The sequence below is a fragment of the Ciceribacter azotifigens genome (genome assembly GCF_048159625.1).
In the GTDB taxonomy this organism is placed as follows: Bacteria; Pseudomonadota; Alphaproteobacteria; order Rhizobiales; family Rhizobiaceae; genus Allorhizobium; species Allorhizobium azotifigens.
Genome location: NZ_JBLQTA010000006.1, coordinates 1 through 57,347, shown reverse-complemented (window position 1 = coordinate 57,347; position 57,347 = coordinate 1). Strand labels below are relative to the sequence as shown.

Here is a 57,347-nt window from a genome sequence, read left to right as displayed (position 1 = left end):
CCACGCACTGAGAAATACCCCCTGGAACGCCGCTCATATAGCGCGGTCGCGCAGGCGGCAATATCGATCTTACGGTCCCGTCATTCCTGAGCGTGCACCGTCGGTCTGGATTTCAAGCGCCGCAAGGCCACCCGCGGGGTAGATGGCATGCACGGGTTCTCGGCCGGGTGTCAGTGTGAAAGATGCGATCCCGTCCAGCAATGCGTCGATCATTACCCGTAACTGCATTCTCGCCAGGGCAGCACCGGGGCACACGTGAATGCCGGCGCCATAGAGCAGGTTTGGCGCTTGATCGCGGTCAGGACGGTATTGATCAGCGTCCTCGAAAACGGCCGGATCGCGGTTCGCCGATGCCCAGATCACCGTCACCCTGTCGCCCGCCTCGATCTGGCGGTCGCCGATGACGACAGCTTTCGTGGCGATGCGCCGGTTGGATATCAGAGGACCATTGAGGCGGAGAATCTCGTCGATCGCGAGCGGAAGGCACGTGCGATCCTTGCGCAAGTGCGACTGGATCTCCTGATTCTGTGCGAGAAAATGCACGATGATCCCGACACAGGCGGCGATTGTCCCAAGCTCGCCGACGGTCCAATTGCGCAGGATGCTGACGATGTCAGCGTATTCAAGTTGCTCGCCGCCAATTGTCTGCCGCATAAGGTCGGTGGTGATATCTTCCGGTACCGCTCCACCCGCAAATTTGCGCGCATCGAGCTGTGCGCGGATGTAGCTGTCGAACTCGAGCGCGATCGACGCCATCGCCTCCGTGTCACGGGCAAGCGTCGCTTCGCGGTTCTTGCGCACCCATTGACGCAACGGGTCGTACAGCCCCTCGGGCCAACCGAGAAAACCGCACTGAACCCGAACGGCGTATGGCTCGGCAAGGCTCGACATCACTTCCCAGCCGGAGCTCGCCTTTAGCGAGCTTAGAAGTTCGCCGGCAATCCGGCGACATACCGGCTCGAAGGCGTCGACCCGTTGCTGCGTGAAATAGCGTTCGATCAATTGTCGGTAGCCGGTGTGTTCGGGAGGATCCATGCCGTTTGGCACGGACGGGTGCTGCGAAACAACATTGCTGAAACTGCGATGGTCCGCCACAACCTGCAGAACGTCCGCATGTCGAAAGAGGGACCAGCCGAGATAGTCGCTATGTGCAACCGGACAGCGCTCGCGCATAGCGTCGTAAGCGCTTATCTGATCTCTCTGCACTTCCCCGCTTCTGGGATCCCAGTCAGTTTCGTTGCCCTCTGGCGATTGAGCCGCACTGGGATTCGTTCTGCTATTCGATCTCATTCGCTCTTGATTCCGGTTCTCGGGCCAGCAGCCATTTGCGCAGGAGTTGCCGTTGCGTTCTTTGTCGTCCAGCAAACAGGCAGCCGGCTTTACCGGCGCGACGCAAGGCGCCGGCGTCTCAGCACGTCTCGCACGCCAATTAGGACGCCGTCGGTCGCCAATGCTGAGCGTGCTCACGCTTCCTCACAAGTTTGAGAGCCCTCGGGTTGGTTGCGCTTCCGCAAAGAGAACAAAGCCTGCGCACGGCTTACTCGTGACAGGTACATCTTAAGAGGACTCAACGATGTCGGGCTTCCGCAACGCTCTCTACGCCGCCGCAGCTTCGGCGCTCGCCCTCACATCAAGCCAGCCGTCGCTGGCGGCAGGCAATCACCAGCATCCGGCGGAAAACGGAACGGCAGACAAGCCACTCGACATCGTCCGGCAGTCGACCGAGCTCCCGCCGTCGCTTCAACGGAGGGGACCCGAAACCGTCACGGTGAACCTGGAGACGGTCGAAGTGACCGGAGCGATCGCTGACGGGACGACCTATCATTACTGGACCTTCAACAGAAAGGTGCCGGGGCCCTTCGTCCGCGTCCGCATCGGAGACACGGTGAATGTCGAACTGACGAATGCGGCCGACAGCAGCGAGCGCCACAGCGTCGACTTCCATGCCGTCACCGGACCCGGCGGCGGTGCAGTGGCCACGGATGCCGCGCCCGGAGAGACCAAAGGCTTCTCGTTCAAGGCCGTGAAGCCCGGCCTCTACGTCTATCACTGCGCAGTGCCGCTTGCGGCCCAGCACATCGCAAACGGGATGTACGGACTTATCCTCGTCGAACCGGCGGAAGGCCTGCCGCCGGTCGATCGTGAGTTCTACGTCATGCAGGGAGAGCTCTACACGGAAGAAACTTTCGGTACGAAAGGAAAGCTCACTGCGAGCACCGAAAAGCTGCTTGCCGAGCAGCCGGAATATTATGTGTTCAATGGCGCGGACAAGGCATTGACGAACGAGAAGGCATTGAGAGCGAGAACCGGCGAGACCGTCCGCATCTATTTCGGTGTCGGCGGACCGAACAAGACGTCGAGCTTCCACGTGATCGGCGAGATCTTCGACAAGGCATACGATCTCGCTTCGCTGACTTCCGGCCCCTTGACCGACGTGCAGACGATCACCGTACCGCCGGGCGGCGCCTCGGTGGTTGATCTCACCCTCGACGTTCCCGGGGAATACACGCTGGTCGACCACGCGCTCTCCAGGGCAGCACGCGGCCTCGTTGGAAAGCTGATCGTCGAGGGCGACGAACGGCCCGACATCTTCACCGCAGCAACGGCGGTTAGTGGGCACAGCGGCCACGATGCGCACATGTCCGATCACATGTCCGAGTGAGCTGGGATACAGCATTTCACTACCGAGGAAGGACCGACCTCAGCGACTACTGTGTCATCTGACCGAGCACATCCCGCGGCGGGCGAGCGTCAAACCACCCCGCCTCCTGATCTTGCGCCACGACGCCGGGGATTGCCTCAACTGTCACGCCCCTCTGCCGCAACCAGCCCGCCCGCGCGGCCTCACAAACCGGGTATTGACGATCAGAAGAGCAGAGCCGCACGACGCGCTTTCCGGCGAGTGCCAGAGCGAGAGCCTCATCGGCCAAGCCCGACTTGCCATCTACACCCATACCGAGGGGAACACGTTCCGCCTCGCGCCGCGCGAGCTCCAGCACGCCACTGGTAATGTCGTCGTCGAAGAAAATGACGTCGGCGGATTGCAGGGCGCGGACCGCCTTCAGGGTCAGAAGCTCGGGATCGGACGGATGCGCGCCGACAAAAACAAGATGACCACCGGATGGTCGTGCGGCGAGAATGTCCGCCTCGTTGAGAAGCGCAACCGCTGCACCCTCCTCCGGAGACTCGCCGCCGGCAAGGGCGCGCTCGACAAAGCTTTCCCAGAAGACCCGGCGCAGCGGGCCGGGTAAAAGGCGCTCATTAAGCCGCTCGCGGACCTTTTGCGCAATGTCGACCCACGCCCCGAGCGTGAAAGGTAGCAGCGTCTCGATGCGGCGGCGGATCGCCTGCGCGAGAATCGGAGCGGCGCCGTCCGTCGAAATGGAGACGATCACCGGCGACCGGTTGACGATCGAGCCGAAGCGAAACCGGCAGAAGGCTGGCCGATCGATGACATTTGCGGGAACGCCCATCGCGTCCGCGGCACGGCAGAAGGCTTCGGCTTCGGCCTCGTCTGCGCAGTCCGCGACCGCAAGCGCCATGCCGGCAAAGCTGTCCGGGAACCAGGTGCGAGGATGATAGACGAGCCGGGATGCCGTTCTATGCTCCGAAAATCCGGCCAACTCCCGCATCGGCTCGCTCATCTCCGCATCGGCGGCGAAGACGTGTACCTCCGCTCCGGCGGCAGCCAGAAGCTCGGCCTTCCACGCCGCGCTTGCGGAACCGCCGGCGACAATCACCCTCCTGCCCCGAAGCTCCCAGAACACCGGGAGCGCCGCGAGCGGCGCAATCCGCCCACGGCAACCTTCCTCACTCGGCTGCGAGTGTCTGCGTGCCATCGATGATCCTTCCGATTTCCGAGCGGCAGGAGCCGCAATTCGTCCCGGCTGAGAGTGCGGCGCCGATCGCCTCGACGCTGCGACAGCCCTTGCGGGCGGCGGCCGCGATCTGGTTCACACCGACCGCAAAGCAGGAGCAGACGATGGCGCCGATATCCGGACGGTCGGCACCGGGCCGGCCGGCGACGATCGCTTGGCGCCTCACGGCGTCGGCGTGTGCGCGGGAGAGCTGCGAGACCGCCCAGCTCCGCGACACGGCAACCGGCTCGGCGGAGACAAAGAGCGCGGCGAGAAGTCGCCCCTCGGCAAAGAAGGCGATCCGGTAGTCCGCGCCACTGAGGTCGACATAGCGCGCAATCTCGGCCCCGGCCGGTACGCCGAAGACCTGTCGCGCCCAGGCGCCCCAATCGTCAACGACTGCGTCGAAGCCGAGCTCCACCCGCCAGCCGCCGTCGGCGCGGGCCGATGCCCAATAGGCGGTGTCCAGCCCTTCCGGCCGACACGCACTGACCGCGAAACCGTAGGCTCGCGCCCCATAACGCCGCGCGGCGATAGCGACGTGTTTCGATGCCGGTTGCCCCGAAACCGGATCGGTGACCGGGGAGACCAGGGTACCGATACGGCCAAGGAATGCAGTCTCGTCTGTCCAGTGCATCGGCACGAAGACACAGCCGCGACTCTGGCGGTGTGAAAGCAGCGCCCGGACAACGACCCGCGCACCGTTCTCGGCATAAAGCTCGACGAGGTCCGCGTCGGAGATCCCGTACTCGACGGCATCCAGCGGATGCATCTCGGCGAACGGCTCGGCGGTATGGGCGGACAATCGTGCGCTCCTGCCGGTCCGTGTCATCGTGTGCCAGTGGTCACGGACACGTCCGGTATTAAGGACCAGAGGAAAGTCGGGGCTGACGCGCGACGGTGCAGTTGAGTGCACGGCGACGAAACGGGCGCGTGCATCAGGATGGAAATACCGACCGTCTGCGAAGAAGCGGCGCTCTGCGGCAGCTTCGCCGGAGCGCTGCGGCCACTGGAACGGCGCGAGGGCTTCGTAGGCCTCGGCCTCGCTTTCGGCATGGGCACCGATGTCGAACGCGCGGCCTCCCTCGTTCTCGAAGGCGGAGAGAGCGGCGTGCTCGGCGAAGATCTCGGCCGGGGAAGTCCAGGCGAAGGCCTCGGCAAACCCCATGCGCCGCCCGACTTCGGCAAGCTGCCACCAGTCTGGCCGCGCCTCGCCCGGCGCAGGACGGAACGGCCTCTGTCGGGAGATACGGCGCTCGGAATTTGTGACCGTGCCGGCCTTCTCGCTCCAGCCCGCCGCCGGCAAGAGGACATGCGCGAGGCGAGTGGTGTCGGTCCGCTTCTCGATGTCGGAAACGACGACGAACGGGCAGGCTTCGATCGCCGCGCGGACGCGATCGGCGTCCGGCATCGAGACGACCGGGTTGGTGGACATGATCCAGAGCGCCTTGATGCGTCCATCCGCAACAGCCTCGAACATGTCGACCGCCTTGAGGCCCGGCTTGTCGGCGATCACCGGAGAACCCCAGAAGCGCTGGACGCGCCTACGATCGGACGGGCTCTCGATCGCCATATGGGCCGCAAGCATGTTTGCAAGGCCTCCGACCTCGCGACCGCCCATGGCGTTCGGTTGACCGGTAAGCGAGAAGGGTCCCATGCCGGGCCGGCCGATCCGGCCCGTCGCGAGGTGGCAATTGATGATGGCGTTGACCTTGTCGGTCCCGATCGACGACTGGTTGACCCCCTGGCTGTAGCAGGTCACCACTCTCTCCGTTCTTTCGAATAGCGAGAAGAAGCGACGGATCGCGACGGTCGGGAGCCCTGTTTGCTGCCCCAGGTCCGCAATCGACAATCCGCTGACAGCGGCGCGAACCTCGGAGAAGCCGTTGGTGTGGGCCGCGATATAGGCGTAGTCGAGCGTGCCCGTCTCGGCGAGATGCGCGAGAAGGCCGTTGAAGAGCGCCACGTCGCCATCGGCCCGCACCGGCAGATGCAGGTCTGCGATCTCGGAGGTCGCGGTGCGGCGGGGATCGATCACGACGACCTTCATCCCGGGACGGGCAGCCTTGGCAACGGCCAGCCGTTGATAGAGCACCGGATGGCACCAGGCCGTGTTGGAGCCGACGAGCACGACAAGATCAGCGCATTCGAGGTCGGTGTAGCTGCAGGGCACGACGTCGGCGCCGAAGGCACGCCGGTGGCCGGCGACGGACGACGCCATGCACAGGCGCGAATTGGTGTCGATGTTCCCCGAGCCGATGAAGCCTTTCATCAGCTTGTTGGCGACGTAATAGTCCTCGGTCAGCAACTGCCCGGAAACATAGAAGGCGACGGAATCCGGGCCGTGCTCGGCGACAGTCCGGCGGAAGGTTTCAGCGACGAGATTAAGCGCACCGTCCCAACCGGTCCGTTCGCCACGGATTTCGGGGTAAAGAAGCCGCCCGTTCTCTCCGAGTGTCTCGGCAAGTGCCGAGCCTTTGGAGCAAAGCCGCCCGAAATTTGCCGGGTGATCGGGATCGCCCTTGATGTCGACACTGCCACTGTCGCTAACCGTCGCGATGACGCCGCAGCCGACGCCGCAATAGGGACAAGTGGTACGGGTTTCAGTGGACATTGCGACCTCTGCGTGCAGATAGTGCCTGTGGGACGACCTTCATCCGCGCAGCCCTTGTATGCACGACGATGAATGTGTATATAAATGCGCACTGGAGCCTTGATTGATTGAGCGCGACAGCCGAAAGATTATCCAACGCCTGAAAGAGGAAGGCTTCGAGCTGATATCGGTCAGGGGCTCACACCATAAGTTGCGGCGCGGTCGCCACACGGTAATTGTGCCACATCCAAAGAAAGACTTGCCCCTCGGAACCGCCCGCGCCATCGCAAGGCAGGCAGGTTGGACGGAACAGGACTGAGTGTCATGCGCCATTACATTGCCATTGTTCATAAGGAGCCGGAAAGCGCCTTCGGCATATCCTTTCCCGATCTGCCGAACGTTTATTCCGCAGCGGACGCAGAAGACGACTTGATCCATAACGCCGTCGAAGCCTTGCGTCTGTGGGCGGAAGACGAGGTACTCCCCAGCCCGACGCCGGTCGAACGTTTGATTTCCAGGGCCGATGTGCATGCGGCTCTGACCGCCGGTGCATTTCTGATCCGTGTCCCATTGATCGAGGATGACGCACGTGTTGTGCGTGCGAACGTAACGTTTGAGGCCGGCACGCTCCGCGCCATCGACGAGGCCGCGGCCAAACGAGGCCTGACGCGCTCCGCCTTTCTTGCGAGTTGCGCCCGCAGGGAAATCGAAGCCACCGGATAGGCGATGCTTCCCGCACATACCGCGCGGCCGCGTCACCATTTCGAGGGATCGCCCGTCGCGGCGACCCTTTGGGGAGACAAGTCGCATCGGTCTCACTCTGCCGCCGCGAGCATGCTCTCGAGGAAAATCGACAGCCGGCCGCCTTCATTGCGAAGCGGGATCGTACGCACGGCCCCCTCATCGGCGCCGAGGGCTTGCCCGCTCTCCAACGAGATCACCCAATTGTGCAGCGGGCAGGTCACCGCCTTGCCGTGGACAATGCCCTCCGAAAGCGGCCCGCCCTTGTGGGGGCACTGATCGTCGATGGCAAAAACCTCGTTTTCGGCGGTCCGGAACACGGCGATCTTACCCTCCGGTGTCTTCACGCAGCGTGCGCCGCGCACGGGAATGTCGTCGATATCGCCGATAGCAATCCAGGTCATGGTTTCTCTCCTTTTTTTGAAAGCCTTGCGGGATGGCTACCCTCCCCTCGAGGGGGAGGTGGTCACTCCGCCGCCTCGCTGAAACCGACGCTCGCCATCGGCCGGAATTCATGCTTGTCCTTGCCGGAGACGCGCTCGGACCACGGATCGACCTGCGCGAACTTCTGGCTGAAGACGAAGCGGTCGAAGTAGGCGCGGCGCCTCTCGACGTCGTCGAGAACCTGCCGACGCACCTCGTCGACACCGACGCGCTTTGCCCACTTGTAGATGCGTTCGAGATAACGGGCCTGCTCGCGATACATCTGCGTGAGCGCGGCGATCACCTCGAGCGCTTCATCCTCGGTCTTCACGAGGCCCAGTATCTCCGTACCCTTGATGTCGAGTCCGGCCGCACCGGCGAAATGGATTTCGAAGCCCGAGTCGACGCAGATCACGCCGACATCCTTGCAGGTCGCTTCCGCGCAGTTTCGCGGACAACCGGAGACCGCCATCTTCACCTTCGCGGGCGTCCAGGAACCCCACATGAATTTCTCGATGCGGATGCCGAGACCCGTCGAATCCTGGGTGCCGAACCGGCACCAGTCCGAACCGACGCAGGTCTTCACCGTGCGCAGTCCCTTGGCGTAAGCCTGGCCCGAGACGAAGCCCGCCTTGCCGAGTTCGGCCCATACGGCGGGAAGGTCCTCCTTCTTCACGCCCAACATGTCGATACGCTGACCGCCGGTCACCTTGACCATTGGAATCTCGAACCTGTCGACCACGTCGGCGATCGCCCGCAACTCACCGGATGACGTGACGCCACCCCACATGCGCGGGACGACCGAGTAAGTGCCGTCCTTCTGGATGTTGGCGTGCACGCGCTCGTTGACGAAGCGCGACTGATAGTCGTCGGCATATTCGTCCGGCCAGTCACAGACGAGATAGTAGTTGAGCGCCGGGCGGCACTTGGCGCAGCCGCACGAGGTCGTCCACTCGAGTTCCTGCATCACCGCCGGAATGGTCTTCAGCTTCTTCGCCTTGATTAGCCGGCGGACATCGTCATGCCCGAGATCCGTGCAGCCGCACATCGGCGTCACGGCGGCGGGGTTGTAGGCATCGCCCAGCGTCAGCGTCATGAGTTGCTCAACCAGGCCGGTGCAGTTGCCGCAGGAGGCCGAGGCCTTGGTGTGTGCGCGCACACCGTCAAGTGTGGTCAGGCCCTTGTCCGTGATCGTCGCGACGATCTTGCCCTTACAAACGCCGTTGCAGCCGCAGATCTCCGCATCATGCGGCAAGGCTGCAACGGCCGCCATAGGGTCCAGCGGGGCACCCCCCTGGTAGGCCTGGCCGAAAATCAGGGTCTCGCGCATCTCGGAAATGTCGGCGCCCTTCTTCTTGAGGTCGTTGAACCAGGGCCCGTCGCCAGTATCGCCGTAGAGAACCGTACCGATGATACGGTCGTCCTTGATGACCAGCCGCTTGTAGACGCCCGCCGAGGCGTCCCGTAGGACAATCTCTTCCCGGTCGTCGCCGTCGGCGAAGTCCCCGAGTGAATAAAGGTCGATGCCAGTCACCTTCAGTTTCGTCGGCGTGTCCGAATGGACGAAGGCGGGCGTGCTGTCGCCGGCAAGGTGGGCGGCCGCCACGCGCGCCATCTCGTAGAGTGGCGCCACCAGGCCGTAGACCATGCCGCCAACCTCGGCGCATTCGCCGAGCGCAAGGATGTTGCCATCCGAGGTCCTCATCCCGCCGTCGACGACGATGCCGCGGTTGATTGCAAGTCCGGCATCCTTGGCAAGCCCGACGCTCGGACGAATCCCGACCGCCATCACGACGAGGGTCGCGGGAATGATACGGCCGTCCTCGAGCTCGACGCCTTCCACGCGGCTTTCTCCCAAGATCGCCTTGGTGTTCGCCTTGCACATGACCTTGATGCCACGTTCTTCTACCGCCCTCTGCAGAAGATAGCCGGCCGCCGGGTCGAGCTGGCGCTCCATCAGCGTCGGCATGACGTGCAGCACGGTCACGTCCATGCCGCGCTCGGCAAGACCCGCGGCCGCCTCGAGACCGAGCAGGCCGCCGCCGATGACGATGGCCTTCTCCCGCGATTGTGCCGCCAGCAACATCGCGTTCACATCATCGAGATCACGATAGGTGAGGACACCCGGCAGATCCTTGCCCGGCAAGGGAAGGATGAAGGGGACCGAGCCGGTGGCGATCACCAGCTTGTCATAGCTCTCGGTCACGCTGTGGTCGGAGGTGACCGTCTTCGCCGCGCGGTCGATCGCGACGATCTTGTGGCCCTTGTAGAGCGTAATGCCGTGATCGATGTACCAGCCGTCGCCATGAATGACGATCTGCTCGTAGGTCTTCTCACCCGAAAGGACCGGAGAGAGCATGATGCGGTCATAATTGACGCGCGGCTCGGCGTTGAAGATCGTGACCTGGTACCGGCCCGGCGCCTGTTCGAACAGGTGCTCCAGCATGCGGCCCGGAGCCATACCGTTGCCGATGATGACGAGTTTTTCTGCCATGGTTCTTACTCCGCGGCTTCGACGAAGCGATGGCGCTCGTAGAGGAACTTGAGCACGGCTTCGCGGGATTTGAGATAGGTGCGGTCGGAGGCAAGCGCGATGCGGTCGCGCGGACGCGGGATCGGGACGTCCAGCACTTCGCCGATGCGGGCGGCCGGGCCGTTGGTCATCATGACGATCCGGTCGGAGAGCAGTACCGCCTCGTCGACATCATGGGTAATCATGATCATCGTGTTTGCGAGCCGGGCATGGATCGCCATCACGGCATCCTGCAGGTGAGCGCGGGTGAGCGCGTCGAGCGCCCCGAAGGGCTCGTCGAGCAGCAGGATCTTCGGTTCCATGGCGAGTGCCCGGGCGATGCCGACACGCTGCTTCATGCCGCCGGAGATTTCCGAGGGATGCTTGTCCATTGCATGCGCCATCTGGACGAGGTCGAGATTGCGCATGACCCAGTCGTGTTTCTCCGCCTTGGACTTCCTGCCGGCGAAGACCTTCGAGACGGCGAGATTGACGTTCTCGTAGACGGTCAGCCAGGGGAGCAGCGAGTGGTTCTGGAAGACCACTGCCCGTTCCGGGCCGGGCGCATTCACCTCCTGGTTCTCGAGAAGGATGGCACCGGCGGTGACCCGGGTCAGGCCGGCGAGAAGGTTGAGCAGGGTCGACTTTCCGCAGCCGGAATGGCCGATGATCGAGACGAACTCACCTTTTCCGATGGTGAGAGTGACGTCCTTCAACACTTCCGTGGTCGCACCGGCGCGCTGGAAGCTTTTGTCGACATGGTCGATCTTTAGATAGGGGTTCATTGATCAATCCTCCTCAGTTGGCCGCGGTGCCGCGGGTGACGACCTTGCCGAGGAGGGCGACGAGCTTGTCGAGGACAAAGCCCGTCACGCCGATATAGGCGAGCGCCACGATGATGTCGGAGAGGCGCGACGAGTTCCACGCGTCCCAGATGAAGAATCCGATGCCGACGCCGCCGGTGAGCATCTCTGCCGCAACGATGGCGAGCCACGAGAGACCGACGCCGATCCTCAAGCCGGTGAAGATGTAGGGGGCGGCGGCCGGCACCATGATACGGATGAAGAATTCCAGGGGGTTCAGGCGCAGCACGCGGGCGATGTTGCGGTAGTCGTCCGGGATGTTGCGCACGCCGACGGCGGTGTTGATGATCACGGGCCAGATCGAGGTGATGAAGATCACGAAGATCGCCGAGGGATTGGAATCCTGAAACGCGGCGAGCGACAGCGGCAACCAGGCGAGCGGTGGCACGGTCCGAAGGATCTGGAAGATCGGATCAAGGCCGCGCATTGCCCAGACCGACTGACCGACGAGAGCGCCGAGCATCACGCCGACGACAGCCGCGAGCCCGAAGCCGATCGCCACGCGCTCGAGCGAAACGAGGACGCGCCAGGCGAGCCCGATATCCTGCGAGCCATAGTCGAAGAAGGGATAGGCGATCAGGTCAAAGCTATCGACCCAGACCTGCGAGGGCGGAGGCAATGTCGCCCCCGGCTGGGAACAGGCGATCTGCCAGATCGCCAGCAGCACGGCCGCCATGACGATGGGCGGCAGGACATTGCGCAGCATCGGCGCGGCGAACCGACCGAGGTTCGCTCTGCGGGGCTGGCGTTTCGCCATGGTGACGACGATGCTGCTCTTCGTCACCGGGCCGGTGATCGGTGCCTCGGCCTTGCGGGCGGATGCAGTCATGGTGTGGTCCTCTTTCGAGTGCGTCGTTTCGTCAGTGTGCCCCTCAGCCGTGCTCCGAATGAGGGGCCGGCTTCCTCAGGCGCCCGCCTTGATTGCGAGACTTTCGAGGTAGGCCTTGGGGTTTTCCGGATCGAAGACCTTGCCGTCGAAGAAGGTCTCGGGGCCGCGCGAGGTGGACGCCGGGATGTCGGCGTCGGCGACGCCGAGGTCCTTCGCGGCAGCGCGCCAGATGTCCTCGCGATTGACCTTGTCGACCAGCGCCTTGACGTCGGTGTCGGGCGCGAACTTGCCCCAGCGGATGTTCTCGGTGAGGAACCAGGCGTCGTGGCTCTTGAAGGGATAGGACGCGTGATCCTTCCAGAACTTCATTTCGAGGCCGGAATTCTCCACCACACGGCCGTTGCCGTAGTTGACGTTACCCTTCAGGCGACCGGCGACATCCTTTGGCGGCACGTTGAACCATTGCCGCTTGCCGAGGATCGTCGCCATTTCCTCCTTGTTCTCCATGCTGTCGGCCCACTGCTGGGCTTCCATGACGGCCATCATCAGGGCCTTGGCGGCCTTCGGATTCGTGTCGATCCAGTCGGAACGCAGGCCAAGCGCCTTTTCCGGGTGCCCCTTCCACAGTTCGCCGGTCGTACAGGCTGTGAAACCGATCCCCTGGTTGACGAGCTGCTCGTTCCAAGGTTCGCCGACGCAGAAGGCGTCCATGTTGCCGACCTTCATGTTGGCGACCATCTGCGGCGGGGGAACCACGATCGTGGAAACGTCCTTGTCCGGATCGATACCGCCGGCGGCGAGCCAGTAGCGAAGCCAGAGATCGTGGGTACCGCCGGGGAAGGTCATGGCGACCTTGATCTCGCCGCCCGCCGCCTTCTTTGCAGCAAAGGCCTCCCTGAGCTTGGAAGCATCGAGACCAACGCCCGTCGACGCGTATTCCTTGGCAACCGAGATGCCCTGGCTGTCGAGATTGAGACGAGCGAGGATGGACATCGGCACGGGGACGTTGTTCTGCGTCACCTTGCCGGTCGAGATGAGATAGGGCATGGGCGTCAGGATATGGGCGCCGTCGATTCCGTTCGCCGCGCCGCCCAGCACGAGGTTGTCGCGGGTGGCGCCCCAGGATGCCTGCTTGAGGATTTCGACGTCCGGAAGACCACACTTCTCGAAGAATCCCTTTTCCTTCGCGATAATCAGAGGAGCCGCGTCGGTGAGCGCGATGAAGCCCAGCTTCACGCCGCTGACTTCCGGCCCGGCAGAGGCCGCAAATGCGCCCGACGGGAACGCGGAGCGGACCGCTCCGATCAGCGCGGTAGCGGCTGTTGTCTTCAGGAGGCTGCGGCGACTGAGGCCCTGTCCATCCGTCTTCGTCATCTGTTCTTCCCCTCTGTTCACGGAGATCCGGAAACTAAAAAACGCCGCAGGGGTCATGCGTCGGCGGACCTGGGAGGAGGCCCGGACAGCAATACCTTGCGACGTCGGTGTCTGATGTGGACGCGCCTTTGGCGCTCATCTGCTTTCCGGTCGCCGTTGACCGGTGCGATAAATGACACGCAAGCAGCGTGCCACACTCGCAAGAAAACCATTATGTCATTGATGTATTTGTGTAAAACAGACAGATTCTATTGCATGATTATCTTTTACGCACGCAACAGAATGCATATTTACAAGGCGATTGCCTGTCGGCGACATCTAGGAGAGCCGGACAATTGTGCAATGCGCTCGGCGCTACGCCTCGTCGTGCGAAGTCCCCGCCGCGCGTTCGCTCCGCACGGCGAAGCCCGCCACGTAGTCGGCGACACGGGCCGGATCAAAGACGTGACCATCCATGAAACGGTCAGCCGCGTCGGCGCCCTCCACGCGCAGATCCGCGTCCGCAGCCGGTGCGGCTTCCGCCCCGAGCGCAAGGCGATAGAGATCGGGACGAAAGGCCGAAGCCGCGACGGCCACGCCAGCCGGGGAGAACGTGACCTGCCCCCAGCGGATCATCTGGCTGTAGATCCAGAGCGCCTCGCCCGGTCGCGGATAATTGGCGAAGCCACCGTGAAACCGGAAATAGTCCTTGATGACGCGGCGATTACCCTTGGCGTCGAGACTGAATTCGCCTGCAAGCACATGGCGGATGATGTCGACCGGCGCGGCGATGAAACGGGGATCGGCGAGCAGCTCTGCGAGCGCATCATGGTTTTGCGGGTCGTCGCACCAGCGGGCGGCAGCATCGAGCGCCACGAGGAGGCGCGATACCGTCTCGGGATGGGCTTCCGCCCATTCCGGTCGCATGCCGAGCACCTTCTCGGGTGCCGACGGCCAGATGTCCTGTTTGGCCGCGACGATGCGACCGACGCCGCGCTCAGAGGCGACCATGTTCCACGGCGCGCCCACGCAGAAGCCGTCGATCGCTCCCGCTGCCAGCGCATCCGAGGTAAGCGGCGGCGGCACCACGACCAGCTTCACGTCGCGGTCGGGGTCGATGCCGCCGGCCGCAAGCCAATACCGGAACTCGTAATTGTGCGAGGAAAAGGGATAGGTCATGCCGAGCGTGGGCGGCTGCTCGCCCTTCTCGCGCATGTCGGCGAGCACGGTCGCCAGCGCACGCGCGTTCTCGAGCGCGGAAGCGCCATCGCCGAGCCCTGCCAGCGCCTGCATGCGCTCGAAGAGTCGCAGCGACAGAGTGATCGCATTGCCGCCACGACCGAGCGAAAACGGCGCGATCGTCGGCGAGGGATTGGAGCCCAGTCCCAGCATCGACGCGACCGGCATCGGCGACAGCATGTGGGCCACGTCGAACTGCCGGAAAGCGAGCCGGTCCCTGACATTGGCCCAGGAGACGTCGCGAACGAGATCGAGTCCGAGGCCTTCGCGCGCGGCAAACCCGCACTCCGAAGCGACAATCAGCACGGAAGCGTCCATCAGCGGAATAAAGCCGGCGCGCAAGACCTTCGGCTCCGGCCGCCGCCCGAGCGCCGGCGAGGCGTGCATTTCCATGCCTTTCGAACCTGCGTCTTTGCGGTCTGTCGTCATGTCATTCACTCCGGTTCCTCCGGACAGCGCCAACGATCACAGCAGGAGCCCCGCCGCGGTGACGACACTCTGGGCGATTTCGGCAAGCTTCTTCTTCTCGTTCATCGCGGTCTGGCGCATCAGCGCGAAAGCCTCCTCTTCGGAGAGCCCGCGCATCTCCATGAGAATGCCCTTCGCCCGCTCGATGACCTTGCGCTCCTCGAGCGCGCTGCGGGCGTCTGCGAGTTCGCGCTGCAGCCGGCTGAAGGCGTTGAAACGGCTCACCGCCATGTCGAGAATCGGCTTCACCCGCTCCTTTCTGAGCCCGTCGACGACATAGGCGGAGACGCCCGCATCGACCGCGGCCTCGATCGAGGCCGTGTCGGAGCGATCGACGAACATGGCGATCGGCCGACTGACGGTCCGCGTCAGTTGGAAAAGATGCTCCATCATGTCGCGGTTCGGGTTTTCGATATCGATGATGATGACGTCCGGCGCCAGTGTCTCGACCACCCGGGCGATGCCGTGCATCTCGTGCGCGACGGTAACCCGCGTGTGCCCAGCCTCGCGCAAACCTTCCTCGATGATCGCGCCGCGAACGGCGTTCTCGTCAATCACAAGAATGGTCAGGTCAGGATGTGACATCCCCTATTGATGGTGCATCGCAGCAATCCTGACAAGTGGGTTCTCGTAGCGGCACCGGAGACGCCGGCATCGCCCCACTATTCCGGAATATTGAAAGAGCGCCGGAAATAGGAACGCACCGCCTCCATCGCCGGCGTGAACTCGGCATTGCGACGCCAGGCGAGCCCGACATCCATCGAAGGGATCGGGTCCTTGAGCGCGATCGTCTCGATACGACGCCCCTCGAGCGACCACGGGCGGTGAACCATATCCGAGAGGATCGCGACGCCCTGTCCGTTGGCGACCAGCGATCGCACCGCCTCGACAGACGATGTTCGAAGCGTGATCCTCGGCAGATAGGGTGTCTGGCTCCAGTAGCGCAGCGACGTGTGGGAGGCCTCGTCGACCGTCAGCATGATGTAGTTCTCCTCTGCCACTTCCCTGAACCCGACGCTTTCCTGCTCAAGCAGGCGATGACGGGCCGAGACCCAGAGCCGGCGCTGGGAACTCAGGAGTTTCTCCGTCGCCAGTTCCGGGTTGAGGATGTTGGATGTCAGCATCACTGCCAGATCGTAGCGGTTGGTCAGGAGCCCCTCTTCGATGGATTCGCGGTTGAGTTCGAACAACTGGATCTCGATACCCGGAAACTGCCGCCGCATGCGCTCGATATGAAAGGGCAGGAAATAGCCGATGACGGTGTAGGTGGCGGCGATCGTCAGCGTGCCCTTGACCTCCGCGGACACCAGATTGAGCTGCGTCGCCTCGTCGATCTTCTGCAAAATCTCGTAGGCCTGAGAAAGGAAGCGCCGACCGGCAACCGTCAGGTCCATGCCGTGGGGCGTCCGCTCAAAAAGGCTGGCGCCGACCGTCGCCTCGAGATCCTTGATCGCGGTTGTCACCGCCGACTGGGAGATCGCGAGATTCACCGCGGCCTGCGAGACCTGGCCAGATTCGGCAGTGGCGACGAAATAGCGAATTTGACGAAGGCTGAGCGACATCGGCTATCCATACAATCTGAATCGACGATAGGTTATATCAATTTTTCAGAATGAGAAGCGCGTAAATTGTGGCTCCTCCAGAGTTCACCCGTTCTTGCGCGTCATAACATGCTGATTTCACGTTCACGAGACGCGATGAGGCAGAAGCGATCGAATTCTCTTTTCCAAATACATGGCTTTCAAAAATAGAATTTTTCAAATGAAACATTTCTTCATACCGTCTTCTGACAAGGATGAAGGCATCGTATTGCATTGCACAAAATGCAGGCAGAACAGGGAAGAAAAGTGGCACTCGAGGTCGTGGACATCAATTGTGATCTGGGCGAGGCGTTCGGCCGCTGGCACGTCGGCGATACCGACGATGCCGCCCTGATGGGACTAATCAGCTCCGCCAATATCGCGGCCGGTTTCCATGGCGGCGATCCGAACCTGATGGATCATACGGTCCGCCTCGCCGTCGAGCATGGTGTCGGCGTCGGCGCCCATCCCGGCTATAACGACCTGCAGGGCTTCGGTCGGAGGAAGATCAACGGCACGGCCCGCGAACTCGTCAACGATATAGTCTACCAGGTTGGCGCATTGCGTGAATTTGCCCGTCGCCACGGCACCAACCTGCAGCACGTGAAGCCCCATGGCGCACTATACATGGAAATGGCCGTCAACCCGGAGCTCGCGCAGCTCTTCATCACCTATATGCGTACGGTCGCACCGAACGCCTACGTCTTTTGCATGGCCGGGTCCGCGACCGAGAAGGCTGCCATCGAGGCCGGCCACCCCGTCGTCCGGGAGTTCTATGCGGACCGTGATTACGACGAAAGCGGCTCCATCGTCTTCACCCGCGACGCGGGACGCCCCGATCCGGCGGCGATCGCCCGCAAGGTGGTGCGTGCCTGCACCGAAGGCCGGGTGACGGCCGTCACCGGCAAGGACATCGAGGTTCCCTTCGAGAGCATCTGCTTCCATTCCGACACCCTGGGTGCGCTCGATATCGTCCGCCATATGCGCGAAGCCCTGATTGCCGAAGGCATCCGCATCGCGCCCATTTCAGAAATCGTCAGATAACGGGAGACCACGATGAGCAAGCTCGAGATCAAATCACCCCTGCCCGGAACCTTTTATCGCCGGTCGTCTCCCGACGCGGCACCCTACAAGCAGGATGGCGAGAGCGTTTCAGCCGGCGACGTCATCGGTCTCATCGAAGTGATGAAGACCTTCCACGAAGTCCGCGCCGACGTCACCGGAAGCGCGATCACCTTCGTCGCCGAGGACAACGAGCCGATCATGGCCGGCCAGGTCATCGCCGAGGTCGAGGCATGAGCATTTCGTCGATCCTCGTCGCCAACCGGGGCGAGATTGCCGTCCGGATCATTCGCGCCGCCCAGGCGCTCGGGATCAGGACCGTCCAGGTCCACTCCGCCGCCGACCGTGACATGTTGGCCGTGAAGCTCGCGGACCAGGCAGTCGAAATCGGTCCACCCTCGGCAGCAAAGTCATACCTCAACATCGAAGCCGTGCTGAAGGCCGCTCGCGAGACCGGCGTCGACGCTGTCCACCCGGGCTATGGCTTCCTCTCGGAAAATTCCGCCTTCGCGAAGGCTGTCGAAGACGCCGGACTCATCTTCATCGGGCCCCGCCATGATGCGATCAGTCTGCTCGGCGACAAGGTCGAGGCGCGCAAGGTCGCAAGCCGTGCCGGCGTTCCGACTGTTCCCGGTTCCAACGGCCGGATCGACGACATCGCCGCCGCGCGCGAAATCGTCGAGGAGATCGGTTTTCCGGTCATGATCAAGGCGGCCGCCGGCGGCGGCGGTCGCGGCATTCGCATCGCCGAGAACATGGAGGACTTCGAGCGGCACTTCCCGCAGGCGTCTGCCGAGGCGCTCGCCGCCTTCGGCGATGGTGGCCTCTATGTCGAGAAGGTCATCACCCGCGCCCGCCATGTCGAGGTCCAGATCCTCGGAGACGGCAGGAACGCGATCCACTGTTTCGAACGCGAGTGCTCGCTCCAGCGACGCCGCCAGAAGGTCTGGGAAGAAGCCCCCTCCTTCCGGCTGCCGGAGACCGTCCGCAAGGCGCTCTGCGAGAGCGCCGTCGCGCTCGCGCGGGAAGTCGGCTATCGCGGGGCGGGTACCGTCGAATACCTCTATGACGACGAAACCGGCGCATTCTACTTCATCGAAGTGAACACCCGCATCCAGGTCGAACATCCGGTGACCGAGATGATCACCGGCATCGACCTGGTCCAGGAGATGATCCGAATCGCCGGGGGCGCCGAGCTTTCGATCCGCCAGGAGGATGTCGCGATCCGCGGTCACGCAATCGAGTGCCGGATCAACGCCGAGGACCCCATGCGCGGGTTCCTGCCCGGTCCCGGCCTTGTCGAGGCGCTCGGCGTTCCGGAAGGTGACGGCGTCCGTTTCGACACCATGCTCTACGACGGCTACCAGGTTCCGCCCTTCTACGATTCTCTCCTCGGCAAGCTGATCGTCTGGGGTGAAAGCCGCGACCACTGCCTCGACCGGCTCGGAGAGGCTCTCGACAATTTCGAGATCCGCGGCCTCGCAACGACCATTCCTCTCCACCAGGCGCTGGCGTCCGACCCGTCGGTGGCAGCGGGCGACGTCCACACACGCTTCCTGGAGCCGTGGCTGGAGACGGAGTTCAAGGCCTTTGTCGCATCCAAGGAGGTTGCCTGATGCCCATGCGCTATACGTTCGGAGGTGACGAACACCTCTTCGTCGAATGCTCCGAGGAGATGTCGCTCGAGGCCTTCTTCAACTCGCTGTCGATGACGACGGGCATCAAGCAGGCGAAGATCAAGGGCGTGACCGAAATCTGCCCGGCGAACGCCTCATTCCAGATCAAGTTCGACCCCGACGTCATCCACCCGAACGACATCCTGAAGGAAGTCCAGGCGATCGAGGCGGCGGCTGCGAAGTCGGAGCCTGTGATTACCACCCGCATCATCGAGATCCCGGTCTTCTACAACGATCCGTGGACGCACGAGACGCTGATGCGTTTCCGCGAGCGCCATCAGGATCCGGACAGCACCGACCTCGAATACGCCGCACGCATCAACAATTACGGCTCGGTCGACGACTTCGTCGCTGCCCATTCCGGCTCGCCCTGGTTCGTCTCCATGGTCGGTTTCGTCTCCGGCCTGCCCTTCATGTACCAGATGGTCGAGCGCCAACGGCAGATCCAGGTACCAAAATACCTGCGCCCGCGCACCGACACGCCACGCCTCACCGTCGGCCATGGTGGCTGTTTCGGCTGCATCTATTCGGTTCGCGGCGCCGGCGGCTACCAGATGTTCGGCATTACCCCGATGCCGATCTACGACCCGACCCAGACAACCTCCTACCTGAAGGACTTCATGGTGTTCTTCCGTCCCGGCGACATCGTCAAGTTCAAGCCGGTCGACCGCGACGGTTACGACCAGGCAGTGGAAGACGTCGACAAGGGTCGCTTTGCCCCACCGATCCGCGAGGTGAAGTTCGACCTCAGGGAATTCCAAAAAGACATCGACGGCTACAACGCGAAGCTGGAGGGCGTTCTCCATGGCCATTAAGGTTCAACATCCAGGTCTCGCCACCACGGTCCAGGACCTCGGTCGTCCCGGCTATTTTCATCTCGGCATTCCGCTCGGCGGCGCCATGGATCGCCTTGCGCTGAAAGCCGCCAACCTCCTCGTCGGCAACGAGGAAGGGGCGGCCGGCCTCGAAGCGGTCTTCGTCGGACCGAAACTCGAATTCACCGAAGATGCAATGGTCGCCGTGACCGGAGCCGAGATGCCGATCAGGGTGGACGGTGAGGAGAGGCCCGGCTGGACCGCGTTCAAGGTCAAGGCCGGCCAGGTGCTCTCCTTCGACTTTCTGAAGACCGGCGCGCGCATCTACATAGCCGTTTCCGGCGGCATCGACGTGCCGCTCGCTCTCGGTTCCCGTTCAACCTATGCGATCGGGGCACTCGGCGGCTTCAAGGGCCGGCCGATCGCGGCCGGCGACGAACTGCCGGTCGGCCCCGCAGGTGCGGCCATCGACGGCAAGTCGATCCCAGAAGCGCTCCGCCGTCGCCCTGGGATGCCGGCGGAACTGCGAGTGCTGCCTGGCCTCTACTGGCACCGCATTACCGAGGAGTCGGGGAAGAACTTCTTCGAAGACACCTGGAAGGTGGCGCCGGAAGCCGACCGCATGGGCTACCGCTTCCGTGGCGGACGCAAGCTCGATTTCGTTGCGCGCACACCGCCGTTCGGCGCCGGCTCCGATCCGTCGAACATCGTCGACAGCTGCTATCCCTACGGCTCCATCCAGGTTCCCGGTGGCACCGAACCGATCATTCTGCACCGCGATGCCGTCTCCGGTGGCGGCTACTTCATGCTCGGAACGGTGATCTCTGCCGACATGGACCTGATCGGCCAGCTCCAGCCGCATACACCGACCCGCTTCGTGAAGGTCGACATGGAAACCGCGCTTTCCGCGAGAAAGGACCGCGCCGCCCTGATCAATCAGATCCGCAACCTCTTCTGACCGCAGCAACCAACTCCATAAAGGGGGAACAACCATGAAAAACAAACTTGCACTTACACTGGCGGGTTCCGCACTCGCTCTGGCGCTGGCGACGCCGGCGTTGGCAGAAGCCTGGTATCCTTATCCGGCACAAGCCGTCGAACCGGCGTTCTCCGCCGACGGCAAGGCGGTCGACATGTCCTACTCGCCGCTCGAAAAGGCGGAGAAGCCCTGGAACATCTGCGTTTCCTTCCCGCACATGAAGGATGCCTACTGGCTCGGCGTCGACTACGGCGTCGCCGAAGAGGCGAAGGATCTCGGCGTGAAGATGAACCTCGTCGAGGCAGGCGGCTACACCGAACTCTCAAAGCAGATCAGCCAGATCGAGGACTGTGTCGCCGGCGGGGCCCAGGCCGTGGTCATCGGCGCCATCTCCTTTGACGGCCTCAACAACCTCGTCAGCGAGATCAAGAAGAAGAACATTCCGGTGATCGATGTCATCAACGGCATTTCTTCGCCCGACGTCACCGCCAAGTCGCTCGTTTCCTTCTACACCATGGGCTTTGAGACCGGCGCCTACCTCGCCAAGAAGCACCCCGCTGGCTCCGAGGAGGTGAAGGTAGGCTGGTTCCCGGGCCCGGCCGGCGCCGGCTGGGTGGAAGCCGCCAACAAGGGCTTCCTCGAAGCGATCAAGGGTTCGGCCGTCAAGGCGCTGGAGCCGAAATATGGAGACACCGGCAAGGAAGCCCAGCTGAAGCTGGTCGAGGACGTGCTGCAGGCCGAGCCCGACATCCGCTATGTCGCCGGCACGGCGGTGACGGCGGAAGCCGCCCAGGGCCTTATCCGCGAGCGCGGGCTCAAGGGCAAGGTCGACCTCCTCGCCTTCTACATGACGCCCGGTGTCTACGAAGGCATCAAGCGCGGCTTCATTCTCGCCGCGCCGGCCGACTCCATGGTCGTCCAGGGCCGTATCGCCGTCGACCAGGCGGTGCGTGCACTGGAAGGCAAGGAATTCGTCAAGCACGTCGGGCCGAAGATCTTCGTGGTCGATCCGTCCAACGTCAAAACGGTGCCGCAGACCAACATTCTGCCCCCGGACGGCTACAAGCCTGTCTTCTCCGTCAACTGATCGCGCAGGTTCCGGCGTCTCACGGGCGCCGGAACCCTCTCCCGGCAGCAATGATTGGACTGATACGAAAATGACCTCGCGGCCACCCCTGGTGGAAATGACCGGCATTGCCAAATCCTATCCCGGCGTGCGCGCGCTCGACGGTGTCGACTTCACGCTCCGGGCCGGGGAAGTGCACGTCCTCTTCGGCGAAAACGGCGCCGGCAAATCCACCCTGATCTCCATCCTCGCCGGGGTTACCGCGCCGACCGAAGGCGTCGTCCGGATCGACGGGGAGGAGAAGCAATTCCACTCGGTCAACGACGCGCGCGCGGCCGGCATCGGTGCGGTGTTCCAGGAATTTTCGCTGGTGCCGACGATGACGGTCGCCGAGAACATCTTTCTCGGCCAGGAGCCGCGGAAGATGGGGCTCGTCCAGCGCCGGCGGATGTATGCCGAGGCGCATGTCCTCTTCACCGGCCTCGGCTTTCCGATCGACGTCCGCCGATCGGTCGTCTCGCTCTCGCGAGCCGAACAGCAAATGGTCGAGATCGCCAAGGCTCTGCACCAGCAGGCCCGGATCCTCATCCTCGACGAGCCGACCGCCTCGCTGACCGAGCGAGAGACACACAAGCTCTTCGAATTCATCGACCGCGCCAAGGCGCGCGGCGTCGGCATCGTCTACATCTCCCACCGCATCCAGGAATTCAAGGCGATCGCAGACCGCATCACGGTGCTCCGCGACGGCCGCCTGATCGGTACGATCGGCGCCGAGAGCCTGTCGGAAAAAGCACTCGTCGAAATGATGACGGGCCGCAAGATCGACGAGATCTACCCGCACATCGCACGCAGTCCGCAACCGGAGCCGATCCTGACAATCCGCGGACTGAAGGCCTGGGGCGTTGACGGTGTCGACATCGACGTCCGCCGCGGCGAGGTTCTCGGCGTTGCAGGTCTCGTCGGCTCCGGCAAGTCGCGCACCTTCCGCGCCGTCATGGGCCTGCTGCCGACGGCGGGCGGTACGGTCACGTTGATGGGACGTGACAGGACCGGCGCGACGACGCCAGAAATGATGCAAAGCGGCGTCTTCTTTCTTCCCTCCGACCGAAAGGAAGAAGGACTGCTGCTCGGGGCGAGTGCGCGCGCCAACATCGCGCTTTCCATTCTCGACCGGCGCGACACCCGCAATGCTCTCGGCCTCATCTCGCCCGCAGCGCTACGCAGCCAGTCGAGCGAGATCGGACGCAAGGTCGATCTCAGCGAGGCCTTCCTCGAGCGCGGCACATCCAAGCTCTCCGGCGGCAACCAGCAGAAGATCCTCTTCGGCAAGAGCTTCGGCAGGGACTACGACGTCTATATCTTTGACGAGCCGACAGTCGGCGTCGATATGGGCACCCGCGCCGCCCTCTATCGCATCATCAAATCCATTGCCGAGGCGGGCAAGGCGGTGGTGGTGATATCCTCCGACCTACCGGAGGCCATGCACCTCGCCCACCGGCTGATCGTCTTCCGCAACGGTCGCATCTCGGCCGAACTGGAAGGCGAGGCCATCCAGGAACAGGCGGTTCTCGGCGCCTTCTTCGATCAGGAAAGAAAAACGGCATGACCAGCAAGCTCGAAACCGCGTCGGTCTCGGACGCCAAGCAGACCTTCTCCGCGCCGGCCGCACTGAAAGCGGTCTTCATCAGGCTCGGTGTCCTGCCCTTCTTCCTCGTGGCAGCCCTCATTCTCTTCACGCTCGCCTCGAAACAGTTCCTGACGCTCGACAACCTCACCAATGTCGCCCGTCAGTCGGTCTATCTCGTCCTCGTCTCGCTCGGCCAGATGCTGGTTCTGGTGACAGGAGGCTTCGACCTCGCCGTCGGGACCTCGATCGCGCTCACATCGGTCGTCTCCGCCTCCGTCATGGTCTATTTTGCGGCCCAGTTCCCCGACATGGTCTGGCTGGTCATCGTCCTCGGCGTCTCGGCGGGCTTCCTGTCGGCTCTGGCGCTCGGCATGCTGAACGGTATCGGCATCGCGCAGTTCGGGGTTTCGCCCTTCATCATGACGCTCGGGGTGCAATCCGTCGGCGCCGGCATCGCGCTCTTCCTGACCGGCGGCGTGCCGATCGGCAACCTGCCCTTCGAGTTCGGTGATTTCTTCGGTTTCGGTCGTGTCCTCGGCGTGCCCGTCCCGGTCCTGGTCGCCATCGTCGCGATTGTCGGCATGTGGATCCTGATGAACCGCACCCGAAGCGGCGCCCGCATCTATGCGATCGGCGGCAATATCAAGGCGGCCAACCTTTCCGGCATCAACACCAAGCGCACGCTGTTCCTCGCCTATATCCTCTGCGCTTTCCTGGCCTCGGTCGCCGGCGTGCTTCTGACCGCCCGCGTCGAAAGCGGCGAGACCAATCTCGGAGGCACGATCGCACTGGAATCGATCGCCGCCTGCGTCATCGCCGGCGTCTCGCTGAGGGGTGGCATCGGGCGTGTAGAAAGCGTGGTCCTCGGGGCCTTCTTCATCGTGCTCGTCCAGAACGGCATGAACCTCATGCAGATCGGCTCCTACATGCAGATGGTGCTGCTCGGCTCGCTGCTGATCCTCGCCGTCGTCATCGACCAGTTCCGCTACCGCATGCTCGTCGGCAACAGGTGAGCGGGGAATCCCGAAAGAACGCGGTGTCGGCCTCGCTCCCCGGGGCCGACATCGGCGCAGATGACGCCGTCGGCCTTTCCAGATTGCCCGGCGAGACGAGACCGGCATCGAGCGGGCTTTCCCGCGCCCGAATGCCCGAAACGTTCCGACCATCCTTCATGCATTCGACGGCGTGACCGGCGCTACTGTCATCGCGAGTTGGTGGCAGCAGATCTCCAGGCCCGCGTCGCAACCAGGCACGCGATCACAAGCAGCATTGTTGCCGCCACGAAAGGAAGTTGTGGCGATACCCGGTGAAGGCCGGCGCCGGTGATCGGGCCAATAGCCTGCCCCAGCCCTTGCGCCACTACGTTCACGCCCGCAGCTTTGCCTTGAGCTCCGGGGCCGGTCTCCAGACTGAGCGCGGCCAGGTTACCGGTAAGCATCAGTCCGAGACCGATGCCGAGCAGAATGAACGTGGCAACGATGGTGAAATAGGCCGTCGCCACGGTGCAGATCAGCATCGCGGTGACAGCTATCACGGCTCCCACGCCCAGCAGCCGAGTGGCCTCCCACCGGAAGACGCGGACCGCAGATGCCTGCACCACGATCATGGCCAGCGCCGCCGCCATCAGCGCCGCGCCTCCACGCGAAATCGACTCCTCGACCGAGAAGCCGAAAGAGTCCTGCAGGCGGAGAGCCGTTACCTGTTGCAGCACGCTGTAGGCAGAGATCGACACGAGCGTGATCACGAGGAATGGCCAGATGCGACCAATCGGCAGGTGACCGTCGGATATCCTTGCTGAAGCTGTGCGAGGAGGTTCCTTGGCTACCCAAAGCACGCTCAAAAAGGCAAAGCTTGCCAATCCCGCAACGAGAGAGAATGCCATAACCGGATTTTCTCCGCCGAGTTGCCAGGCGAGCCCGGCCCCGGCTATTGCGCCGACACCTATACCTGCGCCCAGCGTGCCCATACCATTCGCTCGCTGCGCCGGGCCTGTAATGTCCGCCATGAAGGCTTGGGCCGCGGGCAAGATGCCGCTGGTCACCGCGGCCTGGATGGCGCGCACGAGTGCAATCAGGATGAGTGCGAGGAAGACACTCAAGCCACCCGAAATCCGAAAATGCACAATCGTTCCAAATCCGATGGCGGCCAATATACCGCCCGTAAGAGAGGCCAGCAGGACTGGCCGGCGTCCGACACGTTCACTGAGGTAGCCCCATCCAGGAGCCGACACCATGAGCAGCAAGGCAGAAAGGCTGAGAATACCCCCGATCTGGAGGTCAGTGAAACCCAGCCGCCGGCCAAGCGGAGGAAGGACGACAAGAAGAAACGACTGTCCTGCCGTAAAGACCATCAAGGTCAGGAACAGCGTCGCCTGCGTCCAGGACGCCTTCGTTTCGACGTCCCGTTTTTGCGCGAGAGCGTTGTCCATCTGCTACTCCGATCCGTCGCCTTCGGAGTAGCGTCGCAGCGCCTGCGCGTTCGTGACGGCGATGGACCGGTAGGTGTAACTTACCCAGCCGGCGTCAGCAAACCGTTGCATTGCTGCGTTGACCTGCTGGCGGGACGCATTTGCCATGATCCCGATGTCCGTTTGGGACAGAGGTATCGCCACATCACCAAGCCAGCCCGTCCGTTGCAGGACGGACGCAATTCTGCGCCCGACATCGCGCGTTTGCAAATCGTGAACGATCCGGACGAGCACGTCGACGGTAAATACGGCGTTCATCCCGATCGCCCGGCTGACGCCGGGATCGCGGGCCGCCATCTGCTCCAGTGCGTCGAGAGGCACGTGCATCATCAGGGCGCCTCCGAGGGCGCGCAACTCGACCCTGCGTGGCCGGCCGGTCAGGAACGGTCCCTCTCCCGTCCATGCTCCCGGCATTCCAACGTGGATCAAACGCGGAATCGCGTCGGGAGGTGCCGAATTGACGGTGAGCGAGCCGGCGACAAGCCCGTACATTCCCCCGACCGGATCGCCGAACCTATAGATTATCTGGCCTGGAACGAACTGCTGCAAACGCGCATGCCGAAACAACTCCGACCGGAAGGATTCGGTCATGGTCGAGAGCCAGGCGCCCTTCCTCATGACCTCTTCCGCTTTCTCTCGCGCAAGATCCAACATGGTTTCTCCACATTGCTATCCCCCCAGACAGAATGCCTTCGGCCAATCGAATGCGGTGCCAGGCCCGGCAGCCTGTTGGCCACCTGAGCAACAAACCTTGTCGCGCCACGTTCCGCAGCCGGGAATGGCAGATCGACGCGATAACAACCTAAACTTCAAGGATTGTCCAGCCACGGCGCTCTGCAGCAGACCGATGGGCAGACCGGTCGCACACGGCAGGTGGTCGTCTGCGAACACATGTCGGCGGCAACGATGGCGCGTCGAAGACGACTGCGGGGACAGGGGTGCAAAAATCCACCCGCCTAGGCACACGGCAAAAGGCGCGAACGGCGCGAACCAAAACTACCTCAAATTGTCTGAATTCGGACAATGTGGCGTCGAAAAACGTGCAAATTGAACCTGCCGGCCGTCACACGTGACGGCATTTACACGCATAGAACGGCGCAAGCGTCTGCCGACGGGCCGCCGGACGGGCCGGAGTGGGTGCTACTGACCACGCGCGCACTCCTGTTCCGAAACTGAAAGCCGAGCCGGATCGGAATCCATACCTGATGGCAGAAGGATCTATCAATGAAAGCGAATTCAATCTCGGCGGCAGTGCTTTTCAGCATGGCGGTGATTGGCCCTGTGAGTGCCGCCGATCTTCAGCAACCATTCATCGTTCCCGACGCCAAACCGGCTGAGGACGACGGCTGGAGCCTTGCCGTAAGCCCCTATTTTTGGGCGGCCGGCATCTCCGGCGATGTCGCGCAGTTCGGCCTGCCGGAGGTGCATCTCGAATCCGATTTCGGCGACATTCTGAAGGATCTCGATTTCGGATTCATGGCGATCGGCGAAGCGCGTCACGGTCGCTTTAGCATCTTCGGCGACGTCATCTACACCAAGGTGTCCTCCGGGGTTTCCACGCCGCTCGGCATCGTAGCTGAAAGCGTCGATACCACGTCGGAGACATTCGCCGGATTTGTCGGTGCCGGTTATGCCATCTTTCAGGACGACCGCGGCAACCTTGATGTCGTCGCTGGTGCACGGCTCTGGCATGTAAGCACCGAAATCTCCTTCTCCGGCGGACTTCTGGACGGCGTGTCGGACAGCGACAGCGCCACCTGGGTCGACGCCATGGTCGGGGTGCGCGGGCGATATTTCCTGACCGATAGTCTCTACCTCAGTGCCTGGGGACTGATCGGTGCCGGACAGGCGGACCTCGACTGGGATATCGCCGCCGGCCTCGGCTACGAGTTCAATGACCGGATCTCAGCCGTCGCCGGATATCGCGCGCTCGGCGTCGACTACAGCAATGACGGCTTCGTGTTCGACGTGGTCCAGCAAGGTCCGATCCTTGGCCTCGTCGTTCGCTTTTAGCCGTTCACCGACAATCCGAGTGTTTTCAATTCCAACTTTGGAGCATCTTATATGTCTCTTGCAACATTGAGACTTTCGACGATTGCGGCAACACTGCTCGCCGCCTTGCCTGCTGCTGCCGATCCGGTTCCTGTCAACAGCGACAACTTCGTGCGGGCCGAGAGCGACCTCTATTTCTCCGGCATCGCCGCCAACGGAGGCTTCGGTAAGTTCGACCATACGCGGGAAATGGCGCCGCTTGACAAGCAGACCGTCATTCGCCTGAACCGGGACACGCTTTATTCTTCCGCCGTTTTCGATCTGGATGCGGGACCGGTGACGATCACCGTGCCGGAGTCCGGCGACCGGTTTGTGTCGCTGCTCGTGATCGACGAGGATCACTATGCCCACGGCGTATACTATGGAGCTGGATCGCATACCTTGAAGCGGGAGGACATAGGCACCCGGTATGTGGCCGCCGCCTTTCGCTTCTTTGCCGACCCCGCCGACGCGGACGACATGAACAAGGTTCATGCGCTTCAGGATGCGATTACGGTCGAGCAGGCAGCACAGGGTCAGTTCGAGATCCCCGAATGGGACGCAAAGAGCCGGGACAAGACCCGTCGCGCACTCCTCGATCTCGGCGCCTTGCTGCCGGACACCGCGAAGATGTTCGGATCGCGCGACGAGGTAGAGCCGGTCCGACACCTGATCGGGGCCGCGCTTGGATGGGGTGGAAACCCGGACAAGGAAGCGCTCTATCTCAATATCACGCCCGAAAAGAACGACGGCAAAAGCGTCTATCGGCTGACCGTGAAGGATGTCCCCGTGAAGGACTTCTGGTCGGTCACCGTCTATAACAAGGACGGCTTCTTCACACCCAACAAGCTGAATGCGTATTCGCTGAACAATGTGACTGCGCAAAAGACCGCGGATGGATCGATCACGATCCAGTTCGGAGGCTGCGACGGCAAGATTGCCAACTGCCTGCCCACGCCCGAGGGCTGGAACTACATGGTTCGCCTCTACCGGCCCGAGACGCAAATCCTGGATGGAACGTGGAAATTCCCCGTCGTGGAGGAAGTGAAATGAGACGTCGCACGTTTCTGAAGGCCACCACCGCAATGATGACGCTGTCGGTGTCGCCGATCCAGGCATTCGCCGGGGAGGACACCAGAGCGATCGCGCGCGAGGCTTATATCTACACCTATCCGATGGTGAAGAACTACCTCACCATGTACCAATATGCGCTCGAGCCGGGCGGCGGCCAATACAAGGGACCGCTCAACACGATGGTGAGTATCGCCAGAGTCTACACGCCGGACGACACGGCGATCATCACGCCGAATTCCGACACGCCCTATTCCTTCATTGTTTTCGATCTGAGGGCGGAACCCGTCGTGGTGACCATGCCGCCGATCGAGAAGAACCGCTACTACTCACTCCAGCTCATCGACCTCTATACCAATAATGTCGACTACCCGGGAACACGGATCGACGGCAACGGAGGCGGCAATTTCCTGATCGCTGGCCCAGGCTGGAAGGGAGACCTGCCCAAAGGCATCAAGCGCGTCATCGACATGCCGACCACCCTGGCTATCGGCATCGTCAGGACGCAACTCTTCTCGCCCGACGATCTCGAGAGGGTGAAGGAGATCCAGGCGGGCTACAAGGCGCAGTTGCTTTCCGCCTATGCGGGTACGCCGGCTCCGCAGGCTCCGCCGGCCGTCGAATGGTTGCCGATCTCCGACGAGAAGATGGTTTCCGACTACTGGTCGCTTGCCGCTTTCCTTCTGCAATTCGCCCCGCCCTACTCGGGTGACGAAACACAGCGCAAGAGCCTCGGCATCCTTGGGATTCGGGACGGCTCACCATGGCCTCCAGAGGACCTCTCGCCAGACACCGAAAAACTGATGAAAGAGGTCGCTGTAACGGCCGAGCGGGAAATCCGCGACGTCGCTGCGAGCCTGACGGATTCGTCGAAGATATTCGGCTCACCGGAATTCATGAAGGGCCAATACATGGTTCGTGCCGCGGCAGCGCAGGGAGGCATCTACGGCAACTCCGTGCAGGAGGCTCTCTATGTCATCTATGGCTTCGACGCACAGAACGCGCCCCTCGACGGCAGGACGGGAAGATACACTTTGACCTTCACCTCGGAGACGCTTCCACCGGTCGATGCCTTCTGGTCGATCACGATGTACGACAGACCGAAGCAGCTTCTCGTGGCCAACCCGATCAATCGCTACCTCATCAACTCATCGATGCTTGCAGACCTGAAGAAGAATGACGAGGGTGAGATCGTTCTCTACCTGCAGAACGAGAGCCCGGGTGCGGACCGGGAATCCAACTGGCTCCCCGCTCCGAAGGACGCATTCTATGCGGTGATGCGGCTTTACCTGCCAAAGCCTGAAGCGCTTGATGGCCGATGGAAGCCATCGGCGATAAAGATCAGCTAGGGATGGCACGGGGTTCCCACGACGAATGATCTCAAATGCCTGAGAGGCGTCCTGGAATAGCGCCATGCGGCAATCATCCACGTCGGAACCCCTCACCAAGCTCCGCTGGGAAGCCGGAATGGCGTCCGGCTTTCTCTCAATCGGTTCGCGGATTCGCAGGCGAATCCTTTCTGGAGTCCCCATGCGTCGGATGCTTCTCATCGGTGCTCTTCTTGTCCTTCAGGGATGCGGACATCCGGCTGGAGTCATGACGCCGGTCAAGCCGGCAGCCCATGCCTCGAAGACGTCGCAGGTGGAGATGCTGGTCGCCACCAACCGTCAGCCGTCCGGTGACCCCGGAACCCTGTTCAACGGCGAGCGCAGCCCGAAACCGTTTTTGACGGAAGTCGCGGTTTCCATTCCGCAGCGAAGGGAGCCCGGCACCGTGCAGTGGCCCCGACAATTGCCACCGAACCCGGCCAAGGATTTCGCGGTCACGCGCGTGCAACAGATCGAAACCCTATCCGAGGCAACCGCGTGGTTCAGGCAACACGTCTCGGGCGGACACGCGCTGGTCTTCGTTCACGGCTACAATAACAAATATGAGGATTCTGTCTTTCGCCTTGCCCAGATTGTCCATGACAGCCGAATGCAGGCTGCTCCGATCCTCTTCACCTGGCCCTCTCGCGCCAGGCTTACGGCCTACGAGTATGACAAGGAGAGCGCCAACTACTCCCGGACGGCCCTGGAGCAATCGCTGCAGGTCCTCGCGTCGAATCCGGATGTGAAAGACATCACGATTCTCGCCCACTCGATGGGGACATGGCTCACGATGGAAGCGTTACGTCAGATGGGCATCCGTCATGGTCAGGTGAACCCAAAGATCACCAACGTCATTCTGGCGTCGCCGGACATCGACATCCAGGTCTTTGCCAAGCAATTCGTCGAGATGGGGCGCCACACAGCCAGGTTCACGATCTTCGTATCTCAGGATGACAAAGCGCTCGCGGTTTCGAGCCTGATTACCGGGAGAGTACAGCGCCTCGGTTCGGTTAATCCCGCCGACGAACCTTATCGCTCCAAGTTCGAGCAGGCGGGCATCGCCGTCGTTGACCTGACAAAACTCGATACCGGCGACAGCCTCAATCACGCAAAATTCGCGGAGAGCGCGGACATCGTCCAGCTCATCGGCGGGCGGCTGATGAAAGGACAAACACTGACGGATTCCCAGGTGACACTGGGCGATGGCGTAGCGGCCGTGATCGGCGGGACCGCCCGCACGATCGGCACGGTCGCGGCAACGACCATCTCCGCGCCGCTGCATGTCGTCGAGGATCCGCAAAAGCCGGCATCGCCGCCGGATGTTGGCCAAACGCTCACCGACGCTGCTGACGACAAGCCTCTCCTCCAGTGATCTGAAGGTCAAACAAATCCCGCAGAGCTGCTCATCGAGTTCGACTAGCTCTTCACTCCTCTCGTCCGAGCCTGTCGAAGCCATGTCACTAGAGCGGAGCATGAGTCCGCTCTGGATTTTGCTTGGCTACTGCGGCACGTTGCCGCCGCAGAGGATCGTCGCGACGGATTCTCCCTTGAGCCTCTGCCGGTGTTCCAGTGCGGCGGCCACACCGGCCGCGCCGGCGGGCTCCACGACGAGGCCGTAGTGCTGCTGGCAAAAGCGCATCGCCGACCGGATCGTTTCTTCGCCGACAGTCCATACATCGTCGACTGTCATCTTCATCGATTCGAGCGCGTATGGGACCGGTTCACGAACGGCGATACCGTCGGCGCTCGTTGGTGCCGACGGTGTTGGAAGATACTCGCCGCGCTCCCAGGAAAGGAGCATCGCCGGGGCTTTCGCGGCGACGACACCGATCACGCGACAAGAGGGCATCCTCGCCTTGATCCATGTACCAACGCCCGTCAGAAGAGCACCATTGCCGAGGGGCACGAGCATGGCGTCGAGCGCGATGCCACGTTTCTCGCTCTGCCTCGTGAGCTCGAGTGCGATCGTGCCAGCACCCTCGGCGATAGCCGCATGGGCGCCGTCCTCGACGAAGGCATAACCCTTCTCGGCAGAGAAGCGGCGCGCCTCGACCTTCGCTGCATCGAAATCCTCGCCGTGGAGGAGCACCTCGGCTCCAAGCCCGCGCATGGCGGCGATCTTCAGCGGGTTGGCATTTGTCGCCGCGAAGATGATCGCCTTGCGTCCCCGCTTGGCAGCCGCATGGGCGAGCCCCTGGCCGAAGTTTCCGGCAGAGGCCGCCACGAGCGGAATGCCGGTGGACGACATCGTCTGGAGAAGCCAATCGGTTCCGCGCCCCTTAAAGGAACGGAGCGGGTTCAGCGTCTCCACCTTGGCGTGAAGCGTGAGCCGAAGTTCGGCATCGGCTGCGTCATGCCGGATGAGCGGCGTGTCGACAAAGAGTGGATCGATCGCGTCATAGGCGGAAAGGATGCCGTCGATGCTGGGGAGATGTTGCAAATCAGTCATGTGGGCAGCATAGCTGTCCGGATCGGGAAAATTCGTCAAACAGAGCCAGCCAGATGGATAGTTCACCCAGAAAGCGCGCAACCTCGAATGGATCACCCGAACACGTCACCGCCGTCGACCGGGAGATCCTGGCCATCCTGCAGGAGGATGCCCGCGCGACAATCGAGGACATCGCTGCGCGCACCGGTCTTTCGCCGTCCTCGGCGCAGCGGCGGCTGCAGCGGTTGCGGGAGCAGAAGGTCATCCTCGGCGACGTCTCGATCGTCGACCCGAAAAAGGTGGGACTCGGCGTCACCCTGCTCGTCGAGCTCGAACTCGAGCGGGACCGGCCGGAGCTCATGGCCAACCTTCATCAGTGGATTGCGAGGACGCCGGAGGTGCAGGAAGCCTGGTGCATCACGGGCCGCGGCGACTACACGCTCGTCGTCGTCTGTGGATCGATCGACGACTTCGATACCCTCGCCGAGCGGCTGGTGAACGAGAACCCGAATGTCCGCAAATTCACCACCCACGTCGTGCTGAAGACGCTGAAGCGCGGGCTTGCCGTCCCGTTGAAGTGACGACCGGCTCACGCAACCCGCGGCGTCTCCCCCGCGAGCACCATCCGGAAGAGGTCGGCATCCACATTGGCGCCGCTGAGAATGATGCCGGTCCTCTTCCCGCGCATGGCGTTGCGCTCCTGGAGAAGGGCGGCGAGCGGCGCGGCACCTGCTCCCTCGGCGACATTGTGGGTGGTGCGATAGAATACACGCATTGCCGAGGCCATGCGCCCGGCCTCCATCAGCGCGCCTTGCTCGAACGCCCCATGCCCGTCTGAACGTCTCCAAAGAGGCTCTTTGCGACGGCGCAAATTCAGGGGTCTTTTCGGTGTCGAAGTATCCGGATTCTACCAGAGATGAAGCAAGCATCCGTTGCTCAAGGGCAAGGCGCTGGTTACAGACGTTTCGACAACTAACGGAACTCGGTGAAATTCCGAGACGGTCCCGCCGCTGTAACCAGATACGAGTCTCAGGAGGCTTTGTCCGCCACTGTCCGGCCCTGGACGGGAAGGTGCCTGAACCCGGCCACGCTGGAAGTCAGAAGACGAGTTGATCCGCAACCGAAATCCGCCCGATGGCAAACGGTGGAATGATCGGCGTCACGTGGAGGACCCGTATGTCTGCAGAAATGAGCCTCACTTCGGGGCAACAACCAACCCAGTCCTTTGAAACCGTCGCCGCCTTGCGAAAGGCGCTAAGCCAGCTTCCACAAGGCGACGCGCGAGCCGCGGAGGCCGCCGCCACCCGTGAGGGCATGCTGACCAAGCCACCCGGAAGCCTCGGGCGGCTCGAGGAGACCGTCGCCTGGCTTGCCCGCTGGCAAGGGCGCTACCCGCCGGTCATGGACCGGCCGCAAACCTGCGTCTTCGCCGGCAATCACGGCATCGCCGAGGCAGGCGTCTCCGCCTATCCGCCAGTCGTCACAGAGCAGATGGTCCTCAATTTCGAGAGAGGGGGCGCTGCGATCAACCAGTTGAGCGCCGAACTGGGGGCCAGCATGACGGTCGTTCCCCTGGACCTTTCCCGACCGGTCAGGAACTTCCTGCACGCGCCCGCCATGACGGAAAGCGAGTTCCTGGAAGCTTTCAATGCGGGAATGCACGCCGTGCGGCCGGATGCCAGCATCCTGTGTCCCGGAGAGATGGGCATCGGAAACACGACATCGGCTTCGGCTCTGTGCCTTGCGCTCCTCGGCGGCCCCGCCGTCGAATGGTGTGGCCGCGGCTCAGGCGTCTCCAATGACGTCCTGAAGCGAAAGGCCGAGATCATCTCAGAGGGGGTCGAACGCCATCGGGAGGCGATCGATGACGGTCTGGACGCCCTGCGGATACTCGGTGGACGCGAGATCGCCGCCATGGCTGGCGCCATTCTCGCCGCGCGCCTGCTTTCGATCCCGGTCATGCTCGACGGATTCATATGCTCCGCCGCCGCCCTTGCCCTGTATTGCAGCGGCGTAGACGCTCTTGCGCATTGCATGGTGGGACACGCCTCCATGGAGCCCGGCCACCGGCGACTTCTCACCCACCTCGGTCACCGGCCGCTTCTCGATCTCGACCTCAGGCTTGGGGAAGGAACCGGGGCGGTGCTGGGCGCAATTCTCGCAAAGGCCGCCCTGCGTTGCCACCTCGGCATGGCCACGTTTGCCGAAGCCGGCGTGGACAGCGGCGCAGCCTGACAGCCGGCGTGGACGCCGGGCCGTCACCGGCATTCACCTGGAAGTCATAGTGGCCTCGGGGAGGGATGGGGAGATCCCTCCCCGGGCATGCAGGCATCTACTATCTGGCGAGGAAGGCCTCGATGCCTTCTGCGGCCTCTGCACTTTCCCAGCGGTCCGTGAGCAGTTCCGCGGTCCGCTCGAAGTGCCCTGAGAGGCTCTGGCCACCGAGTTCCAGACAAAGCGCTTTTGCCGCTGCGACCGCCCCCGGCCGCGTCTTCAGGATCGCTGCGACTTCAACCTCGACGCAGGCATCCAGTTGTTCTGGTTCCGTGACGCTGGAGACGAGGCCACATCTCAGGGCGAAGGCGGCGTCGAACGGTTTGGCCGTGAAGAAAACCTGCCGGGCGTAGCCCTCGCCGATACGGCGAACGACGAAGGGACCGATGGTTGCGGGGATGAGCCCGAGGCGGGTTTCGGTGAGGGCAAAACGGGCGGTTCCCACCGAAACGACGATGTCGCAGACTGCCATCAGCCCGATACCGCCGCCATAGGCGTTCCCGTGAACCCGGCCGATCAGCGGTTTCGGGAGGGCATTGAGTGCCGAAAACATCGCAGAAAGCGCCCGGCTTTCCTGCATTTTTCCGGCACGATCCTTGTCCCGCTGCTCTCGCATCCAGCCGAGATCGCCGCCGGCACAGAAACTTGCCCCGTTCCCGGCGAGCACGACGGCACGCAAGCTCTCATCCGCGCCGAGGATTTCTGCAGCTCTCGTGAGTTCGGCGATCATCCGGGCATTAAGCGCATTATGCTTGTCGGGACGGTTCAGTGTCAGGCGCGCTATGCCGCGCTCGTCGGTGTCGATCAGGATCGTTTCGAATTCCGTCATGCGTTCCTCCTGGAAAGACGCTCGATCCGCTGCTTGATGAAAGCTTCGGCGCGTTTCAGTTTCTCCGGATCGATCCCGGTCTCGAACCCACGGGCCTCAAGCAATTCCACGAGCGGTCCGGTTGCGACATTGCCCTTGGCGCCCGGTGCATAAGGGCAGCCGCCGAGCCCGCCGACGGCGGAATCGAAGGTTCTCAGCCCATAGCCGAGAGCGGCCTCGACATTGGCGAGCGCACGATTGCCGGTGTCGTGGAAATGCCCCGCCACTTGCTGGGCCGGCACCGACCGCAGGACCTGCTCCAGCATGGCGGATACTGTGTCCGGTGTACCTGCGCCGATCGTATCGCCGAGCGAGATTTCGTGGCAGCCGAGCCCGACCAGCCGTTCGGCGACCACCCGCACCGCGTCCGGCGCAACGATGCCTTCATAGGGGCAGGCGACGACGCACGAGACGTAACCGCGGACCGGAACGCCGGCTGCGTTTGCCATTTCCATGACGGGCGCAAAACGCTCGAAGCTCTGCCCGATCGAACAGTTGATGTTCTTCCGGCTGAAGGTCTCCGACGCGGAAGCGAAGATCGCAACCTCGTCGACCTTTGCGGCAAGTGCTGCCTCCAGTCCCTTGAGGTTCGGCGTCAGGGCGCTGTAGACCACGCCCGGGCGGCGCACAATGCCGGCGAGAACCTCGGCGGCATCTGCAAGCTGCGGCACCCATTTCGGCGAGACGAAGCTCGTGACCTCGATCTTGCGGAAGCCGGCTTCGGAAAGACGGTCGACCAGCGCGATCTTGTCGGCGGCCGCAATGATCTCCTTCTCGTTCTGCAGACCGTCGCGCGGACCGACTTCGTAGACCGTGACGAACTCAGCCATCGACCGCGTCCTCCGTCATCCGGATGAGCACGGCGCCGCCCTCCGCCTGCCCGCCCTCGGTGCAGAAGACGGCGTCGACGAGGCCGTCGCGCGGGCTCCTCAGCGTGTATTCCATCTTCATCGCTTCCATGACGACGAGCCTGTCGCCGGCCTTCACGGCAACACCTGCCTCGACGTCGACGAGGCGGACGACGCCCGTCATCGGCGCGAGGATCTCGCCGGAGTGGTGGTGCGCGGCATCCTCCCCTTCCAGCGGGTCCGGGCTCTCGAAGACGTAAGTCTCTCCGTCGAGCAGAACCGAGATGTGTCGCCCGCCGCTGTGGGCATCTACGGCGATACGGGCGTCGACCCTGGCGCTGCCGTCCTCGCGCACCAGGCGGGCCGAAAAGGCCCGGCCGTCAAAGGCGATATCCTCGAACAGCACCACTCGCTCACCGCCCGAGAGCCGGACACGTCCGCCGCCCGAGACGATGCGGCGTTCGATGACCTCTTCGCCCGCATGCAGGGTCACGCGATGACTGGCCTCGCCCCAGAGCCTGAAGCCGCAATGCGGTCCGTTCAGATCGAGACCGGAGGCCGCAAGCGCCGCGATCAGAATGGCCTTTTCCGGCACGTCGGGCCGTGCAACGAGGCTGTCCATGCCCCGGTCGATGACGCCGGTATCCATGCGTCCCTGCCGGAAGGTCTCGTCTCTGCAAAGCGCGCGCAGAAAGTCTCGATTGCTGGTGAGTCCGGTAATGTGCGTGGCGTTGAGCGCATTCTTCAGCCGGACGATCGCCTCGTCGCGCGACTTGCCGTGTGCGATCGCCTTGGCGATCATCGGGTCGTAATAGGGCGAGACCTGATCGCCGGCGCGAACGCCCGCGTCGATGCGGATGCCCTCGCCGCTCCCGAACTCCAGGTGATCGATCCGACCCGCCTGCGGCAGAAAACCGTTCGCCGGATCTTCGGCATAGAGGCGCGCCTCGACGGCGTGGCCGAGAAGCCGGATGTCGTCCTGTTGCACCGGCAACGGCTCTCCCGCCGCCACGCGCAATTGCCACTCGACCAGATCGTAGCCGGTCACCATTTCGGTCACCGGATGCTCGACCTGCAGGCGCGTGTTCATTTCCATGAACCAGAAGCCGTCCGGCCGGAGCGGCCCCGAGCCATCGGCGATAAACTCGACCGTCCCGGCGCCTTTGTAAGCAACGGCTTTCGCTGCCGCGATCGCAGCCTCGGTCATCACAGCCCGTACAGCGTCCGTCATGCCCGGTGCAGGCGCCTCCTCGACCACCTTCTGGTGCCGACGCTGCAGCGAACAGTCACGCTCGAACAGATGAACGACATTGCCACGGCCGTCGCCGAAGACCTGCACTTCGATATGGCGCGGCGAGGAGATGTACTTCTCGATCAGGACACGATCATCCCCGAACGCGGACTTCGCCTCACGACGGCAGCTTTGGAGCGCAGCATCGAAGTCGCCCTCATTCTCGACACGGCGCATCCCCTTGCCGCCGCCGCCCGCCGACGCCTTGATCAGCACGGGATAGCCGATCTTGGCGGCTTCGCCCTTCAGGAAGGCAGCATCCTGGTCGTCACCGTGATAGCCCGGCACCACCGGCACGCCCGCTTCCTCCATCAACCGCTTGGCGGCGTCCTTCAGCCCCATCGCGCGGATCGACGCGGCGTCGGGACCGATGAAGACAAGTCCCGCCTTCTCCACCGTCTCGACGAAATCCGGGTTTTCCGACAGGAATCCGTAGCCGGGATGGATTGCTTCTGCACCGCTGGCAAGGGCTGCCGCGACGACCTTGCCGATGTCGAGATAGCTTTCGGTCGCCGGCGCTGGTCCGAGGAGAACCGCCTCGTCGGCGAGCGCGACGTGCAATACGGCGCGGTCAGCCTCCGAATAGACGGCGACGGTCCGAATTCCGAGCCGTCTCGCCGTCTTCATGATGCGGACGGCGATTTCACCACGGTTGGCAATGAGGATTTTGGAAAACATCGTCACGCCTCACATCCTGAACAGGCCGAATTTCGTCTCTTCGATCGGCGCGTTGAGCGCGGCACGGAGAGAAAGGGCCACCACGTCGCGGGTCTTTTCCGGGTCGATGATCCCATCATCCCAGAGCCGGGCGGAGGCATAGAGCGGCGCCGACTGGCGCTCGAACAGTTCCAGCGTCGGGCGCTTGAACTCGGCCTCGTCCTCTGCTGACCATGTGCCGCCCCTGGCCTCGATGCCGGCGCGCTTCACATTTGCCAGCACGCCGGCCGCTTGTGGCCCTCCCATGACGGCGATCCGGGCGTTCGGCCACATCCAGACGAAGCGCGGCCCGAAGGCGCGGCCGCACATGCCGTAATTGCCTGCACCATAGGAGCCGCCGATGATCACCGTCACCTTCGGCACGGCGGCGGTCGAGACCGCGGTCACCAATTTGGCGCCGTCCTTGGCGATGCCGCCCGCCTCATATTTCGAGCCGACCATGAAGCCGGTGATGTTCTGCAGGAAAAGAAGCGGGATCTTGCGCTGGCAGCAGAGCTCGATGAAATGGGCGCCCTTGAGTGCACTTTCGGAAAACAGGACGCCGTTGTTGGCGATGATCCCGACCGGCACGCCTTCGACATGGGCAAAGCCGGTGACCAGCGTCGTGCCGTAGCGCGGCTTGAACTCGTCGAAATCCGAGCCGTCGACGATGCGAGCAATCACCTCGCGGACATCATAAGGCAGCTTCGGATCGGCCGGTACAAGACCCATGATTTCGGAGGCCGGATAGAGCGGTGGGCGGGGCGGGGCGAGCGCGGTGGCCTGCTGCGGGGCCGGCCCGAGATACCGGACGATCTGGCGGGCGAGCGCCAGTGCGTGATCATCATTGTCGGCGAGATAGTCGGCGACACCGGAAAGGCGCGTATGGGTATCACCGCCGCCGAGCGTCTCGGCATCGACCACCTCGCCGGTCGCCTCCTTCACCAGCGGCGGGCCGGCCAGGAAGATCGTCCCCTGGTTCTTGACGATAACGGTCTGGTCGCACATGGCCGGCACATAGGCCCCGCCAGCCGTGCACGACCCCATGACGACGGCGATCTGCGCGATCCCCTTCGCACTCATGCGGGCCTGATTGTAGAAGATCCGGCCGAAATGATCGCGATCGGGGAAGACCTCGTCCTGGTTCGGCAGGTTCGCGCCACCCGAGTCGACCAGGTAAATGCAGGGCAGACGGTTCTCCTCGGCGATTTCCTGCGCACGCAGGTGCTTCTTGACCGTCAGCGGGTAGTAGGTGCCACCTTTGACGGTCGCATCGTTGCAGACGATCATGCAGTCGCGGCCTTCGACGCGGCCGATGCCGGCGATCAGCCCCGCCGCCGGAATGTCCTCCCCGTAGACACCCGCCGCCGCAAAAAGGCCGATCTCCAGAAAGGGAGAACCGATATCGAGGAGCCCCGCCACCCGGTCGCGCGGCAACAGCTTTCCGCGCTTGACGTGGCGCTCGCGCGCGGGCTCGGGCCCTCCGGCAATGAGGCGCAGGGCCGCCGCCTCGATTGTGTCTCGCTGGGCAAGCATTGCAGCGCGATTGGCCTCGGCTTCTGAGGTAAGCGGCGTGCCAATGATCGTCATTTGTAGACCCTCCCCGCCTCAGCGCATGGCATTCATCATCTCGCGGCCGATCAGCATCCGGCGGATTTCCGAGGTCCCGGCTCCGATTTCCATGAGTTTGGCATCACGGAACATGCGGCTGACCGCACTGTCATTGAGGAAGCCGGCGCCACCCATGGCCTGGACAGCCTGATGGGCAACCTCCATCGCCTTCTCGGACGCGTAGAGTACGCAACCCGCCGCATCCTGCCGTGTCACCTCGCCCCGGTCGCAGGCGGCAGCGACGGCGTAGACATAGGCGCGGGCGGAATTCATCTTGGTATACATGTCGGCGATCTTGCCCTGCATCAGCTGGAAGTCGCCGATCGACTGGCCGAACTGCTTGCGGCCGACCATGTAGGGCATGATCTCATCCAGGCAGGCCGCCATGATGCCGCAGCCGATCCCCGAGAGGACGACGCGCTCGTAATCGAGGCCGGACATCAGCACGTTGACGCCTCGTCCCTCCGAGCCCAGCACGTTCTCGAACGGCACCTCGACGTCCTCGAAGATCAGTTCGGCCGTGTTTGATCCGCGCATGCCGAGCTTGTCGAAATGTCGGGACGTCGAAAACCCTCGCATCGTCTTCTCGATGATGAAAGCCGTGATCCCCTTCGAGCCGGCATCCGGGTCCGTCTTGGCGTAGACGACCAGCGTGTCGGCATCCGGACCATTGGTGATCCAGTACTTCGTCCCATTCAGGCGGTAGTGGTCATTGCGCCTCTCGGCGCGCAACTTCATCGACACGACATCGGAACCCGCACCTGTCTCCGACATGGCGAGCGCGCCAACATGTTCACCCGAAACAAGCTTCGGCAGATATTTCCGCCTCTGCGCGTCCGTACCGTTGAGCTTGATCTGGTTGACGCAGAGATTGGAATGGGCGCCATAGGAGAGCGAGACGGAGGCCGAGGCCCGCGCCAGCTCCTCGACCACGATCGTGTGGGCAAGATAGGTCAGCCCGACCCCACCATATTCCTCCGGCACCGTGACGCCCAAGAGTCCGAGATCGCCCATTTCCCGCCAGAGTTCGTTCGGAAAGGCATTGCTGCGGTCGACCTCCGCGGCCATCGGCTTCACGCGCTCCTGCGCGAAACGATGAACCGTTTCGCGCAGCGCCTCGGTCTCCTCGTCAAAACCAAATCTCATCGTGCTGTTGAACATTACCGCCTCCCAACAGAAACAAATGTCAGCGCGCGCAGCCGACGCTGCGCAGCACCATCTCCGCGTAGATCTCCTCGATCCTCTTCTCGGAAAGTCTCCCGCCGCTGCGGTACCAGGTGTTGACCCCGGTCAGCATCGCGATGATCGCCATGGCGCTGACGTGAGGATCCTCGATCCGGAACACACCGCCCTCGCCTCCGCGCATGAGGATCGCCTTGAGCTCGCCTTCATAGGCCCTGCGCAGCCGCTCGATCTCGGCGAAGCCCTCCGGCTCCAGCGCCCGCAACTCCATGTAGGAGATGAAGACCTCGTCGGCTCGCGTCAGATGATAGCGGATATGGAAACGGGCAAAATGCTCGAGCGCTGCCGCGGGCGGCTCGTCTGCGAAGCCTTCCGCCTTCAACGACGCCAGAAGCTCCTCCATATGCTCGCGCATGAGGGTCACGAGAATCTGCTGCTTGGTCGGGAAGTACTGGTAGAGGGCTCCCGGCTGGACACCGACGGCGTCCGCGATCATGCGCATGGAGACGGCGTCATAGCCGTGCTTGGCGAACAGGCCGAGGCTTTGCCTGCGGATCGCCGCTGCGGTCTTCTCACCAGCCGATCCGGCCTGACGCGCCACGGCTTTGCTCCATTAATTGAATGAACGTTCATTTCTTTAATCGGAAAATGCCCCACCCGTCAAGTCTGCTGCTGCAGAAGGACTCGCAACCGGAACCGATGGCCGCCGCTCCGCTACGGTCGCAATTGATAATGGAAACGCTATGCAATCTCTGGTATCAACTTCGGAGATCAGCACGTGCGTGGCCGGACACGTCCGGAACAAGGGGGAAGGGAATGACAGAACGGATCGACTACATCGCCAACGAGCTTACGACCCTGCTCGATCTGACGAAGCTTCAGAAGGAGGAGCGCCTCGCCCACCTCATCGGTCTGGCACTGAGCGAGGCGAAGGCCGAGAAAGCGCGCCGCGTGGAGAGACAACAGCCGGACGAGGCGTCCGAGCGCTGAGGTCCTGCGCCCCTCGAAGCGCGTGATTTCATCACGCGTGAACGCCAGCGCCGACGGCGCCGATGTAATCCAGCACCTCGTCTGCCCTCCCGTCACGCACGAGCTGCATGGCGGTGAACCCGGAAAATCCGGGGAGCGGTTCCGATCTGTACCAGGCGTAGGCCATCAGGGCCGAACCGACGCGCGGCTCGACCTTGTTGACGATTGCAATCATTTCGCGCAGGCGCCGTTGGGTCCTGTCGGAACAGATGCACTCCTTGCGCTGAACCGCATCCTTGCCAAGACCCGCGGTGCGAGCGATCTCCACGCTGGTCGTATGAAACGCTTCGGCAATCTTCCGTGGAGCGAAAAGGTTCCCTTCAAGGTATCGGGCGAGTTCCATGGCGTCGGCCTTCTGTCGAGCGAACCACTTACATTACCGTGATACGGTGTCAATTTCGATGTCCGTGGCCTCGTGTCGAGCGTTTTGGCCTGCCTGCCCGTTCCGATGTCCCCGGCGACGCGAGCAGCCCAGACCTACGATGCCTTGCGCTGGAAGTCGGTGACGTCGAGGTCGAAGGGAATCCTGTCGATGACCTGCAATTGCCGGGCGAGCCAGTCGATGAACACCCGCACCTTGTTGCTTAAGTGACGCGTGCGCGGATAGACGATATAGAGCGGTAGGCGCTCGCATTGCCAGTCCGTGAGCACGGGCACCAACTCGCCCCTGGCAATCGCATCCTTGACGAAGAATGGCGCGGACTGCACGATACCGAGTCCCGAGATGGCTGCGTTCAGATAGGTTCTGCTGTCGTTGACCGAGATGATGTAGCGCGGATCCACCTGGTGGAATTCCTCACCGCGGGTGAAGTCCATCGTCCAGACGCGTCCCGACTGGGCATGCAGATAGCCGACGCAGTAATGGGAGGTGGCGAGATCTTCCGGATGCTCCGGACGCCCGAAGCGCTCCAGGTACTGCGGCGCGGCATAACACTGCAGCCTCAGTTCGCCGACTTTGCGGGCGATCAGCGACTGGTCGGCGGGGGTGCCTCCCCGAAGCGCGCAATCGACGTTCTCGGCGATATAGTCAACGAGACGGTCCCCGACGCCGATGTCGAGCTGGATCTGCGGAAACCCGGTGTGAAAGTCGCACATGCCGGGAAGCACGATCAGATCGGCGAAGATTCCGGCCATTTCGACCCTCAGCCGGCCTGACGGCTGCGCCTGCGAGGTCGACAGGCTGTTGTCGAGTTCGTCCACGTCACCGATGATCTGCAGTGCCCGTTCGTAATAGAGCGCACCGTCGGTGGTCACCATCACCCGCCGTGTCGTCCGGTTCAGGAGCTTCGTCGAAAGCCGCGCCTCGAGCGACTGCACCAGGTTCGTCACCGTCGTCTTTGGCATGTTGAGCGACGCCGCGGCACGGGTGAAGTTGCCCATCTCCACGACACGCACGAATACCCGCATTGCGGAAAGCTGATCCATCGGCCTGTCCTCGCTCTTCGCGATTATCCGCGATTTTGGAATAGTGTTTACGAAATCAGCATGCTTGTGCGTTGATTGCCGAATAATAATAATACTCTGCAACTTCGCAGCAAGAGTGTTTCAACACCGGAACAGGAAAAGTTGTGATGTCTGCACATTGGCAGGAGATTGCATTCGATCCGTCGGAGGCGACGTCCGTCCGCATTTACGACCGTGGCACTCACGCCAAGGAACCGCCGATCGTCCTCTACCTCGGAGGTGGCGCCTTTCAACGTCGGACGCCGCTCGCCGAGGAAGCACCGGTTGCGCGCGCGCTTGCCGAAGGCGGTGCGATCGTAATGGAGGCCAACCTCGGCGGCTGGCAGGAAAATACGTTTCCGGGCGCGCTGGATCGGGCCTTTGCCGTGCTTACCGGCATCCGCAAGTGCCGCCGGAAATACGGCAGTTCAAAGTCGACGTTGTTCGTCGCCGGCGAAGAAGCTGGCGGCAACGTCGCCGCGGGACTTGCGCTGAAGGCGCGGGACCAGATCCCGGGCGAACTCCGAGGGCAGATCCTGCTGTCCCCGATGATCGACCCGTTGATGGCGAGCGGATCGATCCGCAACGCCGACCGCATCGGCATGCGCGGGCGCTGGTCGGAGGGCTGGAGCCGGTATCTGCACTCTGCACGATACCTGATGCACCCTTATGCGGCGCCGTGCCAGTGTTCGAGACTTTCAGGAGTCGCACCGGCGCTCCTGATGACCGCCGAAGACGACCCCTTGCGCGACGAGGTGTCAGCCTATTCGAAGCGCCTCGCCGCCGCAGGCGTTCGCGTGCAATTGAAAGTTCTGCCGTCCGGCTCCGGCTGGACGGACATCTACCGGAATGAGAAGGGCGCGTGGCTCGACGCCGTACGCGACGCGTTTGCGGCCTTCTCCGACGAAGTAACGCATTGAAATAGAAGTAATTAGTCCACCTGACGGTTCCGTCCCCCAAGGGAACCAAGGAGAGCAAGTCATGACCGTGAAAAAGACCCGCTGGGCCCTCTGGGGCGCCGGCACAGCCGTCGTTTTGTCGGCAATTGCAGCAACCGTGCATCTCGACATGCCGACCGGCGCCAACGCCGCACCCGCCGAACAGGCCGCACCGCCCGCGGTCCCGGTGACGGTAACAACATTGAAACCGCGCAGCGTCACCACCTGGCAGGAATTTTCCGGCCGACTGGAGGCGGTTGACCGAGTCCTGATCCGTCCGCGCGTGGCGGGCGTCATCCAGTCGGTCCACTTCCGCGAAGGCAGCCAGGTGAAGACCGGCGACCTCCTCCTCACCATCGATCCGGCCCCCTACGAAGCCGCAGTCGCCCAGGCCGAGAGCCAGGTGACGTCTGCACGCGCACGTCTTGATCTTGCCGAGGTCGAGCTCCAGCGTGGCAAGACGCTCTCGGCGAACAGGACGATATCGCAGAGCGAACTCGCCCAGCGCGAAAGCGAATTCGCCCAAGCCGAAGCAACGCTGCGTGCTGCCGAAGCCACGTTGAAGATAGCGCGCCTCGACCTTGGATATACCGAGCTTCGCGCCCCGATTTCGGGTCGGATCGGCCGACTCGAAGTCACCCAGGGCAACCTCGTCTCGGCTGGCTCCAGTTCGCCGGAACTGACCACCATCGTGTCCGTCGACCCCATCTACGCGAGCTTCAGCGCGGATGAGGAGCTCGTAACCCGCCTTTTGGCCCGCCTGCCTATGAACGGTGGCACGCCGGCTCTCGAGCAGGTTCCCGTCGAGATCACCGCTTCGGCCAACGATGCCCACCCGATCCGCGGCAAGCTGCAGCTCATCGACAATGAAGTCGACCGGTCGAGCGGCACCATCCGCGTTCGCGCCGTCTTCGACAACAAGGACGGCCGGCTGATCCCCGGCCAGTTCGTCCGCATCCGGGTGGGAGAACCCACGCCCGAGGACCATCTTCTGGTCAGCGAGCGGGCGATCGGCACGGACCAGGACAAGAAGTTCGTCATGGTGGTCGGCGACGACAACGTCGCAGCCTATCGCCCAGTGCGCCTCGGCGCCAACGTGGACGGCGAGCGGATCGTCGAATCCGGCGTTGCCGCCGGCGAACGGGTGATCGTCAACGGCCTGCAGAGAATACGGCCCGGAATGACCGTCGCCCCCGAGGACGAGTCCAAGGTCGCCAGTCAGTAAACACGAGAGCGGCGAAATCGCCGCTCCAGCCATTTGGTTCGATCGCACTTCCGGTCGCGAGGCCGGAAGTGCACGTCGCCCGCTTTGCGACGCAATGCCGGAGATCCCGCCATGAACATATCCCGCTTCTTCGTCGATCGGCCGGTCTTTGCGGCCGTCCTGTCGATCCTGATCCTCGTCGCCGGCCTGATCGGTCTGCGCTCGCTTCCGATTTCAGAATATCCGGAAGTCGTGCCCCCCTCGATCATCGTGCGCGCGAGCTATCCCGGGGCAAACCCGACCGTCATCGCCCAAACCGTGGCAACGCCGCTCGAAGAGCAGATCAACGGCGTCGAGGACATGCTCTACATGTCGAGCCAGGCGACGTCCGATGGTGTGCTCACGGTCACCGTCACCTTCAAGCTCGGGACCGACCCCGACAAGGCCCAACAGCTCGTTCAAAACCGCGTCGCCCAGGCCGAACCGCGCCTGCCGGCAGAGGTGCGCGCGCTCGGCCTGACCACGGCCAAGAGCTCGCCCGACTTCATCATGGTCGTCAATCTGGTGTCCGACGACGACAGCTACGACATCACCTACCTCCGCAACTATGCGACCCTGAACGTCAAGGATCGGCTGGCACGCATCGAGGGTGCCGGCCAGGTGCAGGTCTTCGGTGCTGGCGACTATTCCATGCGGATCTGGGTTGACCCGCAGAAGGCGGCAGAGCACTCGCTTGCCGCCAGCGACATCACCAACGCGATCCGCGGCCAGAACGTGCAGGCGGCAGCCGGTATCATCGGGGCGTCTCCAAGCGTCCCCGGCACCGGGCTGCAACTCAACGTCAACGCGCAGGGCCGGCTGCAGACGCCGGAGGAATTCGGCAATATCATCGTCAAGAGCGGTGAAAACGGCGAGATCACGCGCCTGCGCGACGTCGCCCGCGTTGAACTTGGCGCCGCCGACTACACTCTGCGTTCGCTCCTCGACGGCAAACCCGCCGTCGCTGTCGCGGTTCTCCAGGCGCCGGGCTCGAACGCAATCGAGATCGCCGACAATGTCCGCGCGACCATGGACCAGCTGCAACTGGCCATGCCGCAGGGCGTTAGGTACGAGATCGTCTACGACACGACGAAGTTCGTGCGCGCTTCGATTGAAAAGGTCGTGGAAACCCTGCTCGAAGCCGTCGGGCTGGTCGTCCTCGTCGTCATTCTCTTCCTGCAGACCTGGCGTGCCTCGATTATTCCGCTGATCGCCGTTCCGGTATCGATCATCGGTACATTCGCGGTGATGTACGCCTTCGGCTTTTCGATCAACGCGCTGACGCTGTTCGGCCTGGTGCTGGCGATCGGCATCGTCGTCGACGACGCCATCGTCGTCGTCGAGAATGTCGAACGAAACATCGAGAACGGGCTCTCGCCCCGCGAGGCGACCTACCGGGCCATGCGTGAAGTGTCGGGACCCATTATCGCCATCGCACTGGTGCTGGTGGCGGTCTTCGTGCCGCTCGCCTTCATCAGCGGCCTGTCGGGTCAATTCTACCGGCAGTTCGCGTTGACGATCGCCATTTCGACGGTCATCTCCGCCATCAACTCGCTGACCTTGTCTCCTGCGCTTTCGGCCCTTCTCCTGAAGGATCATCATGCGCCGAAGGACCGGCTCACACGGATCATGGACGGGCTCTTTGGCTGGTTCTTCCGTGGCTTCAACCGTGCCTTCGGGGCAGCCTCCAACGGCTACGGCCGCTCTGTAGGCGGGCTCCTGTCGCGCAAGAGCCTCGTCATGGCCGTCTATCTGGTCCTCGTCGGCGCGACCTACACCATGTTCACCACCGTCCCGGGCGGTTTCGTGCCGGCGCAGGACAAGCAGTACCTGATCGGCTTCGCCCAGCTTCCCGATGGCGCCACCCTGGACCGGACGGAACAGGTGATCCGGAAGATGAGCGACATCGCGCTCGAGCAGCCCGGCGTCGAACATGCGATCGCCTTCCCCGGCTTGTCGATCAACGGCTTCACCATCGGCTCAAACGCCGGCATCGTCTTTGCCGTTCTCGACGACTTCGAGGACCGCAAGACGCCCGACCTGTCGGGCGGCGCGATCGCCATGGCACTGAACCAGAAATATGCGGGCATCCAGGATGCCTTCATCGCCATGTTCCCGCCTCCGCCCGTCAACGGCCTCGGCCAGACCGGCGGCTTCAAGCTGCAGATCGAGGACCGGGCCGGCTACGGCTACCAGGCGCTCGACGAGGCGGCCAAGGCGGTGCTTGCCAAGGCCTACCAGACGCCCGAACTGGCAGGTATCTTTTCAAGCTTCCAGATCAACGTGCCGCAGCTCTACGCCGACGTCGACCGCGCCAAGGCCGAGCAGCTCGGTGTCGCCGTGACCGACGTCTTCGAGACGTTGCAGATCTATCTCGGTTCCCTCTACGTGAATGACTTCAACGCCTTCGGGCGCACCTACAGCGTGCGCGTCCAGGCGGACGCAAACTTCCGTGCCGAAGCCGCCGACATCGGAGCGCTGAAGGTCCGGTCGCGGTCGGGCGAGATGATCCCTCTCTCAGCCTTGCTCAATGTCGACGAAACCACGGGACCTGAACGCACGACCCGTTACAACGGCTTCCTCGCCGCAGACGTCAATGGCGGGCCGGCACCGGGCTTTTCCTCGGGCCAGGCGCAGGCAGCGATCGAGAAGATCGTCAGGGAAACCGTTCCGCAAGGCATCGATTTCGAATGGACGGACCTGACCTACCAGGAAATCCTCGCCGGTAATTCGAGCGTGGTCGTGTTTCCACTCGCGCTGCTTCTCGTCTTCCTGGTTCTCGCCGCCCAGTACGAGAGCCTGACCCTGCCGATCGCGATCATCATGATCGTGCCGATGGGGATTCTCGCAGCCCTGACAGGTGTGTGGCTCACCGGTGGAGACAACAATATCTTCACGCAGATCGGCCTCGTCGTGCTCGTCGGGCTGTCGGCGAAAAACGCAATCCTGATCGTGGAATTCGCCCGCGAACTGGAGCTACACGGAAGGACGCCGGTTCAGGCAGCAATCGAGGCGAGCCGGCTCAGGCTTCGCCCGATCCTGATGACTTCGATGGCCTTCATCATGGGCGTGGTTCCGTTGGTGGTCTCCACCGGCGCCGGCGCCGAGATGCGGGCCGCGATGGGGATCGCCGTCTTCTCCGGCATGATCGGGGTCACCTTCTTCGGCATCTTCATGACGCCGGTCTTCTACGTGCTGGTTCGCAGGCTGACCGGCAATCGGGCTCTCGTTCACCACGAGATCTATCCCGATTTCCTTCAGCAAGCGCCACACGGCGCAGCAAACGACGGCGCGCCTTCACGACCGCAGCCCGTCGAAGCCGTATAAGGCGGACGAGCCGAGTTCAGACCTTGTACGTGTGCGGCAGACTGATCTGCCGCACGCGTTTCTTCATCGCACACGTTCACCGGCTTCGTTTTTGAACTCTCGCTCCCCTCTTCCCGTTTGACTTGCATCAAAGAACCTCCGGCAACCGTCCACTATATTTTAGCAAATGCGAACGTGAGGCGTGTCGACAGACACGATCTCTTGCCCGGGCAGGTGACACACGAGGTCCGTCCCGCTGACGTTCGCACATGTGCCGGATGGAGGAGAGGCAGATGGCACCGAAGAGCGTATCCCGAGCAGCGGACGTATCTCGCCCACAAGCAGGAATACATGAGCTTCCCCGCCCTGAAGCGTATGCGGTCACGCCTGTTGCCCGCGTCTCGCGGTGGCGACATGCGCTTCGTCTGATCGCGGCGCTCGCGATCGGATTAGGCGGGCTCACAGCCTCCAGGGTCGCCGCACAGGAAGCCTTGCAGCCGGGCGAGGCGGTCGTCACCCGCTTTTCCGGAACCGTCGAGGAGGCCGGCCGCCGGATCATCGACGTCAACGGGGCCTCGGCCAGCATCCTCGACCTGCGACAGCCGGGCGGCCCACCGATCGGCGCACACTGGTTCAACGAGAGCCAGCGCGCGGCCGTCACCGCCGGCGACATCGGCCAGGTCTTCGGCGTGACGGTCGACGATGCAACGCCGCCGAACATCTACCTGACCGCTACTGCTGCCTTCGGCCTGCACCGCAACGCCGACAATTCCGGCTGGATGGCGGGCATGTGGGGCGCAGGCGGCGGACCCGGCACCGTCTGGAAACTCGATGCCGCCAACGGCTACCGGCCGCAGGTCTTCGCCGAGATCACTCTCAACGGGCGGGCGAACTCCGGAGCAGCCCTCGGCAACATTGCCTTCGATCCGCAAAACCGGCAGCTTTACGTCTCCGATCTCGAGACGGGCATGATCCACCGACTGCGCCTGACCGACGGCGCCGATCTCGGCACCTTCGACCACGGCATTGCAGGACGGACCGGCTTTCTCGAGGTGGCAACCGGCGAATTTCGCTCGCTCCCCGAAGTCTCCTTCGACCCTGCCACCTCGGCCCATGTTTCCGACTGCTCGAGCGGCGACTTCTCCCGCACACCCTCCTGCTGGAACCTCGCCGACTTCCGCCGGCGGATCTGGGGCCTCGGCGTCCGCGTCGAGCCGGAGGGCGGAGCCGTTCGGCTCTATTACGCCGTCTGGGGCAGTCAGGGTTTCGGTAATCCGGACTACGCAGCCGCCGAGGACGACGATCGACGCAATGCCATCTGGTCGGTCGGCATCGCCGCCGACGGCAGCTTCGACGGTGGCAGCGTGCGCCGCGAATTCTTTCTGCCGGATTTCTTCCGCTCGCCGGAAGCCATCGCCCGGGCCGGCCGTAGCCATCCCGTTTCCGACATCGCCTTCCCGGCCTCCGGCGACCAGAACGTGATGCTTGTCGCCGAACGTGGCGGCATGCGCAATCTGGGTCTCGCCGCCGACAACGCCTTCGCCTATCCGCATGAGGCGCGCGTCCTGCGCTATGAGTTGACGGACGCAGGATCGTGGCGTGGAGCCGGGCGCTACGATGTCGGGTACTACGATCGCAGTGAGGACGGTCCGCCATATATACGCGCCAACTCCGCGGGCGGCGTGTCCTTCGGACCCGGCTACGGCCCGAACTGGCAGACCGACCTGGCCCAATCGGACGGTTTCGTCTGGATGAGCGGAGACGGCCTCTGCTCGCCGCGCGGGCTCTGCCTCGACGGCAGCGTCGGCGAACACACCGACTCCTCTCAGGTGACCGGCATCGAGGGCCGCTCCTCCCAGCCCTATGAGGCCTTCGAGCCGGTCACTGCCTTCCAACCCTATCCGTCGCCAGGCCCCGCCTCGCCGCCGGAAGGCCCAGACGCCTCCTTCATGGTCGATGCGGACGTCAACACCGACACCGCCGGCAACGTCATTGCTGCGGACCTGCAGCGCAACGATGCGACCAAGGTCGGTGACGTTGCAGTCTTCCAGCCGTTGCCGGGCGCCGGCGAGGCCGTGAGCGAAGGGGCGGTGCCGCCTGCGGCAACCACGGAGGAAGAGGTTACCACCGCATGGCCGGAAGGCCTGCCGCCTGAGGGCTGGCTGCCCGCGCCGCCGCCCGAGGACGGGTGGTTCCCGCCGCCACCCTGGCCGATCGAAACCGACCTGGCGATCCGCAAGACGGGACCCGCCGAATGCCAGGAAGGGGTCGAATGTACCTACACGGTGACGATCCGCAATCTCGGGGCGATCGGATATGTCGGCCCGCTGGCGATCACCGATACGATGCCCGCGGGGGCAACCCTCGCCTCAACATCGCCCGGCTGGAACTGCGTACCCGGCGGGGACTCCTTTTCCTGTGTCACCAATGCCTTTGCGGTGCTCGCGCCCGGCGCCACCGCGGCGATCGAGGTCAACCTGTTGCTGCCCGCCGACATTCCCGGCCCGACGGTCGAGAACTGTGCCGCCATCGACTGGTTCGAGATGGGGACGGATGACGGTCCGGGAGACGGCAATGACGAGGACTGCGTCGACACGCCGGTGACCGACGGCTTCGACCTCGGCATTACCAAGGAAGGGCCTGCCAACTGCACCGAGAATGCCGACTGCTCGTTCCTCGTCGAGGTCGTCAATCACGGCCCCGGCGCGTTCAACGGCGTGATCGCCGTCCGCGATCCGTTGCCGGCGGGGGCAACATTCGTCGCCGCCGGTTTCGACCCGGAATCGGTCACCTGTGCTCCAAGCGGCACCGATATCCTATGCCAGACACCCGACATGACGCTCCCCGTCGGCGGGGTCGTCCATATCTTCGTGCGGATGAAGCTGCCCGACGGAATTGCCGGCGGCGCGATCGAAAACTGTGCCGAGATCAACTGGGGCGCCATGGCCGCGAACGATGGCCCTGCCGACGTGCACCCCGACCTTGCCTGCGTCACGGTGCATGTGCTCGACAGCGCAGGGTTCTTCGATCTTTCTGTCGCCAAGCAGGGTCCGGCTCATTGCGATGCCGGAGGCAACTGTACCTATCAGATGACAGTCTCCAACAGCGGGCCGGATGATTACACCGGTCAGGTGGTCGTCGAAGACACGCCCGAAGCGGGTGTCACGCTCGTCGTGGCCAATCCCGAATGGGCCTGCGTCGCGGGACCTACGATCACTTGCACCCTCAACGGCGGCCCGCACACGCTCCATCCGGGCGACAGTCGTAATCTGACGCTCACGGTCGCAATCCCCGATCCGGCGCCGGCCGACCCGATGTTCAACTGCGTCACTTTCGACTGGGCAGCGCCCGGCATGCCGCCGAATGACAACCCGGCAGACGGCGCCCCGGAAAAGAGCGACGGAACCTGCGTCCCGACGCTCGTCGGTGAAGGCTTCGACCTGGAGATTGCCAAGACCGGTCCCGCCGAATGCTATGAGGGGGGCGCCTGTGATTTCACCGTCAGCGTCACCAACAATGGGCCGGCGCCCTTTGCCGGGCTCATGACCTTCATTGACGAAATGCCCGCAGGATCGACACTCGAAGGAGTCACCGGCGGCGTCTTCACTTGTAACAGCGCAGCCCCGGGCAGCGTGATCTGCGTGACAGGCGGCGCCCCCCTGCCTCCGGGCGCGGTGCAGGAAACGACTTTGCATGTGCGCCTGCCCGATCCCGTTGTGGGTGATGTGGTCGAGAACTGCGCTGCGATGAACTGGGCCGCGCCACCGCCGGACTGGTACATCGGATCGACCTACACCGGTGACGACAACGCCGCCAATGACGGGCCGGCCTGCGCCACCGTGCCGGTGCTTGCCGCCGATCTCGCGCCCTGGGGCGCGACCAGCTGCGAGCTCGGAACCTCCTGCCCGATCGACGTCAGGATCGAGAACCGCGGCGGAAAGCTGTTCAAGGGGGCCGCCGGCCTGCGCGGCACGCTCGATCCCGGCGTCACGATCAGCAGCATCGAGAGCCGGACCCCCGGTCTCACTTGCCGGGTCACGGGAACCGGACGCTACGAATGCGACAGCAGGGAAATGCTCCTGAAGCCGGGGGCCACCGCCAACATCCACATGACGCTCGACATTCCAGCCGATTTCCCTGAACGCCTCATCGTCCATCGCAAGGAGATGCTGTGGCCCGACAGCCGGGTGAAGGACCGCAAGCCAGAAAATGACCGTCACACCAGCACGATCATGATCCTACAGCAGCAGGAGCCGACGCCCCCGCCCCCGACGACGCAGACGCTTCCGCCGCCGGCAAATGTCGCGGCTGCGGATCTCGCGGTCACCAAGTCGGCCGGTCGCGACATCTGTGTCGCCGGTTCGCCATGCGACTTCCTGGTCACCGTCACCAATGCCAGCCGCACGACCTATGTCGGGCCGCTCAGGGTCAGCGACGTCTTTACGCCGGGAAGCGCAAGGCTCATCGGCTTCGAGCCTTCGCCCTGGACATGCCGGGAAAGTCGCGGCGCATTCCTTTGCAGTTATCCCCGCACGACGCTCAGGCCGGGTGAGTCACGGACACTTGCCCTCGCGCTCGAGCCGGTCCGTGTCGGCTCGGGACCACAGCGCAATTGCGCCCGCCTCGACTGGAACGAGACGGCACTCGTCTCGGCAGTCCAGCAGGCGCTGAACCAGCTCGGCTTTGCCGCAGGCGAAGCCGACGGGAAGGCCGGCAGCAGGACGCGGAAGGCGATTGCCGATTACCGGAAGAGCGCTGGACTGCCTGCAAGCGACGCGATCGACACGGCACTCGTTCGACGGCTCTTCGCCTCCTGGGGCGAGGGAGATGCCAATGCGGCAAACGACAATGCCTGCGCGACGGTGACGATCCGTGAACCGGTGGTGCCGCCGCCGGTCTGCAAGGCCGGCCAGACGCCGGTGGATCCCGCCCGAGCCGAAGCGCTGCGGGCACAAGGCTGGAGGATCACGTCCGTCAGCCGCGGCGGACGGACGATCCTGTGCGGTGTCGCCCCTGCCCCGCTCACATGTCCGTCCGGCTACACCGCCTATCGCGACAAGAACCGAATCCCGCCGAACTCCGAGGTGGTGCGTCGGGAGCGCGGTGGCCAAGTGCTCTTCTGCGCTCGTCCGCAACCGGTCAGTTGTCCGTCGGGCTATGAAGCCTTCCAGAACCAGAACCGGATACCGAAGGGCTGGGAGGTCGTCGCACGCCGCAGCGGCGGGCAAGTCCTCTACTGTGCCCGCCCGCCGCAACTCGTCTGCCCGACCGGCTACAAGGCCTATCCGAGCCGCAGCCGGATACCCGCGGGTTTCGAAGTGGTCGTGCGACGCAGTGGCGAGCAGGTGCTCTATTGTGCCCGCCCGCAGGCGACGACTGAAAACTGCCCGCGCGGGTGGAAGCAGATCGACCCGGACCGTGCAGCGTCTCTTTCCCGTCAGGGCTGGCAGATCCGGCGGGTCGGAAGCCTGACCTGCGGTCGGCCCGGCGACATCGTCGTGCCGCCGACCACCAAGCCCCCGTCCTGCACGGGCGGCCGGACCTGGAGCGCCAGGCAGCAGGCCTGCGTCTGCCCCCGCAATACCCGCTGGGACGCCAGACGCGAACGCTGCGTGCCGCTTCTTCGGCAGGTGGAACCGGTTCCGGGCCAGACCACTCCGAAGCCGCGCGAAACGATCCCGCCGCTGCTGCGGATACTGCCACCGGTACAATAGAAGCCGGTCCGGGATGTCCTCACTTGCGTTGGAGGACATCCCGCCGGTCGTGGATTTTGGAGATTGCCCCTTCGCGTTTCGCTCGCACACGAACAGGGACGAATTGGTGCCACGCCCGGAATTAGCTCGGTCCCGACGACGTCATCTTTTCCGCCTCATCTGGAAGTGGCGAGGCAAACCTTAATCGACAGGGTGACCTACGGTCCAATGTCGATCTCGTTCACGACTTCGTCGACGCCGAATATGTACCAGGCGTCATTCTCCGCCATGCGCCGTTGGTCGTCGCTCGGCAGATAGCCGGTCAGTCGGACTGTCCGGTTACGAACGCCGACCTTGACCTGTGCCGCATCGATGTAAGGGTCCTTTTCCAGCGCAAGCCGGACCGCCTCGGCGATCCTGTCGGCACTGTCCTCGTCGTCGTCTCCGGCGACAATTCCGTTTATGACGTCACGCGACCCCGGCACCCACCACGCGAGCAAGCCGATGTAGCGCTTGATGGTCAGGCCTGGCACGGTTCCGTTCAAGGTGACAATCCCGTCAACGACCTCGTAATCGATGTCGCCATGGGCATCCGGCGACTTCGAAATCGTCTCGCGGTGGCCGCCCCTGATCTCCTCGACGTTCAGGCTCGCAAGTGCCGAATCTTCCGCGTATTCCCGCCGCAGGTGGGCGCGGATATCCGCGTCTCCCATGGGCGATGCCGGCTTCACCCGGACGCGGTCGACGATGGCAACGATGTCGGGCACCCCTGCGGCAATCTCGAGCGCAAGCTTCTTCTGGGCGACACCATCCACTTCCGCCTCGAAAAGCAGCGTTCCGTCGTTCTCCAGCGCAAGGCGATCGGCCTTGAACCGGCTCCCGAGGCGGCTTTCGCCCGACAGGCGCCCACGCAGTTCATCGACAACCTTGCGTATCCTTTCCGGCTCGAGACCAAACATGAGACCCTCCGTGACCTCTTCAAGATGCATGTCTGTCCGTCTGAACATCGCTCAGAAACCGTTCGAACTTCTGCCGGTCCAGATCGGTTTCCAGCTCAACCGTCACCTGGGCTGTCCCCCGGTCAGGTTTCACGAAATCTTCTTCGAAGCCCTGAAGGGTCATCTCCTCCGGCTCGTCGGATACCGCCCCTTCCTCAGGAAGGCAGTTCCCGAGGACGTCTTCGATCCTGATCCGCAGCAGCCAGTGTCCGCCGCTGTCCACCAACGGCTTCACTTCCAGAACCCCGACGGTGGAAAGGGCCTGGAGGTCGTCAGTTTCCGCGACCGGCTCGAGCGAACCGCCGGCATCGTCCGTCAAAAACATCCTGCTCGCATCTATCTCGAAACGGGGTTTCCCGCCCGATGCAAGCTCCCCCTTTAGCCATTCGACGACATGCGCCGCGTCCAGGTCGATTTCGTATTCCATCGCCATCGCTCCGAAATGTCAGGTTCCGATCTGTGCAATCGGAGCTCCGATACGTTTCACGTTCCCCTCGAAACACCCTTGCTTCCATGATGTATATCAATGAAATCTACTTTAGTTCTGCATTACAGTGAAGCTGCAGACGGCCGGCTGCGCGGGTGGTGCCGAGCGACTTCTTCTCCTGTCGTCCGGATTAAAGTCGGCGTGGTGATTTTGATCCGGCAGAGCCGACCTTCCGAAGACGTAGGTTCGCCAGACACTTCCCTTGGATCGCGTTCTTGGCGGCTCGACTGCAGTGAATAGTATCGTCGGATTTACGTCCGCCAGCAGCATCGGCTCATTCGCAAGAAGCGAGTTCAACGCGGAGCGCACAGGAAGATGGACAGCGGTGGATCAGCCGGAGTTCCCGTGGAGTTGCCCCTTAAAAACCGGACAGGATCAGGTTTCGGTTTG

At 63.2% G+C, this 57,347-nt stretch carries 47 protein-coding genes and 1 riboswitch; of the genes, 22 read left to right on the top strand and 25 right to left on the bottom strand.

The genetic code is table 11. From position 1 onward, the window contains the following. Positions 1–69: 69 nt before the first annotated feature. Positions 70–1,290, bottom strand: coding sequence for a cytochrome P450 (locus ACM6UT_RS10990; RefSeq protein WP_416797380.1), 1,221 nt, complete (start codon positions 1,288–1,290; stop codon positions 70–72). Between the two features lie 283 nt (positions 1,291–1,573). On the opposite strand from ACM6UT_RS10990, the gene nirK reads away from it, so the two are divergent. Then, entirely contained in the window at positions 1,574–2,662 is a 1,089-nt protein-coding gene (gene nirK, locus ACM6UT_RS10985) for a copper-containing nitrite reductase (RefSeq protein ID WP_416797379.1), read from the top strand. A 46-nt stretch (positions 2,663–2,708) separates the two neighbouring features. On the opposite strand, the gene ACM6UT_RS10980 is transcribed toward nirK, so the two are convergent. Together ACM6UT_RS10980 and ACM6UT_RS10975 are read right to left on the bottom strand one after the other, a co-directional pair. Beyond that, complete coding sequence (locus ACM6UT_RS10980; RefSeq protein ID WP_416797378.1) at positions 2,709–3,839, bottom strand: NAD(P)-dependent oxidoreductase; 1,131 nt, start codon at positions 3,837–3,839, stop codon at positions 2,709–2,711. Further along, positions 3,811–6,471 (bottom strand): nitrate reductase, encoded by a 2,661-nt coding sequence (locus ACM6UT_RS10975; protein WP_416797377.1) that lies wholly within the window; start codon positions 6,469–6,471, stop codon positions 3,811–3,813. The genes ACM6UT_RS10980 and ACM6UT_RS10975 overlap by 29 nt, the downstream gene beginning before the upstream one ends. A gap of 106 nt (positions 6,472–6,577) precedes the next feature. On the opposite strand from ACM6UT_RS10975, the gene ACM6UT_RS10970 reads away from it, so the two are divergent. Then, positions 6,578–6,769 (top strand): type II toxin-antitoxin system HicA family toxin, encoded by a 192-nt coding sequence (locus ACM6UT_RS10970; RefSeq protein WP_416797545.1) that lies wholly within the window; start codon positions 6,578–6,580, stop codon positions 6,767–6,769. A 5-nt stretch (positions 6,770–6,774) separates the two neighbouring features. Further along, positions 6,775–7,173: a type II toxin-antitoxin system HicB family antitoxin gene (locus ACM6UT_RS10965; RefSeq protein WP_416797376.1), complete on the top strand. Its 399-nt coding sequence runs from the start codon at positions 6,775–6,777 to the stop codon at positions 7,171–7,173. Between the two features lie 92 nt (positions 7,174–7,265). Here ACM6UT_RS10965 and nirD read toward each other — a convergent pair whose 3' ends face one another. The 8 genes from nirD to ACM6UT_RS10925 form a co-directional block, all read right to left on the bottom strand. Then, positions 7,266–7,595, bottom strand: coding sequence for a nitrite reductase small subunit NirD (gene nirD, locus ACM6UT_RS10960; RefSeq protein ID WP_416797375.1), 330 nt, complete (start codon positions 7,593–7,595; stop codon positions 7,266–7,268). 62 nt (positions 7,596–7,657) lie between these two features. Then, complete coding sequence (nirB, locus tag ACM6UT_RS10955; protein WP_416797374.1) at positions 7,658–10,108, bottom strand: nitrite reductase large subunit NirB; 2,451 nt, start codon at positions 10,106–10,108, stop codon at positions 7,658–7,660. 5 nt (positions 10,109–10,113) lie between these two features. Continuing rightward, positions 10,114–10,911, bottom strand: coding sequence for an ABC transporter ATP-binding protein (locus tag ACM6UT_RS10950; RefSeq protein WP_416797373.1), 798 nt, complete (start codon positions 10,909–10,911; stop codon positions 10,114–10,116). A gap of 13 nt (positions 10,912–10,924) precedes the next feature. Beyond that, a complete protein-coding gene (gene ntrB / locus ACM6UT_RS10945) occupies positions 10,925–11,818 on the bottom strand; it encodes a nitrate ABC transporter permease (RefSeq protein WP_416797372.1) in 894 nt (297 codons plus the stop codon). Between the two features lie 75 nt (positions 11,819–11,893). Further along, complete coding sequence (locus ACM6UT_RS10940) at positions 11,894–13,192, bottom strand: CmpA/NrtA family ABC transporter substrate-binding protein (RefSeq protein WP_416797371.1); 1,299 nt, start codon at positions 13,190–13,192, stop codon at positions 11,894–11,896. 354 nt (positions 13,193–13,546) lie between these two features. Beyond that, positions 13,547–14,803 carry a CmpA/NrtA family ABC transporter substrate-binding protein gene (locus ACM6UT_RS10935; RefSeq protein ID WP_416797544.1) on the bottom strand — a complete coding sequence of 419 codons (1,257 nt, stop codon included), beginning with the start codon at positions 14,801–14,803 and terminating at the stop codon, positions 13,547–13,549. A 72-nt stretch (positions 14,804–14,875) separates the two neighbouring features. After that, complete coding sequence (locus ACM6UT_RS10930; RefSeq protein ID WP_416797370.1) at positions 14,876–15,463, bottom strand: ANTAR domain-containing response regulator; 588 nt, start codon at positions 15,461–15,463, stop codon at positions 14,876–14,878. Positions 15,464–15,540: 77 nt separating this feature from the next. After that, positions 15,541–16,440 carry a LysR family transcriptional regulator gene (locus ACM6UT_RS10925; RefSeq protein WP_416797369.1) on the bottom strand — a complete coding sequence of 300 codons (900 nt, stop codon included), beginning with the start codon at positions 16,438–16,440 and terminating at the stop codon, positions 15,541–15,543. 261 nt (positions 16,441–16,701) lie between these two features. On the opposite strand from ACM6UT_RS10925, the gene ACM6UT_RS10920 reads away from it, so the two are divergent. The 8 genes from ACM6UT_RS10920 to ACM6UT_RS10885 all read left to right on the top strand — a co-directional run bounded on the left by ACM6UT_RS10920 (position 16,702) and on the right by ACM6UT_RS10885 (position 24,696). Continuing rightward, positions 16,702–17,502: a 5-oxoprolinase subunit PxpA gene (locus ACM6UT_RS10920; protein ID WP_416797368.1), complete on the top strand. Its 801-nt coding sequence runs from the start codon at positions 16,702–16,704 to the stop codon at positions 17,500–17,502. A gap of 12 nt (positions 17,503–17,514) precedes the next feature. Continuing rightward, positions 17,515–17,757, top strand: a complete 243-nt coding sequence (locus tag ACM6UT_RS10915; RefSeq protein ID WP_416797367.1) for an acetyl-CoA carboxylase — start codon at positions 17,515–17,517, stop codon at positions 17,755–17,757. After that, positions 17,754–19,136 (top strand): acetyl-CoA carboxylase biotin carboxylase subunit, encoded by a 1,383-nt coding sequence (locus ACM6UT_RS10910; protein ID WP_416797366.1) that lies wholly within the window; start codon positions 17,754–17,756, stop codon positions 19,134–19,136. The genes ACM6UT_RS10915 and ACM6UT_RS10910 overlap by 4 nt, the downstream gene beginning before the upstream one ends. Next, positions 19,136–20,011 carry a 5-oxoprolinase subunit B family protein gene (locus ACM6UT_RS10905; protein ID WP_416797365.1) on the top strand — a complete coding sequence of 292 codons (876 nt, stop codon included), beginning with the start codon at positions 19,136–19,138 and terminating at the stop codon, positions 20,009–20,011. Before ACM6UT_RS10910 ends, ACM6UT_RS10905 begins: the two co-directional genes overlap by 1 nt. Next, positions 20,001–20,969, top strand: coding sequence for a 5-oxoprolinase subunit C family protein (locus ACM6UT_RS10900; protein ID WP_416797364.1), 969 nt, complete (start codon positions 20,001–20,003; stop codon positions 20,967–20,969). Before ACM6UT_RS10905 ends, ACM6UT_RS10900 begins: the two co-directional genes overlap by 11 nt. Positions 20,970–21,003: 34 nt before the next feature. Next, positions 21,004–22,077 carry a TMAO reductase system periplasmic protein TorT gene (gene torT, locus ACM6UT_RS10895; RefSeq protein ID WP_416797363.1) on the top strand — a complete coding sequence of 358 codons (1,074 nt, stop codon included), beginning with the start codon at positions 21,004–21,006 and terminating at the stop codon, positions 22,075–22,077. 70 nt (positions 22,078–22,147) lie between these two features. Then, complete coding sequence (locus ACM6UT_RS10890) at positions 22,148–23,662, top strand: sugar ABC transporter ATP-binding protein (protein WP_416797362.1); 1,515 nt, start codon at positions 22,148–22,150, stop codon at positions 23,660–23,662. Continuing rightward, positions 23,659–24,696: an ABC transporter permease gene (locus ACM6UT_RS10885; RefSeq protein WP_416797361.1), complete on the top strand. Its 1,038-nt coding sequence runs from the start codon at positions 23,659–23,661 to the stop codon at positions 24,694–24,696. Before ACM6UT_RS10890 ends, ACM6UT_RS10885 begins: the two co-directional genes overlap by 4 nt. A gap of 188 nt (positions 24,697–24,884) precedes the next feature. Here ACM6UT_RS10885 and ACM6UT_RS10880 read toward each other — a convergent pair whose 3' ends face one another. After that, the gene (locus ACM6UT_RS10880; RefSeq protein ID WP_416797360.1) at positions 24,885–26,111 is read right to left on the bottom strand and encodes an MFS transporter; all 1,227 of its coding nucleotides are present in this window, start codon (positions 26,109–26,111) and stop codon (positions 24,885–24,887) included. A 3-nt stretch (positions 26,112–26,114) separates the two neighbouring features. Further along, positions 26,115–26,768 (bottom strand): Crp/Fnr family transcriptional regulator, encoded by a 654-nt coding sequence (locus tag ACM6UT_RS10875; RefSeq protein ID WP_416797359.1) that lies wholly within the window; start codon positions 26,766–26,768, stop codon positions 26,115–26,117. Between the two features lie 606 nt (positions 26,769–27,374). Here ACM6UT_RS10875 and ACM6UT_RS10870 point away from each other — a divergent pair. From ACM6UT_RS10870 to ACM6UT_RS10855, 4 genes are all read left to right on the top strand, one after another. Then, positions 27,375–28,163, top strand: a complete 789-nt coding sequence (locus ACM6UT_RS10870) for a hypothetical protein (protein WP_416797358.1) — start codon at positions 27,375–27,377, stop codon at positions 28,161–28,163. Between the two features lie 51 nt (positions 28,164–28,214). Continuing rightward, positions 28,215–29,234 carry a DUF1214 domain-containing protein gene (locus ACM6UT_RS10865; protein ID WP_416797357.1) on the top strand — a complete coding sequence of 340 codons (1,020 nt, stop codon included), beginning with the start codon at positions 28,215–28,217 and terminating at the stop codon, positions 29,232–29,234. Then, a complete protein-coding gene (locus ACM6UT_RS10860) occupies positions 29,231–30,601 on the top strand; it encodes a DUF1254 domain-containing protein (RefSeq protein WP_416797356.1) in 1,371 nt (456 codons plus the stop codon). The genes ACM6UT_RS10865 and ACM6UT_RS10860 overlap by 4 nt, the downstream gene beginning before the upstream one ends. 181 nt (positions 30,602–30,782) lie before the next feature. Continuing rightward, positions 30,783–31,994 carry an alpha/beta hydrolase gene (locus ACM6UT_RS10855; protein WP_416797543.1) on the top strand — a complete coding sequence of 404 codons (1,212 nt, stop codon included), beginning with the start codon at positions 30,783–30,785 and terminating at the stop codon, positions 31,992–31,994. 126 nt (positions 31,995–32,120) lie between these two features. On the opposite strand, the gene ACM6UT_RS10850 is transcribed toward ACM6UT_RS10855, so the two are convergent. Beyond that, positions 32,121–33,071, bottom strand: a complete 951-nt coding sequence (locus ACM6UT_RS10850) for a threonine ammonia-lyase (RefSeq protein WP_416797355.1) — start codon at positions 33,069–33,071, stop codon at positions 32,121–32,123. 53 nt (positions 33,072–33,124) lie between these two features. Here ACM6UT_RS10850 and ACM6UT_RS10845 point away from each other — a divergent pair, with 53 nt between their 5' ends. Further along, on the top strand, positions 33,125–33,631 hold the full coding sequence (locus tag ACM6UT_RS10845) for an Lrp/AsnC family transcriptional regulator (protein ID WP_416797354.1): 507 nt from the start codon (positions 33,125–33,127) through the stop codon (positions 33,629–33,631). An 8-nt stretch (positions 33,632–33,639) separates the two neighbouring features. Here the strand turns inward: ACM6UT_RS10845 and ACM6UT_RS10840 are convergent, their stop codons facing one another. Further along, positions 33,640–33,837, bottom strand: a complete 198-nt coding sequence (locus ACM6UT_RS10840; RefSeq protein ID WP_416797353.1) for a hypothetical protein — start codon at positions 33,835–33,837, stop codon at positions 33,640–33,642. A 190-nt stretch (positions 33,838–34,027) separates the two neighbouring features. After that, a riboswitch (cobalamin riboswitch) is annotated at positions 34,028–34,156 on the top strand. A gap of 70 nt (positions 34,157–34,226) precedes the next feature. Here ACM6UT_RS10840 and cobT point away from each other — a divergent pair. Further along, the gene (gene cobT / locus ACM6UT_RS10835) at positions 34,227–35,285 is read left to right on the top strand and encodes a nicotinate-nucleotide--dimethylbenzimidazole phosphoribosyltransferase (protein ID WP_416797352.1); all 1,059 of its coding nucleotides are present in this window, start codon (positions 34,227–34,229) and stop codon (positions 35,283–35,285) included. 100 nt (positions 35,286–35,385) lie between these two features. On the opposite strand, the gene ACM6UT_RS10830 is transcribed toward cobT, so the two are convergent. Genes ACM6UT_RS10830 through ACM6UT_RS10805 form a run of 6 tightly spaced genes read right to left on the bottom strand, consistent with a single transcriptional unit; the run spans position 35,386 to position 42,421 of the window. Beyond that, entirely contained in the window at positions 35,386–36,153 is a 768-nt protein-coding gene (locus tag ACM6UT_RS10830) for a crotonase/enoyl-CoA hydratase family protein (RefSeq protein WP_416797351.1), read from the bottom strand. Next, positions 36,150–37,022 carry a hydroxymethylglutaryl-CoA lyase gene (locus tag ACM6UT_RS10825; RefSeq protein ID WP_416797350.1) on the bottom strand — a complete coding sequence of 291 codons (873 nt, stop codon included), beginning with the start codon at positions 37,020–37,022 and terminating at the stop codon, positions 36,150–36,152. The genes ACM6UT_RS10830 and ACM6UT_RS10825 overlap by 4 nt, the downstream gene beginning before the upstream one ends. Next, entirely contained in the window at positions 37,015–39,009 is a 1,995-nt protein-coding gene (locus ACM6UT_RS10820) for an acetyl/propionyl/methylcrotonyl-CoA carboxylase subunit alpha (protein ID WP_416797542.1), read from the bottom strand. The genes ACM6UT_RS10825 and ACM6UT_RS10820 overlap by 8 nt, the downstream gene beginning before the upstream one ends. A 9-nt stretch (positions 39,010–39,018) precedes the next feature. Beyond that, positions 39,019–40,617, bottom strand: coding sequence for a carboxyl transferase domain-containing protein (locus tag ACM6UT_RS10815; protein ID WP_416797349.1), 1,599 nt, complete (start codon positions 40,615–40,617; stop codon positions 39,019–39,021). Between the two features lie 18 nt (positions 40,618–40,635). Further along, positions 40,636–41,784 (bottom strand): acyl-CoA dehydrogenase family protein, encoded by a 1,149-nt coding sequence (locus ACM6UT_RS10810; RefSeq protein WP_465245561.1) that lies wholly within the window; start codon positions 41,782–41,784, stop codon positions 40,636–40,638. Between the two features lie 40 nt (positions 41,785–41,824). Continuing rightward, a complete protein-coding gene (locus ACM6UT_RS10805) occupies positions 41,825–42,421 on the bottom strand; it encodes a TetR/AcrR family transcriptional regulator (protein ID WP_416797347.1) in 597 nt (198 codons plus the stop codon). 215 nt (positions 42,422–42,636) lie between these two features. On the opposite strand from ACM6UT_RS10805, the gene ACM6UT_RS10800 reads away from it, so the two are divergent. Next, the gene (locus tag ACM6UT_RS10800) at positions 42,637–42,810 is read left to right on the top strand and encodes a hypothetical protein (protein ID WP_416797346.1); all 174 of its coding nucleotides are present in this window, start codon (positions 42,637–42,639) and stop codon (positions 42,808–42,810) included. 31 nt (positions 42,811–42,841) lie between these two features. On the opposite strand, the gene ACM6UT_RS10795 is transcribed toward ACM6UT_RS10800, so the two are convergent. Beyond that, positions 42,842–43,192: a hypothetical protein gene (locus ACM6UT_RS10795; protein WP_416797345.1), complete on the bottom strand. Its 351-nt coding sequence runs from the start codon at positions 43,190–43,192 to the stop codon at positions 42,842–42,844. A gap of 134 nt (positions 43,193–43,326) precedes the next feature. Continuing rightward, positions 43,327–44,274 carry a LysR family transcriptional regulator gene (locus tag ACM6UT_RS10790; RefSeq protein ID WP_416797344.1) on the bottom strand — a complete coding sequence of 316 codons (948 nt, stop codon included), beginning with the start codon at positions 44,272–44,274 and terminating at the stop codon, positions 43,327–43,329. A 146-nt stretch (positions 44,275–44,420) separates the two neighbouring features. Between ACM6UT_RS10790 and ACM6UT_RS10785 the strand changes: the two genes are divergently transcribed. The 4 genes from ACM6UT_RS10785 to ACM6UT_RS10770 all read left to right on the top strand — a co-directional run bounded on the left by ACM6UT_RS10785 (position 44,421) and on the right by ACM6UT_RS10770 (position 55,493). Next, positions 44,421–45,212: an alpha/beta hydrolase fold domain-containing protein gene (locus ACM6UT_RS10785; protein WP_416797343.1), complete on the top strand. Its 792-nt coding sequence runs from the start codon at positions 44,421–44,423 to the stop codon at positions 45,210–45,212. 61 nt (positions 45,213–45,273) lie between these two features. Next, entirely contained in the window at positions 45,274–46,455 is a 1,182-nt protein-coding gene (locus tag ACM6UT_RS10780) for an efflux RND transporter periplasmic adaptor subunit (protein WP_416797342.1), read from the top strand. A 111-nt stretch (positions 46,456–46,566) separates the two neighbouring features. Then, complete coding sequence (locus ACM6UT_RS10775; protein WP_416797341.1) at positions 46,567–49,800, top strand: efflux RND transporter permease subunit; 3,234 nt, start codon at positions 46,567–46,569, stop codon at positions 49,798–49,800. Positions 49,801–50,072: 272 nt separating this feature from the next. After that, on the top strand, positions 50,073–55,493 hold the full coding sequence (locus ACM6UT_RS10770; RefSeq protein WP_416797340.1) for a peptidoglycan-binding protein: 5,421 nt from the start codon (positions 50,073–50,075) through the stop codon (positions 55,491–55,493). 197 nt (positions 55,494–55,690) lie between these two features. Here ACM6UT_RS10770 and ACM6UT_RS10765 read toward each other — a convergent pair whose 3' ends face one another. Beyond that, positions 55,691–56,431 (bottom strand): BON domain-containing protein, encoded by a 741-nt coding sequence (locus ACM6UT_RS10765; protein ID WP_416797339.1) that lies wholly within the window; start codon positions 56,429–56,431, stop codon positions 55,691–55,693. 19 nt (positions 56,432–56,450) lie between these two features. After that, entirely contained in the window at positions 56,451–56,897 is a 447-nt protein-coding gene (locus ACM6UT_RS10760; RefSeq protein ID WP_416797338.1) for a hypothetical protein, read from the bottom strand. Positions 56,898–57,347 lie beyond the last annotated feature (450 nt).

Excerpts from the sequence above, each read along its gene's own strand:
- ACM6UT_RS10990 (WP_416797380.1), bottom strand. The coding sequence starts at position 1,290 with ATGAGATCGAATAGCAGAACGAATCCCAGTGCGGCTCAATCGCCAGAG.
- nirK (WP_416797379.1), top strand. The coding sequence starts at position 1,574 with ATGTCGGGCTTCCGCAACGCTCTCTACGCCGCCGCAGCTTCGGCGCTC.
- ACM6UT_RS10980 (WP_416797378.1), bottom strand. The coding sequence starts at position 3,839 with ATGGCACGCAGACACTCGCAGCCGAGTGAGGAAGGTTGCCGTGGGCGG.
- ACM6UT_RS10975 (WP_416797377.1), bottom strand. The coding sequence starts at position 6,471 with ATGTCCACTGAAACCCGTACCACTTGTCCCTATTGCGGCGTCGGCTGC.
- ACM6UT_RS10965 (WP_416797376.1), top strand. The coding sequence starts at position 6,775 with ATGCGCCATTACATTGCCATTGTTCATAAGGAGCCGGAAAGCGCCTTC.
- nirD (WP_416797375.1), bottom strand. The coding sequence starts at position 7,595 with ATGACCTGGATTGCTATCGGCGATATCGACGACATTCCCGTGCGCGGC.
- nirB (WP_416797374.1), bottom strand. The coding sequence starts at position 10,108 with ATGGCAGAAAAACTCGTCATCATCGGCAACGGTATGGCTCCGGGCCGC.
- ACM6UT_RS10950 (WP_416797373.1), bottom strand. The coding sequence starts at position 10,911 with ATGAACCCCTATCTAAAGATCGACCATGTCGACAAAAGCTTCCAGCGC.
- ntrB (WP_416797372.1), bottom strand. The coding sequence starts at position 11,818 with ATGACTGCATCCGCCCGCAAGGCCGAGGCACCGATCACCGGCCCGGTG.
- ACM6UT_RS10940 (WP_416797371.1), bottom strand. The coding sequence starts at position 13,192 with ATGACGAAGACGGATGGACAGGGCCTCAGTCGCCGCAGCCTCCTGAAG.
- ACM6UT_RS10935 (WP_416797544.1), bottom strand. The coding sequence starts at position 14,803 with ATGGAAATGCACGCCTCGCCGGCGCTCGGGCGGCGGCCGGAGCCGAAG.
- ACM6UT_RS10930 (WP_416797370.1), bottom strand. The coding sequence starts at position 15,463 with ATGTCACATCCTGACCTGACCATTCTTGTGATTGACGAGAACGCCGTT.
- ACM6UT_RS10925 (WP_416797369.1), bottom strand. The coding sequence starts at position 16,440 with ATGTCGCTCAGCCTTCGTCAAATTCGCTATTTCGTCGCCACTGCCGAA.
- ACM6UT_RS10920 (WP_416797368.1), top strand. The coding sequence starts at position 16,702 with ATGCAGGCAGAACAGGGAAGAAAAGTGGCACTCGAGGTCGTGGACATC.
- ACM6UT_RS10915 (WP_416797367.1), top strand. The coding sequence starts at position 17,515 with ATGAGCAAGCTCGAGATCAAATCACCCCTGCCCGGAACCTTTTATCGC.
- ACM6UT_RS10910 (WP_416797366.1), top strand. The coding sequence starts at position 17,754 with ATGAGCATTTCGTCGATCCTCGTCGCCAACCGGGGCGAGATTGCCGTC.
- ACM6UT_RS10905 (WP_416797365.1), top strand. The coding sequence starts at position 19,136 with ATGCCCATGCGCTATACGTTCGGAGGTGACGAACACCTCTTCGTCGAA.
- ACM6UT_RS10900 (WP_416797364.1), top strand. The coding sequence starts at position 20,001 with ATGGCCATTAAGGTTCAACATCCAGGTCTCGCCACCACGGTCCAGGAC.
- torT (WP_416797363.1), top strand. The coding sequence starts at position 21,004 with ATGAAAAACAAACTTGCACTTACACTGGCGGGTTCCGCACTCGCTCTG.
- ACM6UT_RS10890 (WP_416797362.1), top strand. The coding sequence starts at position 22,148 with ATGACCTCGCGGCCACCCCTGGTGGAAATGACCGGCATTGCCAAATCC.
- ACM6UT_RS10885 (WP_416797361.1), top strand. The coding sequence starts at position 23,659 with ATGACCAGCAAGCTCGAAACCGCGTCGGTCTCGGACGCCAAGCAGACC.
- ACM6UT_RS10880 (WP_416797360.1), bottom strand. The coding sequence starts at position 26,111 with ATGGACAACGCTCTCGCGCAAAAACGGGACGTCGAAACGAAGGCGTCC.
- ACM6UT_RS10875 (WP_416797359.1), bottom strand. The coding sequence starts at position 26,768 with ATGAGGAAGGGCGCCTGGCTCTCGACCATGACCGAATCCTTCCGGTCG.
- ACM6UT_RS10870 (WP_416797358.1), top strand. The coding sequence starts at position 27,375 with ATGAAAGCGAATTCAATCTCGGCGGCAGTGCTTTTCAGCATGGCGGTG.
- ACM6UT_RS10865 (WP_416797357.1), top strand. The coding sequence starts at position 28,215 with ATGTCTCTTGCAACATTGAGACTTTCGACGATTGCGGCAACACTGCTC.
- ACM6UT_RS10860 (WP_416797356.1), top strand. The coding sequence starts at position 29,231 with ATGAGACGTCGCACGTTTCTGAAGGCCACCACCGCAATGATGACGCTG.
- ACM6UT_RS10855 (WP_416797543.1), top strand. The coding sequence starts at position 30,783 with ATGCGTCGGATGCTTCTCATCGGTGCTCTTCTTGTCCTTCAGGGATGC.
- ACM6UT_RS10850 (WP_416797355.1), bottom strand. The coding sequence starts at position 33,071 with ATGACTGATTTGCAACATCTCCCCAGCATCGACGGCATCCTTTCCGCC.
- ACM6UT_RS10845 (WP_416797354.1), top strand. The coding sequence starts at position 33,125 with ATGGATAGTTCACCCAGAAAGCGCGCAACCTCGAATGGATCACCCGAA.
- ACM6UT_RS10840 (WP_416797353.1), bottom strand. The coding sequence starts at position 33,837 with ATGGCCTCGGCAATGCGTGTATTCTATCGCACCACCCACAATGTCGCC.
- cobT (WP_416797352.1), top strand. The coding sequence starts at position 34,227 with ATGTCTGCAGAAATGAGCCTCACTTCGGGGCAACAACCAACCCAGTCC.
- ACM6UT_RS10830 (WP_416797351.1), bottom strand. The coding sequence starts at position 36,153 with ATGACGGAATTCGAAACGATCCTGATCGACACCGACGAGCGCGGCATA.
- ACM6UT_RS10825 (WP_416797350.1), bottom strand. The coding sequence starts at position 37,022 with ATGGCTGAGTTCGTCACGGTCTACGAAGTCGGTCCGCGCGACGGTCTG.
- ACM6UT_RS10820 (WP_416797542.1), bottom strand. The coding sequence starts at position 39,009 with ATGTTTTCCAAAATCCTCATTGCCAACCGTGGTGAAATCGCCGTCCGC.
- ACM6UT_RS10815 (WP_416797349.1), bottom strand. The coding sequence starts at position 40,617 with ATGACGATCATTGGCACGCCGCTTACCTCAGAAGCCGAGGCCAATCGC.
- ACM6UT_RS10810 (WP_465245561.1), bottom strand. The coding sequence starts at position 41,784 with ATGAGATTTGGTTTTGACGAGGAGACCGAGGCGCTGCGCGAAACGGTT.
- ACM6UT_RS10800 (WP_416797346.1), top strand. The coding sequence starts at position 42,637 with ATGACAGAACGGATCGACTACATCGCCAACGAGCTTACGACCCTGCTC.
- ACM6UT_RS10795 (WP_416797345.1), bottom strand. The coding sequence starts at position 43,192 with ATGGAACTCGCCCGATACCTTGAAGGGAACCTTTTCGCTCCACGGAAG.
- ACM6UT_RS10790 (WP_416797344.1), bottom strand. The coding sequence starts at position 44,274 with ATGGATCAGCTTTCCGCAATGCGGGTATTCGTGCGTGTCGTGGAGATG.
- ACM6UT_RS10785 (WP_416797343.1), top strand. The coding sequence starts at position 44,421 with ATGTCTGCACATTGGCAGGAGATTGCATTCGATCCGTCGGAGGCGACG.
- ACM6UT_RS10780 (WP_416797342.1), top strand. The coding sequence starts at position 45,274 with ATGACCGTGAAAAAGACCCGCTGGGCCCTCTGGGGCGCCGGCACAGCC.
- ACM6UT_RS10775 (WP_416797341.1), top strand. The coding sequence starts at position 46,567 with ATGAACATATCCCGCTTCTTCGTCGATCGGCCGGTCTTTGCGGCCGTC.
- ACM6UT_RS10770 (WP_416797340.1), top strand. The coding sequence starts at position 50,073 with ATGGCACCGAAGAGCGTATCCCGAGCAGCGGACGTATCTCGCCCACAA.
- ACM6UT_RS10765 (WP_416797339.1), bottom strand. The coding sequence starts at position 56,431 with ATGTTTGGTCTCGAGCCGGAAAGGATACGCAAGGTTGTCGATGAACTG.
- ACM6UT_RS10760 (WP_416797338.1), bottom strand. The coding sequence starts at position 56,897 with ATGGAATACGAAATCGACCTGGACGCGGCGCATGTCGTCGAATGGCTA.